The following is a 56703-nucleotide window of genomic DNA, read 5'->3' on the forward strand; positions in this document are numbered from 1 at the left end:
CTGGCCCCCGGCCCCCGGGGGGGGGGCCCCCCCCGGGGCCCCCCCCGGGGGGGGCGGGGGGGGGGGGGGGCCCCCCCCCCCCCCCCACCCCCGTTGCCGGATCGGGAGTACGTGCCACTGCGGCGGTAGCTCTGTCGGGTGGCCGACAACAGGCGCGAGGGGCTGTGGAAAACCCGTCAAATCCTGTGGATAGCGCTGGACAGCGGCCTGACCGCCTGTGGACAACGATCGACTGAACGCGAAGATGTGGTCACGATTCGTGACCATGAGCCGCACCGTACTGCCCCGCCCCACCCTGCTGCCCGGCCTCAACCGGCTCTGGCGGGACCGGCACACCCTCCAACTCGGCGTCGGCCCTGGGCCGGCCGCCCTACTGGAGTTGGCCAACCCTCGCGCCGCTCGCCTGCTCGACCTGCTCGACGGCACCCGCAGCGAACGGACCGTGCTGACCCAGGCGGCGTCCGCCCAGGTCAGCGCCGACGACGCGCGTACCCTGCTCGACACCCTGCGGGCCGCCGGCCTGTTGGTGCCCGCGCACAGCCTGCTCCCCCGCGACCTGACCGGCCCGGTCCGTGCCCGGCTCGCGGCGGAGGCCGGTGCGCTGGCCCTGGCCGCCGCCCGACTTCCCGGCACTCCCGCGCAGGTCCTGCGTAGGCGACGGGCGGCCCGCGTCCTGCTCACCGGCGCCGGAGCGCTCGGCGGGCCGCTGACGGTGGCGTTGGCCCAGTCCGGCGTGGGGCAGGTGATTCCCCAGCTCACCGGCCCGGTACGCCCCGTCGACCTGATCGGCACGGGCATCCCCGCCGCCGAACTGGGTCGGCCGCTGGCGCCGGCGGTGCGAGCTGCGGTCAACCGCGTCGCACCGGGCACCGGCACCCGCCCGAGCCGCGCCGGGCGGATCGACCTGGTGATCCAGCTCGGCACGGACCGGCCTCCGGCGCTGCTCGCCGCCGGTCTCGCCCAGCGCCGGCAGCCGCACCTGCTGGTCACACTGCGGGAGGGCGTACCGGTGATCGGGCCGTTGGTCCGCCCACCCGCCGGGCCCTGCCTGCACTGCGTCGAGCTGCACCGGGCCGACCGCGACCCGGACTGGCCCCGGCTCGCCGCGCAACTCGCCGCCGCCGACCCGGTGGCCGCCGCAACGACCGGCACGCTGCTCGTCGCCTGCGGGTACGCCCTGGCCGAGGCGCTGACGCAGCTGGACGGCGGCCAGCCGGAGACGCTGGGCAGTGCCATGGAGATCACCGGTGCCGGCCGCTTCCGTCGACGAGGTTGGCCGCCACACCCGGCGTGTGAGTGCTCGCGAGGCCGAGTGTCCGCACCAGCCCGGCCGCAGAGCAGCAACGGGGCCCTCCGGTCGGTAACAATGACCGTGTGACCGACATCCCGCGCCGCGCCGTGTCCCGCACCGCCAAGCTCGCCGCCCTGCCGCTCGGCTTCGCCGGCCGGACCGTTCTCGGGATGGGAAAGCGCGTCACCGGGCTGGCCTCTGACGTGATCTCCGCGGAGATTCAGCAGCGCACCGCCGAGCAGCTGTTCAGCGTGTTGGGCCAGCTCAAGGGCGGGGCGATGAAGTTCGGCCAGGCGCTGTCGGTCTTCGAGGCGGCACTGCCGGAGGAGATCGCCGCCCCCTACCGGCAGGCGCTGACGAAACTGCAGGAGGCGGCGCCACCGCTGCCGGCCGCCAGCGTGCACAAGGTGCTGGCCGAGCAGCTCGGCCCCGACTGGCGGGACCTGTTCGTCGAGTTCAACGACGTCCCGGCCGCCGCCGCCAGCATCGGCCAGGTGCACCGGGCGCGCTGGCGCGAGCCGGGCTTCGACGCGTCGGGCGCACCGCACAGCCGGGACGTGGCGGTCAAGATCCAGTATCCGGGGGCCGGCGACGCCCTGCTCGCCGACCTCAAGCAGCTGTCCCGCCTGGGCGGGATGTTCCGGGCCATCCAGCCCGGCCTGGACGTCAAGCCACTCCTGGCCGAGTTGCGCGAACGGATCACCGAGGAGTTGGACTACGAGTTGGAGGCCGAGTCGCAGCGCACCTTCGCCGCCGCGTACGCCGACGACCCGGAGATCTTCATCCCGGAAGTGGTCAACGCCTCGCCCCGGGTGCTGGTCACCGAATGGGTGACGGGCACTCCGCTGGCCGACATCATCCGCGAGGGTACCGAGGAGGAGCGGGACGAAGCGGGTCGGTTGATGGCCACCCTGCACCTCTCCGCGCCGCAGCGGGCTGGGCTGCTGCACGCCGATCCGCACCCGGGAAACTTCCGGATGCTGCCCGACGGTCGGCTCGGGGTGATCGACTTCGGTGCGGTGGCCCGGATGCCGGAGGGCACCCCGGAGCCGATCGGTCGTATCGCCGCGACGGCCCTGCGCGGCGACGCCGACGAGGTCGTGGCGGGGCTGCGGTCGGAGGGGTTCATCGGCTCGGCCGAGGAGATCGACGCCGAGGGGGTGCTCGACTTCATCCGACCCATGTTGGAGCCCATCGCGGCGGACGGCTTCCGGTTCACCCGGGCCTGGCTACGGGCCGAGGCGGGACGACTGGCCAGCCCTCGCTCCCCCACGTACCAGCTGAGCAAGCGGCTCAACCTGCCCCCCTCGTACCTGCTGATCCACCGGGTGACGCTCGGGTCGATCGGGGTGCTCTGCCAGTTGGAGGCGAAAGCCCCCTACCGGAGCATCCTGGAGCGCTGGCTGCCCGGCTTCGCCCCGGTCGCCTGACCACGTCGAGACCCGGGCGCCTGACCACATGGGGAAGGGCGGGTGCCGGTCGGCACCCGCCCTTCTGCGTGGGGTGGTACTAGAGAACGCCCAGGTCGCGAGCCGCCTGGTTGCGGCTGGTCATGGCGACGGTACGGGCGGATCGGGCTGCCTCAGTGCTCGTGGTGGTACGACCGGCCTGAGGCCGGCGCATTCGAGCCCGGGTCAACGCTTCGTGGAGTAGTTGCATCTCGAAGGCTCCACTCGGAACGTTCAACATCGTTTTCTCACTCACTGCCGGTGTGCCACCGGCGTAGTTGGAACGGGTCGGGAACATGTCAGGCTGCCAGCCGGACCGCGCCACGCACCTCGGACAGCCCACTGGCCGCCAGGCGCGCCTCGGCCTCGACCCGAAGCTCGGCGTCACGGGCGACGTCCTCCTTACGCGGACGGCCACGGGGCCGCTTACGCGGGACAACCGCGCCACGCTCGAAGATCTCGCCGCCCCAGACGCCCCACGGCTCCGCTCGCTCAACGGCTCCGGCCAGGCACTCGACACGCAGCGGGCAGTCCCCGCAGAGTGACTTGGCCAGCTCGAGCTCGGTGGGCGAGTCGGAGAACCACAGGTCGGGGTCGAACTTCCGGCAGGGCAGGTTCGCCTCCATCTCGACGCTCATGTCGAGTGGGGCCAACGCCAGACTCATCTCCCGGTCACCTCTCTCTCACTTCGATCTCGTGGATCGCATTCCGACGTACTTACGGCGGGCAAAAAACTGAGGCCGCGGATCCCGGTAAGCGGGTTCCGCGGCCTCGAGGTGAGCCGGAGTCTGATGGTCAGACCGGTTTACCTCGAGGTGGAACGCCGCGGACATCCATGCGCTTCTTGGCGACCTGGATGCCATTGCCCGTGAAGCCACTGGTCCCCTCGACTCCAGCGGGCGCGACGGTCAGGATCAGCTCGGCCTGAACCTGGTGCACCTGTGGAACCGACGGTCGTGCAGCCGCAAGGGCCACCCGGACAGCCGACAGCGGAGCGCAGACAGACGGCATCGCCGCCAGACGCTCATAGGTGAAGATCTTCACGGTGCCACCTCCCTCACGTTCCTCGAATCGACTGGACCGACCTCGTGAGCAGCCGGAATGGCGCCGCTCGCGTGGTGTGTTCTGAGGCTATTCCTCGCGCCGGGGCGAGGGCAAACGAATTTACGACGAGATTTCGAAAGTTTTCTCCGGGCAGACATCGTCCACCCCGGCACCGGCCACGAGGGCCAGCACCGACTCCCCGTAGAGGCCGAGCTTGCGAGGGCCGATACCGGCGATGGCGATCAACTCCTCCGACCGGCCCGGTCGTCGCTCGGCCAACGCGATCAGCGTCGCGTCGGTGAAGACCACGTAGGCCGGGACCTTCTGCGCGCCGGCCACCCGCTGCCGCCACTCACGCAGCCGTTCGTGCAGCTCATCGTCTATGTCGGACGGGCAGGTGGGGCAGCGGCCGAGCTTGCGGTCCGGGCCGGCGAGCAGGGTGGCGCCGCAGATCCGGCAGGAGACGATCTGGGTTCGCCGTCGCTCGGGACGGCGGGCCGGACCGGCGCCGCCGGTCGCCCGTTCGGTGCCGCCGGAGCGGTCCAGTTGGGGCAGGAACCGCGACGGGCGCCGGGCCCGTCCGCCCGGCGAGCGTGCGGCGGCGTACGACAGCCAGAGCCACTCCCGGGCGCGGGTGATCCCGACGTAGAGCAGCCGGCGCTCCTCCTCGACCTGCTCGACGGTCTTGGCGTACGTGGTGGGCAGGGTGCCCTCGGCGAGGCCGACCAGGAAGACGGCGTCCCACTCCAACCCCTTGGCCGAGTGCAGGGACGCCAGCGTCACGCCGTCCACCGTCGGCACGTGCTGCTGGGCGGCCCGGCGCGCCAACTCCTCGGTGAAGTCGGTGAGGGTGACCGGGCGCTCCACCGAGGCGGCCTCGCCGATCGGCACGACCTCGGGGGTGGCCGCGTACTCCTCAGCGAGCTGGACCAGCGCGGACAGCGCCTCCCATCGCTCGCGGGCCGCGCCGCCGGCCGGGGGCGCGTCCGGGGCCCAGCCGACGGCGGTGAGCGCCTCGACGACGGCGGCCGGCAGCGGTGTCTCGCCCGGGATCGAGCGGGTGGCGGCACGCAGCGCGACCATCGCCTGGCGCACCTCGGTCCGTTCGAAGAACCGCTCTGCGCCCTGCACGACGTACGGCACCGCGGCCTCGGTGAGCGCCTTCTCGTACGCCTCAGACTGCGCGTTGACGCGGAACAGCACGGCGATCTCCTTCGCCGGCGTGCCCGCGTCGATCAGTGACCGGCAGCGCGCGGCCACCGCGTTCGCCTCGGCCGGCTCGTCGGTGAAGATCCGCAGGTCCGGCTCGGGGCCGGGTGGGCGTTGCCCGCTCAGCTCCAGCCGCAGGCGCGCCTCGGTGCCCCGGGCCTGAGAGATCACCGCGTTGGCCAGCCCGACCACCTGCGGGGTGGAGCGGTAGTCGCGGACCAGCCGCACCACTGTGGCATTGCGGTGCCGGCGGGGAAAGTCGACCAGGTACGCCGAGGTCGCCCCGGTGAACGAGTAGATCGTCTGGCTGGCGTCGCCGACCACGGTCAGGTCGTTGCGGCCGGCCAGCCAGGCGTCCAGCAACCGCTGCTGGAGTGGGTTGACGTCCTGGTACTCGTCGACCACGAAGTGCCGGTACTGGCTGCGGATCTGCTCGCCGACGTCCGGGTGTTCCTCGATGCCCCACACCGCGGCCCGCAGCATGTCCTCGAAGTCGATCACGCCGTTCGACCGTTTGAGCTGCTCGTACGCGGTGAACACGTCGGCGACCTTCGTCGGCTCGTGCGGTGTGTCGCGCAGTGCCCGGGCCGCGGCCACCACGTAGTCCGTCGGCTCGACCAGCGACGACTTCGCCCACTCGATCTCGCCGGCCAGGTCGCGGGCGGCTGCCCGGTCGGTACGCAGGCCGACCCGGGCGGCGGCGAGGGTGACCAGTCGTACCTTGCTGTCCAGCAGTTCGGGCATGGCGCGGCCGGCCAGCAGCCGGGGCGCGAAGTACCGCACCTGGCGCAGCGCGGCGGCGTGGAAGGTCCGCGCCTGGACACCTTGCGCCCCGAGCAGGGTGAGACGGTGTCGCATCTCGGCGGCGGCGCGGGCGGTGAAGGTGACCGCGAGCACGTGCCGGGGGGAGATCTCCCCGGAGAGCGCCCGGTGGGCGATTCGGGAGGTGATCGCCCGGGTCTTGCCGGTGCCGGCGCCGGCCAGGATGCAGACCGGGCCGGCAGGTGCGGTCACGGCGGAGCGTTGCTCCGGGTCCAGCCCGGCGAGCACCTGTTCCGACCCTGAGTGAACCACCACAACCAGGAATCATCTCAGCTCCTCCCAGCGTTGCAGCGAACAGCCTCGGCTTGATCCGCAAGCCGCGGCCGGAGGAGTTGGAGGATCCGAGGATGCTGACGATGTATTCCACCCCCTGGTGCGGCTACTGCCACCGGCTGAAGTCGCAGCTCGACCGGGAGGGCATCGGGTACGAGGTGGTCGACATCGAGCAGGACCCGAAGGCCGCGGAGTTCGTGATGGGCGTCAACGGCGGCAATCAGACGGTGCCGACGCTGCGCTTCGCCGACGGAAGTGCCCTGACGAATCCCTCGATCACCCAGGTGAAGCAGCACCTGGAGACGCTCAACGCCTGATCTTCCGGTTCGTTCGCGACGAGCGGCCGCCCCACCCGGGGCGGTCGCTCGTCGTGTTCGGGAACGGGTGGCCACGGTCGGTGGGTGCCGAAAGCCCCTGTCGGTCGGCGTCCTCGGTCGGTCGGCGAGGTGTCGGGAGCGTCGGGCGGGTGGCGTCCTCGGCCGGTCGGCGAGGTGCCGGGAGCGTCGGGCGGGTGGGCGGCGTCGGCGGGCGGGCCCCGGCCGGCGCGCTCAGGTGCCGGCCCCGCCACAGGTAGCTGCCGGCGGCCAGGGTGGCCACCCCGACCAGCGCGAACATCAGCCGGTAGTCCAGGAACCCGACCAGCAGGGCACCCGCCCCGACAGAGACCGCCTGCGGCCCGCTGACCACCGCCTGGGTGGCCGCGGCGACCCGGCCGACCAGCGAAGGCGGCGTGCGGCGCTGAATCAGGGTGTGCAGACCCACCATCGTCAGCGGGAGCGAGACCCCGGCCAGCAGCACCGCCGCGAACCCGAGCCGCAGATCGGGGAACGCGAGCGCGAGCGCGGCCGGAGAGAAGAAGGCAACCCCGGCGGCCAGGGTGCCGACCTCTCCGAGCCGACGGACCAGCGTCGGTGAGCAGAGTCCACCGAGCAACCCACCGACGCCCTGCACGGTGACCAGCACCCCCACGAACGCGGCATCCCGGTTCAGCCCCTGGTCGACGTAGGCGAAGATGAGCGACTCGCTGAAGCCCATCACCAGTGACCCGAGCCCGTAGCCGAGCAGGGCCCGCCGCAGGGCCGGCTCGCCGGCCAGGTGCCGCAGACCGGCGCCCAGTTCGGCCGGCCACCGCAGCCGTACGGCCGGTGGCAGCTGTTGCGGGGTGGGCAGCGCGGTAACCACCGCCGCCGCGGTCAGAAATCCGACCATGCCGATTCCGGCCAGCGCCCACCCGCCGAGCGCCGCGTAGAGCGCCGCGCCCACCAGCGGGCCGACCAGTCGGATCCCCTGGCGTACGGTCTGCAGCACGCCGTTCGCGTCGGCCAGCAGTTCGACAGGCACCATCTCGCGGATGAGCCCGCTGAGCGCCGCGCCGAGCGTGATGGACGAGAGTCCGTACAGGGCGGCCACCAGATAGACGACCCAGACGTCGCCCGCGTCGCGGACGGTGAACAAAGGTGCGAGCAGAGCTGCGGTCAGCACGTTCGCGGCCACGAAGAACGGTCGGCGCGGGTAGCGGTCGACGACCCAGCCGACCAGCGGTGCCAGCGTCATCGGCGCGATGACCGCGAAGATCGTGGCACCGGCCAACCCGTTCGAGCCAGTCAGATCCTTGACCCAGATGGCGAGTGCGAGCAGCAGGATCGACTCGGCGGTCATGCTGGCCAGCAGGCCGCCGAAGAGCAGGCGGAAGTCGGGTCGGCGCAGGATCGTGCGCATGGGTCCCTCCGGCGGGATGGCTGCCCAGGTGGGCGAGGTCGACGGGCCGCGACCGCGGGTCCGTCCTCATCCGGCATTCCCGTGGTGCGATTTTCGCAAGACACGCCCTCGCCGGAACCTCCGACACCGGTCGCGCCGTCCATACTGACCGTGGGGGGCGAATTTCATACAGTTACCGTCGCGTCTGCGGCGGTCGACGGGAAAGAGGACACTGTGCCTCCTGCCGCACCCAGCCCGATCCTGCGTCGTCGCCGGTTGGGCATCGAGCTGCGTCGCCTACGTGAGGCCGCGGGCCTCACCGGCGATCAGGTCATCGAGCGTATCGGTTGGGCCTCCGCGTCCAAACTGTCCCGCTTGGAGAACGGCCGCAGCCGACCGGACCCGCAGGACGTCGGCGACCTGCTCGACCTCTACGGCACCGACCAGGCGCTGCACGACGAGCTGCTGGGCATCACCAACGAGGCCGGCGACATGCGCGGCTGGTTGAAGAACTTCCCGGTGATGACGCAGCAACAGCGCGGCTGGGCCGAGTTGGAGGCGGGCTGCGCGGAGATCTCCGAGTACAACCCGGTGCTGGTGCCGGGCCTGTTGCAGACCCCCGGGTACGCCCAGCTCCGGATCGTGTCTGCCCGGCAGGTCAACGCGGGCGCGGGCGAGCCGGAGCCCGGCGACGAGCCGGATACCGAGGTGCAGGCGCGGCTGGCCCGTCAGTCGCTGCTGACCCGCGAGCCGCACGCTCCCCGCTACACCGCCGTGTTGGAGGAGGCGGCTCTCGGCCGCCGGGCCGGGCCACCGGAGGTGCTGCACGAACAGCTGCTCCAGCTCTGCGAGTTGGCGCTGCTGCCCAACGTGGCCCTGCACGTGCTGCCCCGGGACACCCAGATCGGCAATTGGTACCTTCCGCCGACCGCCTTCTCGGTCTATCGGTTCGCCGATCCCCTCGATCCGGAGACATTGGCCATCGAAGGTGGCTTCACCGACGTCATGTCGACCGAGTCAATCACGCTAAATCGCTATAAAGTGGTGTTCGAGTGGCTATGCACGGCGGCACTTGACGCCTCGGACACCCTCTCCTGGCTGATCGAGGCGACGGGACGGCTGACCGAGGCGACGCCCCCATCCACAGTGGCGTTCGGGCCGGCAACGGCGCCGACCCAACGCCGCCGGGAATCGGGGCGACTGACGGACCGGTGATCCACGGGGGACCCTCCGTCGGGACGTGCGGCACCACTCGTCCCATTGGATCGCTGCACATCAGGAGCAGAACCATGAACGAAGTCCGCAACACGCCGTCCGTCTCCGCCCACTCGTTGGCGGACGCCCCGTGGCGTACCAGCACACGCAGCCAGACCTCCAACTGCGTGGAGGTCGCCCCGCTGACCACCGGACCGTCGGCGGTCGCCCTGCGCGACAGCAAGGACCGGGGCGGCCCGGTGCTGCTGTTCAACCGCACGGGATGGCTCGGTTTCATCACCGGGGCGAAGAAGGGCCAGTTCGATCTGAACTGATTCGGTGACCGGTACGGGGGCCGTCGGCGCACTGCCGGCGGCCCCGTCGCGTCGTACCCGCCGGCTCGGTCGCTCGGCGACCCTGCGGCTCGGTCGCTCGGCGACCCTGCGGCTCGGTCGCTCGGCGACCCCGACTCGGTCCCATTGCGACCCGGCGACCCCGCTGAGCAGCCATCCGCCGATCGGACGAGGCTCGAAACCGATAGGCGCGTTTCAGTTGCTGGGATGAACACGGGGCGTAACATGACCCTCGAGCACGTGGAACTTCCACACTGGTTCATCCGTCGCGGTTCATCCGGAGACCCTCATGCGGTTCCTGATCGTTCGCACCGACATCCGCGCCGTCGCTGACGGGGACATCGCCGCCGCCTGGGCGGACGGCCACAGACTTCGCGACGAGACGACCACGCCCGAGCCGCGCCGGCAGATCGTGCACGCCGAGGACCGGGACGCCGCGCTGCTGCTGGCCCGCGCCCTGGCCACCGTCGGCGCGGTCCGCGCCGGCAAGCAGCGGGTGAAGGTCCTCCCGCTGATCGAGTCACGGCCTGCCTTCCGACACAGACCGGGCCACACCGGCACCTGATTACACAGGTCGTCCGTCGTGGTCGGACCGGCTCCCCCGCCGCGTTACTCGCACCCGCCGACCACGACGGCCCGTGTTCCCGGCCCGTGACCGCCGCGGCAACGGCGGCCACGGGCCGGGACCGTGCTCAGCGGTCGGCGTCCACCCAGCCGTCCAGCCAGCGGTGAATGAGGAACAGCGCGATCGACGACGGAGGCGGCAGAATCAGCCGGGCACCGTCGCCCACGTCCACCGTCTGCCCGGCCAACGCCGCCCCGATCTCCCGACGGGAGAACCACCGGGCGTACGCGATCTCGGACGGGTCGACCCGCACCGGCTCGGCCGGGTTCGCGGTGGCCAGGAAGCCCAGCATCAGCGAGCCGGGGAACGGCCAGGCCTGACTGCCCACGTACCCGATGCGCTCGACCCCGATGCCCACCTCCTCGCGGACCTCGCGCAGCACGGCCGCCTCCGCCGACTCCCCCGGCTCCACGTAGCCGGCCAGGCAGGAGTAGCGGCGACCACCCGGGGTGCCCTGCCAGCCGGCGTTGTTGCCGAGTAGGCAGCGACCGTCCGGGCCGTCCACACCATCGTGCACGAGGACGATCATCGCCGGGTCGGTACGCGGCCAGATCCGCCCACCATTGCGGTCCACCCGCGACCAACCCGCCTCGTCCATTGCGGTCGGCGCGCCGGTGCTCGTCGAATAACCGTGTCGGGTGTGCCAGTTGACCAGCGCCAACGCGGTGGTGAAGATGCCGGCCTCCCGGTCGGCGAGCAGGTGACCCACCTCCCGGAGGTGGACCGCCCGGGTCCCCGGGATCGCCGGCAGAGGCGCGTCGACCGCGAAGACCGGCACCCCGTCCGGCTCGACACCCAGGAACATCGCCATCGACTCTGACCCGGCGGGTACCTCAGCCGCCCCGAACAGCACCAACGTCGGAGGCGACGTCTCGGTGCGGGCCAGCGTCCGACCCTCGTCGGTCGAGTCGAGCAGCAGCACCCGGGCGCGCAACCACGCCTCGGTCAACCACTGCGAGTCACCCCGCCGGTGCGCGGCCCGATCCAGCGTGGACCGCGCCAACGGCGGCGCCGCCTCCCCGCTCACGCCGGCGCCCCGCTTCGCTGCACGCCGCCGTGAGACGGCCCGCTGCTGAACCCCATGGCTCGCTCACTCCGCTCGCTCACGCCTCTTGCTCGGTCTGAACCGCGGTCAGCGCGGCCAGCCCCGGGGTGACCCGCTCCGCGTCGCCGAGCACCACGATCGCCGCCCGAGCCGGGGCCAGGTAGCGGGCCGCCGCCTGCGCGACGTCGTCGATGCTCGCCTTCGCCAACCTCCCCGCGTACTCGGCGAGGAAGTCCAGGCGCAGACCGTTGCCGGCGTACGCGCTGGTCAACGCCGCCAACCCGGCCTGGGTGGACATGCCGAGCTGGAGGGTGCCCAGGGCGTACTGCCGGGCCTGTTCCAACTCCTCGGGCTTCGGTGGGAGCGACGCCAACCGACCCAGCTCGTACGTCGTCTCCAGCAGCGCCGGGCCGGTGACCTCGGTGGCCACGTCGGCGGCGGCGACCAGCACCGACCCCGCGACGGAGTGCTCGATCACCGAATGCGGGCCGTAGGTGTAGCCCTTGTCCTCACGGATGTTCTCCACCCACCGGGAGGAGAAGTAGCCGCCGAAGATCAGGTTGGCCAGTTGCAGCGGGGCGTGGTCCGGGTCGGTGCGCGACACCGCCGGCAGCGCGATCCGCAGCGAGGACTGCACCGAGCCCGGCCGGTCGACCAGCAGCAGGGGCCCCGGCTCCAGCGGCGGGGTCGCCGGCAGTTCGGCCACACGCCCGGCACCCGACCAGCCGCCGAGCGCCCGCTCGGCCGCGTCCAGTGCCTTCTCCGGCTGCACGTCACCGACCAGCACCAACTGCGCACCGGTCGGGTGGACCCGCTCCGCGTGCAGGGTGCGCAGCGCCGCCGGTCGGACGGCACGGATCTGACCGGGCTCCGGCGTCTGCGTCGCGTACGGGTGCCGGCCGTAGATCCGCTTGAGCAGCGCCTCCCGGGCCAGGTGCGAAGGCTGGCTCTGCGCCACCTGGATCCGGTCGACCAGCCGGTCCCGTTCGGTGGCCACCTCGTCACTGGGGTAGCTGGCGCCGGTGAGCACCTCGGCGAGCAACTCCAGCATCCGGTCCAGACCGGTGACCAGGCCGGCGCCGGAGAGCATCAGCCGGTCCGGGTCGACGCCCGCGGAGAGCCCGCCGCCCACCTTCTGCAACTCGGCGGCGATCTGCACGCTGGTCATCGACTCGGTGCCGGAGAGCATGGTCTGCGAGAGCATCGCGCCGCGGGCCAGGTGGACCCGGCCGAACGGCACCCAGAGCCGCAGTTCGACAAGGGGTACGGCGGGCCGGCGTACGGCGATCACGGTGAGCCCGTTGCGCAGTGTGCGCTCGGCCTGCTTGGGCACCTTGAGCTTGCGGGTCGGCCCGAGCGGCGGCAGCGTACGCGGGCCGGCAGGAGAAGTAGCGGTACTCACTGTGTCACCTTCGTTCGCGACTGTGGGGCTCGCAGAACCGGCTCACTCCTCGCGCTCACCGGGCCACAATTCGTTCGCGACTGCGGGGCTCGCAAAACCGGCTCACTCCTCGCGCTCACCGGGCCACAATTCGTTCGCGACTGCGGGGCTCGCAGAACCGGCTCACTCCTCGCGCTCACCGGGCGCCTCCGGCGATGACCTCGATGGCGGCCCGACGCTCCGGGCGCAGGGTGGCCGCGGCGGCCCGGACCTGCTCCTCGGTGACCTCGCCGACCAGCCGGGGCAGTTCGTTGAGCAGACCTGGTTCGCCGCGTTGCTGCTCCAGCACTGCCATCCGCAGCGCCCGACCGAGCACCGCGTCGGTGTCGCGCAGCAGATGGGTCGCCATCCGGGCCTGGGTGCGGGCCAGCTCACCGTCGGTCAGCCCGTCGGTGGCCAGCCGGTCCAGTTCCTCGTCGATGGTGCGCAGCACCTTGTCCACATCGCCACCGGGCGGCAGGTGCGCCTGCAACAGCAGCGCGGTGGGGTCGCGGACGTCGAACGGGTCGCCCATGAAACCGAGGTATCCGCCGAGGCTGGTCACCGTGCGGTCCCGCTGCACCAGCCGTTCGACCAGCCGCGACGCGTCGCCGTCGGTGAGGACCTCGGCCAGCACCACGTACGGCAGATAGCCGGCGAAGTCGGTGACCGGGTCGGGCACGCGCCAGGCGCCGGCCACCGCCGGCAGCGGCGCCAGGGCATCGGTGTACGAGGTGCGCCGCTCGGCGCTCAGGTCGGGCTCGGTGAAGTCGGGCCGTTGCGGTGCCGGCCGGGCCGGCACGTCACCGAAGTGCCGGGTGACCAGCTCGGTCGCCTCGGCCACGTCGATGTCGCCGCTGACGGCCAGCACGGCGTTGCCGCTGGCGTAGTAGCGGCGGAAGAAGTCCGCGGCGTCGGCGACGGTCGCGGACTCCAGGTCGTCGAAGGAGCCGTAGCCGTCGTGGGCGTTCGGGAAGGTGTCGAACATGACCGGCGGCAGGGTGAGCCAGGGGAAGCCACCGTACGGCCGGTTGAGGACGTTGACCCGGATCTCCTCCTTGACCACGTCGACCTGGTTGCGCAGGTTCTCCTCGGTCAGCCGGGGGCCCCGCATCCGGTCCGCCTCCAGGAACAGCGCGCGCTCCAGCGCGTTGCTCGGCAGCGTCTCGAAGTAGTCGGTGTAGTCCAGGTGGGTGGAGCCGTTGAAGGTGCCTCCCGCGCCCTGCACGTGCCGGAAGTGGGCCAGCTTCTCCAGGTTCTCCGAGCCCTGGAACATCAGGTGCTCGAAGAGGTGGGCGAAGCCGGTACGCCCCTCCGGCTCCGAGCGGATGCCGACGTCGTAGACCACCGCCACCCCGATCACCGGGGCACTGCGATCGGGGGTGAGCACCACCCGCAGGCCGTTGTCGAGGGTGAACCGCTCGACCGGATACTTCGTCGCTGGAATTCTGGATCTCCGCGCCGCCACGGAGTCGACCCTAGCGCGTCGACACCTCCGCCACCCGCGACCTTCCCGGAGCCGCCGCGACCGGGGCCGCCACCAGGGGCAGCACCTCGACGCCGACCCGCTCGGCCTCCTCACGGTGCGGCCAGCCGGAGAGGATGAACTCGTCCACGCCGAGCGCGGCGTACTCGTCGATGCGGGCCGCGACCTCGGCGTAGCTTCCGACCAGCGCGGTGCCGGCGCCCTCGCGGACCAGGCCGACGCCGGCCCAGAGGTTCGGTGCGACGGTGAGCCCGTCGGTGCGGCCGGCGTTCAGCGCGGCCATCCGGGTCTGACCCACCGAGTCCATCCGGCGGAACCGGGCCTGGGCGGCGGCGATCCGCTCCGGGCTCATCCCGGCCAGCAGTCGGTCCGCCTCGGCCCACGCCTCCGCGCTGGTTGGCCGGGCGATGACGTGCAGCCGGAGGCCCGTGCGCAGGGTGCGGCCCTGCTCGGCGGCGAGCGCCCGGACCCGGGTGACCCGGGCCGCGATCGACGTCGGTGGTTCACCCCACATCAGGTACACGTCGGCCTGTCGGGCGGCCACCGTCTCGGCAGCCGGGGACGCGCCGCCGAAGTAGACCGGCGGCGGTGTGGCGAGTGGGGTGGCGAGGCCGCCGCCGTCGACCCGGTAGTGCTTTCCGGCGTAGTCGAACGGCCCGCCGGCCCAGGCGCGGCGAAGCACCTCGACGAACTCGCCGGTGCGCGCGTAGCGGTCGTCGTGCCCGAGGAAGTCGCCGTACGCCCGCTGCTCGGCCGGGTCGCCCCCGGTCACGATGTTGAGCGACAGCCGGCCACCCGAGACGGCCTGGAACGCCTCGGCCTGCTGGGCGATCAGGGTGGGCAGCGCGAAACCGGCCCGGACCGCGACCAGCATGCCGAGCCGATCGGTGTGCTGGGCGACCGCCGCGCAGACGATCCACGGGTCGGGGCAGCCGGCGCCCACCGGGGTGAGAACGGCGGTGAACCCGTGCGTCTCGGCGGCCCGGCCGACCTCGGCCAGGTAGGCCACCGTCGCGGCCCGGCCGTGCCTCGCGGCGCCCGCGGTGACGGTGGCGGCACCGACCTGGTCGCCGTCGCCGGAGGTGGGCAGGAACCAGTGGAAGGTCATCGTGAAGTCGCCTCTCTGCCGGTGACCGAATGCCGATTACCCTAGCAAGCTGGTAGGAAATACCGACATAACTGAGACGCGCCATCCCGCCATGTGGATGGGCCTTGACGCTGACGGCAGTTTGGCCGGCCGGAGCCACTCCGGAAGAAGGTAGCTGCGGACTGTGGCGCCAACCATGCCGCCGGTGGTTCCACCGGCGGCATGGCACATTACGCGGTGATCGTGATCAGGGTCAGAGGCCGAATACCTCCCAATTCCCCTTGGACTCTGCCCGCGCCCGTAGCAGGCCCTTCACGGAGCCGCTCCAGTCCACCTCCGCCGAGACATATTTGTTGTTGGCCTGCGAACTCAGGACATAGTGCCAGCCGTTGCCGATGTTTTCCTTCGACAGCCTCTCCCACGGCCCCACGGCGCTCGCCCGAGCGCGGAGCACACCGTTGTAGGTAGGGTGGCTGAGTTCCACCGAAACGTAGAGCCCGGTGTGGTTGGACTGAATGGTGAAGTAGTTCGTGTGCTTGCAGAGTGTGAACTTCTCCCACGGCCCCGCCTTGTCTGCTCGGGCGCGGAGGAAGCCATACATGTTGCCGCTCGCCGAGTACTCTGCGCTGACGAGCTTGCCGTTTGCCAGCGACGCGAACGTGAACTGATTGTTGCACTCCGCGGCTTGAGCCGGTGCGGCGGTTACCAGGACACCCGTCGTAATCGTTGTGAGCGCGACCGCAAACAGCGCCAGCCGGCGCCGAAGTTTTTGCGGAACCATTCTGCACCTCCCCGTTTCGACACATACTGCTTCCAGTTGCGAGTCAGCATCGACGTGATCAGGATCAAGCGACTCAAGTGCTGAACATATTCATGAGCTTTCCCCCGAACCAGAGATGTCGAGAAAACTTGAGCATTCCTTGCGGCTACCCTCCGAACGAGTTCCGTCTATTCAGGTGAAAAGACTCGTCGATCGGAGCGGGCACCTTCCTCCGTTGGGGCATCCACCCAGGTCGCGAGGCTGAGGCCGCGCGAGGCGGTCGGCTGCCCAAATCCTGGACAGGGGTTGACGAGAGTCCAGCCGTAGGCAACTCTTCCTACCAACTAAGTAGGAATACTGCGGATTGGATGAACGATGAGACGGCTCCCCCTGCGCCGGTTGGTCACCCTGGCCACCCTCGCCGTGGTCGGCGCGGCGACCCTGGGCAGCACCGCCGCGTGCGGCGACGACAGTGAGGGCGCGGGCGGCAGCTCCGGCCCGGTGACGCTGCGACTCGGCTACTTCCCCAACATCACCCACGCGCCGGCGGTCGTCGGCGTGGAGAAGGGCATCTTCGCGGAGAAGCTCGGCGCCGACGTCAAGCTGGACCCGAAGACCTTCAACGCCGGCCCGGCCGCTATCGAGGCGGTCTTCTCCGGCGCGCTGGACGCCACCTACATCGGTCCGAACCCGACGGTGAACGCCTTCTCCAAGTCCAAGGGTGAGGCCGTCCGGGTCGTCTCCGGCGCGGCCTCCGGTGGCGTGGCGCTGGTGGTCAAGGCCGGCATTACGGATGCGCAAGGCCTGAAGGGCAAGAAGATCGCCACCCCGCAGCTGGGCAACACCCAGGACGTGGCGATCCGCTACTGGCTCAAGCAGCAGGGTCTGAAGACCACCAAGGAGGGTGGCGGCGACGTCAAGATCGTGCCGCAGGAGAACGCCCAGACTGTCGAAACGTTCAGCAGCGGCGCGATCGACGGGGCCTGGGTGCCCGAGCCGTTCGTCTCCCGCCTGGTCAACGCCGGCGGAAAGGTGCTGGTCGACGAGCGCGACCTGTGGCCGGACAAGAAGTTCGTCATCACCAACCTGCTGGTCAGCACCAAGTTCCTCAAGGCGCACCCGGACGTGGTGCAGAAGCTCGTCGACGGCCAGGTGGCGGCGAACGAGTTCGTCAACACCAAGCCGGAGGAGGCGCAGCAGGCCATCTCCGACGCGATCGGCAAGATCACCGGAAAGCCGCTGGACCTGAAGCTGATCAAGCAGGCGTGGCCGACGTTGGAGTTCACCAACGACCCGATCTCGTCCTCCCTCAAGGCCGGGCTCGACCACGCCGTCGACGTGGAACTGACCGAGCCGGTGGACCTCAAGGGCCTGTACGACCTGAAGTACCTCAACAACGCGCTCAAGGCGCAGGGCAAGCCCGAGGTCGTTCAGCCATGACGTCGACCACGACGACGCCGGGGAGCGCGACCACCGCGGTCGCGCTCTCCGGCGTGACCAAGGTGTACGGGCGCGGGTCGAACGCCGTCCTGGCCCTGGACGGTGTGTCGCTGGACGTCGCGCCCGGCGAGTTCGTCTGCCTGGTCGGTGCGTCCGGCTGCGGCAAGAGCACGCTGCTCAACCTGGTCGCTGGGCTGGACCAGCCCAGCGGCGGGCAAATAGCCCTGGCTGGCGACGCCAACCCGGGCCTGATGTTCCAGGAGCCGGCGCTGTTTCCGTGGCTGACCGTCGACGGCAACGTTGAGGTGCCCCTGAAGCTGCGCCGGCTGCCGCGGGCCGAGCGGCGCCAGCGGGTGGCCGAACTGCTCCGGACGGTGCACCTGGCCGACTTCGGCCGCAAGCGCCCGCACGAGCTCTCCGGGGGAATGCGGCAGCGGGTCGCGCTGGCCCGCACGCTGGCCCTGGACACCCCGGTGCTGCTTATGGACGAACCATTCGGCGCGCTGGACGCGATGACCCGGGACATCCTGCACGACGAGTTGGAACGCATCTGGTCCGAGCGCAAGCTCTCGGTGCTCTTCGTGACGCACAACGTCCGCGAGGCCGCCCGGCTGGCCGACCGGATCATCCTGCTCTCCAGCCGGCCGGGTCGGATCATCTACTCCACCGAGGTGAACATCCCGCGCCCTCGTCGGATCGACTCCCCCGAGGTCGCCGCCATCGCCGCCGACGTCACCGAGCGGCTCCGGACGGAGGTAGGCCGCCATGGCCAATGACACCCTCAGCGGCACGGCGCGTACCGACGCTGAAATCACCGGCCTCGACGCGTTGGAGATCGCCGGCCGGGACAAGGAGATCTCCCGGGGCGCCCGGATCTGGGCCGCCACCTGGCCCAAGGTGGCGGCGCTGGCCATCGCCATCGGGATCTGGCAGGTCGTCTTCTGGACCGGTTGGAAGGAGCCGTGGGCCCTGCCCGCCCCGGGCCCGGTCTTCAGCGACCTCGCTGACTACGCCCTGAGTTCGGCGCTCTGGGACGGGCTGGCCACCACCGCTCGTCGCGCGGTGGTCGGCTTCGCCGCCGCGGTGACAGTCGGGTTGCTGCTCGGCCTCGGCGTCTCCCGGTCGAAGATTCTCCGGGCCGCCATCGGCTCGATGATCACGGCGTTGCAGACGATGCCGTCGATTGCCTGGTTCCCCCTGGCCATCCTGCTGTTCCAGCTCAGCGAACAGGCGATCTTCTTCGTGGTGGTGCTCGGTGCGGCACCGTCCATCGCCAATGGGGTGATCCACGGCGTGGACTATGTTCCACCGTTACTGAAGCGAGCCGGTCGCAACCTGGGTGCCCAGGGGCTCAATCTCTACCGGTACGTGATCGCACCGGCCGCGCTGCCGGCGATCGTCGCCGGGCTCAAGCAGGGCTGGGCCTTCGCCTGGCGAAGCCTGATGGCCGGTGAACTGCTGGTGGTCATCGCATCTCGGACCTCGATCGGCGCCCAGCTCACCTACGCCCGTGACTTCTCGGACGCGGAGCGGCTGATGGCCATCATGATCGTCATCCTGGTTGTCGGTCTGGTCGTGGACGCCGCTTTCGGTGCCGCGGACAAGGCGATCCGGCGCCGCTGGGGCGTACTGGACCAGGCTGGTCAGTGACGTGTTCGTCTCCGCGCGCAGCGACTACGCGCTCCGGGCGATGCTCGCCGTCGCCGCCGCCGCCAGTGGTGGTGGCGACGGCGACAGGGGCGGCGAGTTGGTGAAGGCGGCCAGCTTGGCGGAGGTGCAGGACATCCCGCTCAGCTTCCTGCAGAGCATCCTGCTCGACCTGCGCCGGGCCGGTCTGCTGCACAGCCATCGCGGCGCCGACGGCGGGTACGCGCTGACCCGCCCACCCGACGAGATCACCGTCGGAGACGTGCTGCGCGCGGTCGGCGGCTCGCTCACCACCGTGCGTGGCCTGCCGGCCGAGCGGGCCGGATATCACGGGGTGGCCGCCGGGCTCACCGACGTCTGGCTGGCGGTGCACGGTGCGATCGCCACTGTGGTCGACAGCACCACCCTGGCCAACCTGCTCGCCCACGCCCCCACGACGAGATGAGCCCCGGCAACACGCCCCCGCTCCGCGATCTTGCACTTACTGTCCCGACATAATTGACTTTCCGATCCATATGCACCGCTGAAAGTGCAAGATCGACGCTGGGCGGGGGAGGGTGCCAAGGCGATGTGGTCGGGCCGGTGCCCCGCCGGCCCGACCACACCTCGTACCGATCCTGACCGGGCCTGCCCCTCCGCCGGCACCGGTAGGCCGGTCGCTGCTCAGCCCACGTGTGCGGTCGCCGTGCCGAGGCCCGGGTCGCCAGGACTGTGCAGCTCCACCAGACCGGCGGGAGCGTTACCCGCCGGGGTGGCATGCCAGGGAGCGAAGGCCGCAACCATGGCGAGCAACAACCCGGCGAGCGCGACCGCGACCACCAGGATCAGTTCACGCAGTGCGCCCGAGCCGGCTTCGCCCGCCATGGTCACCCCTCCCGTGCCGGGCCCCCCGCCCGACTTCCCCCGTCGGTCAGCCTCGACCACGAACGGCCGTGGCGCAGTCGGCCAGCCGACCCAGCAGAGGCTGATTACCGACTCAGCAGAGTGAGCCACCTGGCGAGGCCGGCTGACCGGTCGGGCCGCACGGACAGCCGACCGGCCCGGAACACCTCGCAGACAAAACCGACCCGCCCCGCCGAAGCGGGACGGGTCGGTCGACGCGCAGAAGATCAGACGGTACGCGGGCGACGCGGGCGACGGGACCGGCCCGACGCGCGGTGCGCCGGCCGGGCGCCACCATCGGTGGACGCGCCACCGGAGGTACGGGACCGAGAGGCCGGCGCCGGCGGAGCGACGATCGTCACCGGCACACCGGACGGCTCGCGGGCACCGGTCACCCGGGCCAGCGCTCCGTCACCCAGGCGCACCTGGACCGACTCGGGCCGGATACCGGCGGTGGCCATCAGCCGGGACACGTCACGGCGCTGCTCCGGCAGGACCAGGGTGACCACGGAACCGGACTCGCCGGCCCGGGCGGTACGGCCGCCCCGGTGCAGGTAGTCCTTCGCCTCGGTCGGCGGGTCCACGTTGACCACCATGTCCAGGCCGTCCACGTGGATGCCACGGGCCGCCACGTCGGTGGCGACCAGTGCGGTCACCTGACCGTTGCGGAACTGCTCCAGGATCCGGGTGCGCTGCGGCTGGGACTTGCCACCGTGCAGCGCGGCTGCGCGTACGCCCTTGGAGAGCAGCTGGCGGGCCAGCCGGTCGGCGCGGTGCTTGGTGCCCATGAACAGGATGGTGCGACCCTCACGGGCGGCGATCCGGGTCAGCGCATCGGGCTTGTCCAGCGCGTCGACGTGCAGCACGTGGTGGGTCATCGCGGTGACCGTCGCGGTGCCCGGGTCGACCGAGTGGGTGACCGGGTTGCTCAGGAAGCGGCGGACCAGCCGGTCCACGCCACCGTCCAGGGTGGCGGAGAAGAGCATCCGCTGCCCCTGCGGCGCGACCTGCTCCAGCAGCTTGGTGACCTGCGGCAGGAAGCCCATGTCGGCCATCTGGTCGGCCTCGTCCAGGACGGTGATCTCGACCTGGTCGAGCCGGGCATCGCCACGGTTGATCAGGTCGTGCAGCCGGCCGGGGGTGGCGACAACCACCTCGGCGCCGGCGCGCAGAGCGTCCGCCTGCCGCTGCAACGACAGACCGCCGACGACTGTGGCGCAGCGCAGCCCGACGGCACGGGCGTACGGGGAGAGTGCGGTGGTGACCTGCTGGGCCAGTTCGCGGGTCGGCACCAACACCAGGGCGAGCGGGCGACCCGGCCGGGCCTTACGGCCGGCGGTGCGGGACAGCAGCGGAAGCCCGAAAGCGAGGGTCTTGCCGGAGCCGGTACGACCCCGGCCCAGCACGTCCCGGCCGGCGAGCGAGTCGGGCAGCGTCGCCGTCTGGATCGGGAACGGCTCGGTGATGCCCTGCGCGGTCAGCGCGGTGAGCAGCGCCGGTGCCAGACCGGTATGAGCGAACGACGGAATAACTGTGGTCATGCGGAAGCCTTCCTCGACGCGGAACGTGTCGAGGGAGGGCGCCGAAGTCGGCGCTGTCAACCGGCGGCGCAAGGCAGCCAGGACTCACAAGCACGAACCGATTGGAGTACGGGCCGGCCCGCCGCCGGGCCGCCGCCTGCATGCGCAGGCGACAGCGGGGCGGGCCGGTCCCGTCACCGTCACACCCGGAGGGCGCAACAGGTAATGCTGGCCGATCCGAAGATCAGAGCGGGCGGATGTTCTCCGCCTGCGGGCCCTTCTGGCCCTGGGTCACCTCGAACTCGACCCGCTGGTTCTCGTCCAGGCTCCGGTAGCCGGAGGACTGGATCGCCGAGAAGTGGGCGAAGACGTCAGCGCCGCCGCCGTCCGGGGTGATGAAGCCGAAGCCCTTGTCAGCGTTGAACCACTTCACGGTGCCAATAGCCATGTGTTTCGTCTCCTTGACGGAACGTCGGACACGCACTTGTTGCGTGCCCGAAGAGGAGCGCTCCGCGCGGGGATGCGCGAATCGCCTGTCGCTTCTGGTCGCCCCGCCCGGAGAACTCCGGACACAACAAAGAGCGCCTGGGGCCACAATCCCGCCAGGCGCACACAGAGTCTCTGGTAACCAAAACTGCAACCCGGATAAGCTACCACAGCTCCCCCCGTCATGGTCAAGCTCGGGCGGAATCTTCGGGCAACTGGGCGATCATGGCCGTGAGGCCGGTCACATCCAGCAGATCGGCGGGCCGAACGGTCACTCCGTGGCGGACGTAGTGGAACGCCGCACCCACCCGTTCGACCGGCACGCCGGCCAACTCCGCCCAGGCCAGCCGGTACACGGCCAGCTGCACGGCGGCCACGTCGGCCGCCGGCCCGGTGGGCTGCGCGCCGGTCTTCCAGTCGACCACGTCGAACCGACCACCCGGCCGGGCGAAGACCGCGTCCATGCGGCCCCGCACCACCACGCCGGCGATCACCGTGGCGAACGGCACCTCCACCTCCACCGGTGACCGGTCGGCCCACTCGCTCGCCAGGAACCGCTCCTGAAGCTCGACGAGAGCCTCGTCGGGTGCGGCATCGGCGTCGGCCGCGCCGGGCAGCTCGTCCAGGTCCAACAGGCGGTCGGCGCCGAAGCGCTGCTCCAACCAGGCGTGGAAGGCGGTGCCTCGACGGGCGTACGGGTTGGGTTCGGCCGGCACCGGACGACGCAGCGTACGGGCCAGCGCCGCCGGATCGCGCCGCAGCGCGACCAGCTGGGTGACGCTCAGCGCACCGGGCAGCGCCACCTCGACCGCACCGGAGAGCCGGGTCAGCTCGGCGCGCTCCGCCAACAGCAGGTCCGCCTCGCGCTGCCAGCGCGCCACCTCCGGATCAACCTCCGGCTCGACCGGCTCGACCGGCTCGGCCGTCGAGCCGATCGGCGTGACCGGCCCGGCGAGCACCGGCCCGACCGGCCCGGGGAGCGCCGCCGCCGAACCGTCGGCCATCAGGCGACGCACCAGCCCGGCCGCCTCGGCCAACGCCGGCCGGCGACCGCCCAGCGGGTCGGCCGGCCACTCCGCACGGAGCACCACCTCGGCCGTGGGGTTCGTCGCGTCGGGAGTCGGCTCCGGCGCCCACGCGTCGATCAGGTGCCCCGGCCCGCCGTCGAGGCAGGCGTCGTACACCTCACGCAGGAAGACCGACGGACCTCGCGGCCGCTTCGTGCCCTCTCCCCACCAGTAACCGGAGCAGAGCAACAGCCGGCGCGGCCGGGTGACCGCCACATACGTCAGCCGGCGTTCCTCCCGCTCGTCGTGGGCCCGCCACGCGTCGGTGAAGTCGGTCACCGCCCGCGCCACGGCCCGCTGGTCCCCCGCCTCGTCGAGCGCCAACTCGGGCAGCCCGTCGGCGTCGCCGCGCAGCGGGAACGGCAGCACGCCCAGCCCACCCAGCCAGTGGTCGGAGTTGCGAACCGGCCCCGGCCACAGCCCACGACTGAGCCCGGCCACCGCCACGACGTCCCACTCCAGGCCCTTGGCGGCGTGCGCGGTGACCACCTGCACCGCGCCCTCCACCACCTCGACCTCGCCCGGCGCCAGACCGCGCTCCTCGTCCTCGGCGGCGGCCAGGTAGGACAGGAACCCGGACAGGGTCGCCCCGGGCGTCTCCCCGCTGAACCGGGCCGCCACGTCGCCGAGCGCGTCCAGATGACCCCGGGCCAGGCCCGCGTCGCCGGCGCCGTCCCGGCCGGCCCGCACCGCGACCTCCACGTCCAGGCCGATGGTCCGCTCGATGTCCGCAATCAGGTCCGGCAGCGCCTGATCCAGCCGGTAGCGCAGCAACGCCAGTTCCCGGCCGTACGCGCGCAGCCGCGCGAACCCCTCCGCCGAGTACGCCTGCGCCGGCCCGAGGTCGGCCAACGCCTCCACCAGGGTCGCCTCGTCCAACAGGTCTGGGCTGATCTCCGGGGCCTCGTCGGCGGCCACCTGTCGCCGGGCGTTCGCGATGGCCCGGGCCCGCCGGTGCAACGCCACCAGGTCACGTGGCCCGATCCGCCAACGGGCGCCGGTGAGCAACCGCAGCAGCGCGGCGCCATCGGTCGGGTCGGCGAGGACCCGCAGCGTGCAGACCACGTCGCGTACCTCGGGGGTGTCCAGCAGGCCGCCCAGCCCGACCACCTCGACCGGTAGGCCCCGCTCACGCAGCGCCGACTCGATCGCCGGGATCTGGCTGCGCACCCGGACCAGCACGGCGGTCGTCGGACGGCGGTCCACCGGGATGTGTTCCGGGGCCGCGCCCGGCATTCCGGCCGCCCCCCGCCAGGCGGCGAGCACGCTGTCGGCGATCCAGTCGGCCTCGTCGGCGTACGTGGGCAGCATCGCGCAGTGCACCGTGCCGCCGGCCGCGCCGCCCGGGCTGCGGTGCGGGATCGGGTCCCGGACGGTCAGCGCGGAGCGCAGCTCCGGCACCCGGGCACCCGCCGCCCGCAGCGGCGTGGAGAGCGCGTTCGCCACCCGGAGGATCTCCGGGCGGTTGCGCCAACTCGTGGTGAGCCCCAGCGCCGGCGCCGGCTCACCGTTGGCGCGGGCGAACTCGGTGGGGAACCGGTCCAGGGTGCCCGCGCTGGCCCCCCGCCAGCCGTAGATCGACTGGCACGGGTCGCCCACCGCGGTCACCGGGTGCCCGCCACCGAACAGCGCGTTGAGCAACACCACCTGGGCGTGGCTGGTGTCCTGGTACTCGTCGAGCAGCACCACCCGGAAGCGGTCCCGCTCGATCACGCCGACCCCCGGGTGGTCCCGGGCCACCCGGGCCGCCCGAGCGAGCTGGTCGGCGAAGTCCATCGCCTCGAAGTCCTCCTTGCGCCGGGCGTACGCCCGCACCAGCGGCAAGAGGCGCAACCGAGTCTGCTGGAGGGTGAGCGCCTTGCGCACGTCGGCGTACACCCGGCCCGGCCGGGACTGCACCTCGGCGAAGAACCGACCGGTCCAGGCGGCCAGGTCGTCCGGCGCGACCAGATGCTCGTCCAGCTCCCCGGCCAGCGCCAGCACCGCGTCGGTGATGGTGCTCGGCATCCGGTCCACCTCGGACATGTCGCCGTCGTAGTTGCGCACCAGCAGGTCGACCAACTGCCAGCGGGACGCCTCGGTGAGCAGCCGGGTGGACGGCTCGTAGCCGGCCCGCAGCCCGTGCTCGGTGACGATCCGCCCCGCGTACGAGTGGTAGGTGGAGACGGTGGGCTCACCCGCGAGCGGATCGCCCAGCGGGTCCCGTCCCTGCCGGCCGAGTCGGCGGATCAGCTGGTCGAGCCGGGTCCGTACCCGATGGGCCAGCTCGCCGGCCGCCTTGCGGGTGAAGGTCAGCCCGAGGATCTGCTCCGGCCGCACGTACGAGTTGGCCACCAGCCAGACCACCCGGGCGGCCATCGTCTCGGTCTTGCCCGACCCGGCACCCGCGACCACCAGCAGCGGCTCCACCGGGGCGGCGATGATCGCGGCCTGCTCCCGGGTGGGCGCCGGCAACCGCAGCAGCTTGGCCAGCTCCACAGGTGTGTACCGGGGGCCGGAGTCCGCGAGTCGGGGCGTCGGCGCGGGGCCCGCGCCGAACAGGGTGGGCTGACTCACCGTGCCGTCTCGGTTCCCAACATCGGCGCACTCCTCGCCCTCACGGGTGCCGTCCCAGGTCGCGACTGGGCTCGCAAGCTCACTCCTCGCCCTCACCCTTGCGTCGGACGGTGGGCGGCTCGACGACCTGGCGACCCTGCCCGGAGACCGGGCAGCTGGTGCGCACCGGGCAGACCCGGCACTTCGAGTTGGCCACCGCGGCGAACGTGGCGGCTGCCATCGTATCGGCGGTCCGCCGGACCAGCGCGGTCGCCCAACCGGCCGCCGGCCCCTCGCTCGCAGCGGGCTGATTCTGCTCCCTGGCGTCCTTGGCGGAGGTCCCGAGCTGCACCAGCGCGGCGCCCCCGGACTCGTCACCGAACTCGGCGAACGCCCCCGCCTCCACCGCCGCCTGGTAGGCGCCGAGCTGCGGGTGCTCCGCCAGGTCGGTGCCGGTGACAGCTGTGGACTTGCCGGTCTTCAGGTCGATCACCACGAGCCGCCCTGCCTCGTCGACCTCCAGCCGGTCTACCCGGCCGGTCAGGTCGATGGGCCGGTTCGGGTCGTCCAGGCGGACGGCGAACTCGTGCTCGATGGCGAGCAACCGGCGCGGATTGGTGGCGAGCCAGCGCAGCAGCTTGTCGACCATCGCCTCGGCGCGTTCCCGCTCCGGCCCGGCCATCCACCGGGCCGCCAGCTCGATCGCGTCGAACCGCGCGGCCACGTAGTCGAGCAGCGCGCCCCGGTCGGCGCTGGCGTCCTCGGCGAGCATCGCGGCGGCGTGCACCAGGTTGCCCACCCCCTGCGCGGTGCTGGTCGGGCCGCTGCCGCCGTGCCGTTCCAGCAGCCAGCGCAGGCTGCAGCGCAGCGCGCTCTCCATTGCCGACGGGGTGACCCGCACCGGGTCGCCGTCGTCGACCAGCGGCCGGTCGTCGGAGAGCACCCGCAACCCCCACCAGTCGTCGGGGTGCGCGCCGGGCACCCCGGCGGCGGCGAGCCGGGCCAGCTCGGCCGCCGCGGCGCGTCGCCGGGCCGCCGGAGCGGCCGGGTCGGTGATGGCGGTACGCAGTTCCGCGACCAACGCCGGCAGGGTGAGCGCCCGGGGTGGACGGGTCACCGGCAGTGCCCCGGGGCGGTCCGGCTCCTCGTCGCCGGTCTCGCCCACCGCAGCACCCCCGGAGCCGCGGGTGCCGCCGGAGCCCCCGGTGCCGCCGGAGGACGGCTCGGTACGGGGACCGGGCCGCGGGCCGGGCGCTGCCGGCAGGGCTGGCGGCGTGCTCGGCGGAGTCGGCGGCGGGCCGGGCGCCGTCGGTGGGGTCGGCGGTGTGCTCGGCGGGGTCGGTGGCGGTGTGCTCGGGCCCAGCTCGTGCAGGAACCGGCTGGGTTGCTCCTCGTGGTCGTCCCCGCCGACGGCGGCCGACGCCACGGCGCTGACCAGCAGCCGGTGCCGGGCCCGACTGATGGCGACGTGGAAGAGTCGACGCTCCTCGTCCAGCAACGCCGAGGTCTGACCCACCACGTTTGCCGCGGTCGCCCCGTCGACCGACCGGCCGGCCAGCACGTCGACCAGTCGCTCGGAGCCGAGCAGGCTGCCGCGCAGCCGCAGGTCCGGCCAGATGCCCTCCTGCACGCCGGCCACCGCGACCAGGTCCCATTCCAGGCCCTTCGCGGCGTGCGCGGTGAGCAGGCGTACCGCCGCACCCCGGTCGGCGGTCGGGGCGATGGTGTCGGCCGGCAGGTCCTGGGCGAGCACGTGGTCGAGGAAGACCTCGGTACGCGCGCCGGGCAGCCGGTCGGTGAACCGGGCCGCCGCGTCGAAGAGGACCAGCACAGCGTCCAGGTCGCGGTCGGCAGCCTCGGCCCGCCGACGCCGGGCCAGGTCGCCCTCGCCAGCCTCCGGGCGCCCCTGGTTGATCGCGCCGGCCCACCGCTCGGCGAGACCACTGGCGTGCCAGACGGCCCAGAGCACGTCCTCGGCGGTCGCACCCGGCCGGGCGGCGGCTTCCCGTGCGATGGCCAGCAGCCCGGCCACCGCCTGCGCCGGCTCCGCCCAGCGCCGTTCGATGCCGGCCAACTCCTCCGGATCCTGCAACGCCTCGACGATCAGATCCCCGGAGGGGCGCCGGTCTCCGCCGGCCAACGCGAGCGCGCGCAGGCCCTGCCGCAGCCGCCGCTCGGCCAGCGGGTCGGCCCCGCCGAGCGGCGAGTGCAGCAGCGCGACGGCCGCCTCCTCGTCGAGTCGTTCCGGCTCCAGCGCGCAGCGCAGCAGGAGCAGCAGCGGCGCGACCGCCGGTTGCAGGTGCAGGGGCAGATCCTCACCGTGCACCACTGTGGGTACGCCGGCGGCGTGCAGCGCCCGTCGCAGGGTGGGCAGCTGCAACGCGGTGGACCGCACCAGCACCGCCATCCGTGACCACGGCACGCCGTCGAGCAGGTGGGCCGAGCGCAGCGCGTGGGCCAGCCAGGCGGCCTCGCTGGTCGCCGAACGGAAGGTGTGCACCTCGACCACGCCGGGCGGCGCGTCCGGCAGGGGGTGCAGCCGGCGGTGCGCGGCCGGACCCCGCAGCCGGCGACCCAGCCGGGCGATCGCCGCGAGCAGACCCGGCCCGGCCCGGTACGACGTGGTCAGCAGCACCTGCGCGGCCGGCGCACCGGATGCCGTCCGGAACCGGTGCGGGAACGTCGCCACCCCGGCCGGGTCGGCACCCCGGAAGGCGTACGTGGAGGAATCCGGGTCGGCGAACGCGACGAGCGACTTGCCACCACCGGCGATGACCGAGAGCAGCTCCAGTTGGGCGGGGTCGGTGTCGGCCAGCTCGTCGAGATAGACGTACGCGAGCCGACGACGCTCGGCGGCCAGCAACTCCTCGTCGTCGCGCAGCAGCCCGGTGGCCGCCCGGACCAGCTCCGCCGGGTCGTACGCGATGGAACCCCGGTTGCTGACGTCGCGCAGCGCGAGCACGGCGACGTACTCCCGCAGGAAGCGGGCGGCGGCCGGCCAGTCGGCGCGGCCGAGCTTCTCACCCAGCCGGGCCAGGTCGATCGGGCCCACGCCGCGCTCCGCGGCGCGCATGAGCAGGTCGCGCAGTTGACCGGCGAACGCCCGGGTGCGCAGGGCAGGGCGCAGGTCGGTGGGCCAGCCGACCGGGTCGTCCTCGGGCTCCTCGCCCACCACGTCCAGCAGCTCACGGATGATCAGATCCTGCTCGGGGCCGGTGAGCAGCCGGGGCGACGGTTCGCCCCGCTCGGCGGCGGCCCGGCGGAGCAACCCGAAGGCGTACGCCGGGAAGGTGCGCACCAGCGGCTCACGCAGCACCCGGTGGCCGTCCTGCGCGATCCGGGCCTCGATGCGCTGTCGCAGCGCGGTGGCGCCTCGACGGCCGAAGGTCAGCACCAGGATCCGTTCGGGGTCGACCCCCTCGGCCACCCGGGCGGCGACCGCTTCGACCAGCGTGCTGGTCTTGCCGGTGCCCGGACCGCCGAGCACGAGCATCGGCCCGTCGGTGTGCCCGACCACCTCGGCCTGCACCGGATCGGCCCGCCAGCCGCCGCCGACGGCCAGCTCGGGCCCGGCCACGAGATCGGGCCCACCCGACGCGCCGACACCGCCCCCGGACGTGCCGCCGTTGGCGAGCCCGGAAGCGCTGTCAGGCGTCGTCCCGTCCCCCCGCGCCGGCCCGCCGGGCCGCCGCACCAACCGGTACGCCTGCATCAGCTCATCCCATCAGACCCATACGACACCCACCCACCCAAACCCAACCCCCCAACCCCCCACCCCACCCCACCCCATCCACTCCCGTCGATCATGAGGTTGGCGGCGCGACACGCCGACGGTCGCGTCGCCAACTCCATGATCACCGCGGCCTGGCCGGGGTGGGGGTGGGGGTGGGGGTGGGGGTGGTCAGGTTAGGTGGGATTCCAGGATGTTGAGGGCCTCGGTGACGGTGGTGGTGACCGTCAGGAGGTCGCGGCCGGCGGGCTTGAGGAAGGTCTGGTCGGCCAGCGCGTCGAGCCAGTCCAGCAGAGGGCGGTAGAACCCGTCGGTGTCGATCAGCACCATGGGTTTGCTGTGCAGGGCGAGGGTGGCGGTGGTCCAGACCTCGAACAACTCGTCCAGGGTGCCCAGGCCGCCGGGCAGGGTGAGGAAGGCATCCGACTTGTCGATCATCACGGTCTTGCGGCTGGCCATCGAGTCGGTGACCAGCAGCTCGTCCGAGGCCAGGTCGGCGACCTCCAGATCGACCAGTGACTGCGGGATCACGCCGACGGTGCGTCCACCGGCGGATCGGGCGCCGTCCGCCAGCGCGCCCATCATGCCGACGCAGCCACCGCCGCTGACCAGCGTGTGGCCGCGCCGAGCCAGCTCCGCGCCGGTCTCGGCGGCCAGGTCCAACCAGCGCTGATCGAGGGTACGAGAGGAGGCACAGAAGACGCAGATTGCCGCCATCAGTCGTGGTTCCGAGCCTGTTCGGCTGCGGCCTGCTGGTCTGCGCCGGTGCGCGCGACAGCCTCCTCGCGGACCGCCTCCTGCTCGGCGGAGAGCGCGGCCTCCGACTCGACGATGTACCGGATCGCCTCGTTGACGTCGTCGGTGAGGCAGATCAGGTCCAGGTCGACCGGCCCGATCTTGCCGGTGGCGGCCATCGTGTCGCGCAGCCAGTCCAGCAGGCCCTGCCAGTAGGCGACGCCCATGAGCACCACCGGGAACCGGGTGACCTTGCCGGTCTGCACCAGGGTGAGCGCCTCGAACAACTCGTCCATGGTGCCGAACCCGCCGGGCAGCACGACGAACGCCTGGGCGTACTTGACGAACATCGTCTTGCGGGCGAAGAAGTAGCGGAAGTCGATGGCCAGGTCGACCCAGTCGTTGATGCCCTGCTCGAACGGAAGCTCGATGCCGAGCCCCACGGAGAGCCCACCGGCCTCGCTGGCGCCCCGGTTGGCGGCCTCCATCACGCCGGGCCCACCTCCGGTGATCACCGCGTAGCCGGCTCGGGCCAGCGCACCGCCCAACTGCTCGGCCAACTGGCACTCGACGCTGTCCGGCGCGCTGCGCGCGGAGCCGAAGACGCTGACCGCGGACGGCACGTCGGCGAGGGTGTCGAAACCCTCGACGAACTCGGCGAGGATGCGCAGCGCGCGCCAGGCGTCCTTGGTCTTCCAGTCGCTCCGCCCCCGTGAATCCAGCAGTCGCTGGTCGGCGGTGCTGCTCGGGATCGCCCCTCTACGCAGGGTGACCGCACCGCGATGCCGCTCCTGTCCCGGACCGCGACCGGCCTCCCGCCCGTTGCTCTGACTCATGGGGCAACCGTAGTGGAGCAGCACCGCTCGGGTGCGCGGGGCGGGGACGCCGAGAAATTGTTCGGGATCATGGGCAACTATTCGGCGCTCCCGTACGTCTTACTATTCACATACCGGGTATGCCCCGGCGCGCGCCTTCGGGGGAGGAGACAGCGTGATCAGTAACAGCGAGATGATCCGGATCCGTCGCCAGATGCAGCGACGGATCCGAGACGTGGTGGCCGAACGCCGCCGCACCCGCCAGCAGAACCCAACCCCTACCTCCCCCACCCCATCCGGATCCGATCAAGAGGTTTGCGTCGCCGACAACGGGCCAGGCTGACGCAAACCTCTTGATCACCAGGGTCCCCGACGCGGGGCAGGTCAGGCCGGGGCCAGCCAGCGGTGCAGGGTTGCCGCGCCGTCGCGGATCTTGCTGATCTCGACGTGCTCGTCGGGGTGGTGAGCGAGGTTCGGGTCGCCCGGGCCGAAGTTCAGCGCGGGAATGCCCATCGCCGCGAACCGGGCCACGTCCGTCCAGCCCAGCTTGCCGATCGGCGCGGCGCCGACCGCCGCCAGGAACTCCTTCGCGGGGGCCGCGTCGAGCCCGGGCGCGGCACCGGCAGCCGTGTCGGTGACTGTCACCTCGAAGCCGGCGAACACCTCACGCAGGTGCGCCTCCGCCTCGGCCGGGGTGCGGTCCGGGGCGAACCGGTAGTTGACCTCGACCTCACAGAGGTCGGGAACCACGTTGCCGGCAACTCCACCGTTGATCCGCACCGCGTTCATGCCCTCGCGGTAGTCGCAGCCGTCGATGGTGACCCGGCGCGCCTCGTACGTCTGGAGCCTCCGCAGCACCTCACCGGCGGCGTGGATGGCGTTCACCCCGTGCCAGGAGCGCGCCGAGTGGGCGCGTACGCCGGTCGTGGTGACCACCGAGCGCATGGTGCCCTGGCAGCCCGCCTCGACGATGCCGTACGTCGGCTCCAGCAGCACCGCGAAGTCCGCCTGCAACCACTCCGGGAATGCCTGGGCGACGAGGTTGAGCCCGTTGTACCGGGACTCGATCTCCTCGGCCTCGTAGAAGAAGTACGTCACGTCGTAGCGCGGCTCGGGCAGCGTCACTGCCAGGTGCAGCGCGTACGCGGTGCCGGACTTCATGTCGGAGGTGCCGCAGCCGTACATCAGGTCGCCGCGCATGGTCGACGGAAAGTTGTTGTTCAACGGCACCGTGTCGAGGTGCCCGGCCAGCACGACACGCTGCGACCGACCGAGGTCGGTGCGCGCCATCACCGTGTTGCCGTGCCGGTGGGTGGTCAGGTGCGGTACGCCCCGCAGCACCTCTTCGACACAGTCGGCGATCGCCTTCTCGTTGAGGGAGACGGACTCTATGTCGACCAGAGCGCGGGTCAGCTGCACCGGATCGGCGAGGACCTCGGGGGTCAGCGGGTTCTCCATGGTTCGCACGGTACCTTCAGGTCTGTCAGCGCGAGGAGCGAGCCGAGGTCAGCCCGGCCGTGACCGAGAGGTGTAACAGTGACGTCCGCAGATTCCGCCTGGGGCATCGGCCTGGCTACGGTCACCGCAGACGAGCAGGTGCTCGATACCTGGTACCCGACCGGCAAGCTGGGCCTGGGCGAGCTGCCGCTGGTCGCCGGCGAGGACAAGGCGGACGTGCTCGACCTGCCGCCGGCCGCGCTCGGTGACCGGCCCCTGCCTGGTCTGCGTACCGTGCAGGTGGTGACCGTGATCGGCTCGTTGGACGACCCGATCAAGGACGCGTCCGACGCGTACCTCCGGTTGCACCTGCTCTCGCACCGCCTGGTGCGACCCAACCAGATCAACCTGGACGGCATCTTCGGCAAGCTGGCCAACGTGGCCTGGACGTCCGCCGGGCCGTGCCCGCCGGAGCGGGTGGACGAGCTGCGCGTGATCGAGCGGGCCGCCGGTCGGCACCTGGCGGTGTACGGGGTCGACAAGTTCCCCCGGATGACCGACTACGTGGTGCCCTCCGGTGTGCGGATCGCCGACGCCGACCGGGTCCGCCTCGGCGCGCACCTGGCCGCCGGCACCACAGTGATGCACGAGGGCTTCGTGAACTTCAACGCCGGCACCGTCGGCACCTCGATGGTCGAGGGGCGGATCGTGCAGGGCGTGCTGGTCGGCGACGGCTCCGACATCGGCGGCGGGGCCTCCATCATGGGCACCCTCTCCGGCGGCGGCACCGACAAGATCAGCATCGGTGAGCGGAGCCTGGTCGGCGCGAACGCCGGCGTCGGGATCTCCCTCGGCGACGACTGCGTGGTCGAGGCCGGCTGCTACATCACCGCCGCGTCGAAGATCACGCTTCCCGACGGCCGGGTGGTCAAGGCCCGGGAGCTGTCCGGCGTCGACGGCCTGCTGTTCTGGCGCAACTCGGTCACCGGCGGGCTGGAGGCCCGGCCGCGCACAGGGCGGGGCATCGAGCTGAACGCCGCCCTGCACGCCAACGACTGACGGCCCCGCCGGGTCCGCGGCGCTCGGCCGCGGACCCGGACGGGGTACGCCTCAGCGCAACCGGTACGCCTGGATGATCCGTTGGGTCACCGTGTTGCCGGCGGTGTCCCGGGCGGTGGCCCGCAGCGACACGTGGCCGGCACCGGCCGGATGCCGCAACAGGGCCGACCAGCCGTCGGCCGAGGTGCGGACCAGCTTCGCCTTGCCCCAGGTCTTCCCGCCGTCGTACGAGACGTCGACGGCGAGCTTCTTTACCCGGGTGGCCGGTGCGCCGGGCTGCCGCTGCACCCGTACCGGTACGACGAAGCCCTGACCGGCCGGAGCGCTGTTGTCGACCCGCAGCGGCGGCGCGAAGCGCACCGTCGACAGCGGGAGTCGGGCCGGCGTCTCACCGGCGACGTGCCTCGACCGGAAGGTCCAGGTGGATTCCACCTCGGTGCTCAGGTCGGTGAAGCTCCGCTTCGCCGACGTGACGAGCCGGTAGTCCGCCGCGCCCGGTGGCACTGCGAACTCTCCGGAGCCGGCGTACTCACTCTCACCGACCAGCTTGCCGTTGCGCCACAGCGTGGTGTGCTCGCTGTCGGTCAGCGAGGCGCCCGGGTGCCCGGCAGCGTCGCTGTGCATCGGCACGCCGACCAGGATGGTGTCGCCGACCCGGCTGACGCTCTGTTCCGGCCAGCGCGGTTTCGGGAAGGACGGTCCGTACGGGGCCTGGTTCCAGATCTCCTGGACTGTCCGCCCGGCACGGTACGCGGTGGGGACGGAGAAGAGCGCTGCCTTCGGGTTCAACCAGCTGTCCTCGTCCAGCGTCCCGAAGTAGACCTCGGATTCCCACTTCACATTCCTGGTGTTGTAGTACTCGACTCGCTGGCCGGGCACGACGGTGGGCAGGACCAGTGCGGAGCCGCCGACGTTGTACTCCAGCTCGGGGAGCACGATCCGCTCGGCCGCCAGGCCCGGGTCTCCACCACGGAACTGGTGCACGACCGTGGCCAGGTCCCGTCGGGCGTAGTCGCGGACGAACCCCGTTGGCATCCGGCCGGGAATCGCTTCGGCCAGCGCGTACAGGTACGGGCTGTTGGCCGTGTCAGGCGTGGTCCACTGGCTGCTGACGGTGGCGACGAACTTGTCGGCGGGGACCGGCTTGCCGAGCGCACCGCTGGTCAGACCGGTGAACGTTTCCGCCCAGAGCCCGACGCCGTACGCACTGCCGTCGTCGGCGGTGAAGTTACCGCTGAGGTCGATCAGTTGCGGGACGGCGGTCCGGTCCGGGATGGTCATCCGGACCGGCTTGGCCCGGCGGGCGTCCACGACGATCCGGGTGTCCCGCTCGACGGTCACCTCGGGCTGCATCAACATGGACAATCCGGGCTGCTCATCCTCCGGACCGGGCTCGAAGACGAGGCCGCTCAGGCCGTAGTGCCCCCTGGGCACCCGCACGGTGGCCACCCCGTCCGAACTGACGAGGTCCCAGCTGCCAAAGGTCTCCATCCCCACCAGCGCGGTCCAGTGGTCCGCGGTGCGCGCGCCAGCGCGGTTCAGGTGCTCCACGGTGAGCGTGTAGCTCTCCACCTCCCGGTGCACGGCCAGCGGAGTGACAGCAACCGCCGCCCCGGATCGGGCCACGATCCGTCCGGTCCAGTAACCGTCGGCGTCGCCGAGCCGGGTGTCCGTGGTGACGGTCGTGGCGGCCGTGCCGCCCGCCGGCACCGTGAGTTGGTTGGCGCCCAGCTGGAACAGGCCGGCCGGTAGCGCCCGACCGCCGGGGCCGGCGCCCTCGATGCCGAGGTCCACGGTGACCGGCGCCGGACCGTCGTTGCGCCAGGTCACCGTGCGGGTGATCGGGGCGTCGTCGCCGTGCGGCCAGAGCGTACGTCCGAACGAGACGCTCACCGGGTCGGTGGTGAGCTGTTGGGTGATCGCGTGTGCGACGTCGACCCGCCCGGCTCCCTGCTGGTAGGCGGTCTGGTCCGGGTGTGGCTTGGCGGCTGCCATCAGGGTGGCCTTGAGCCGGTCGGCCCGCCATCCCGGGTGCTGCTGGGCCAGCAGCGCGGCCGACCCGGCGACGTGCGGGGTGGCCATCGAGGTGCCCGAGAGGGTGACATAGCGGTCCCCCACCGGATCGCCGATGAAGCCGTTGGCGGACCGTGCTGCGACGATGTCGACGCCGGGCGCGGTGATGTCCGGCTTCAGCGCATCGTCGCCGACTCGCGGGCCTCGGCTGGAAAAGTCGGCCAGTTCGTCGTCGCGGTCCACCGCGCCAACTGCGAGCCCGGCGTCGGCGCTGGCCGGTGAGCCGACCGAGCCGTCCGAGCCGTCGTTGCCGGCGGCGAGGACGAACAGCGTGCCGGTCTGCGCGGTCAGGGTCTGCACCGCCTCCTCCAGCGGATCGACCTCCGGGGTGTCCCAGCCGCCGAGGCTCATGTTGATCACTGCGGCCTTCTTCTCCACAGCGGCCCACTGCATGCCGGCGAGGATCGCCGAGTCGGGGCAGCCCGTGTCCTCACAGACCTTGCCGTCCAGCAGCGTCGCGTCCGGCGCCACACCCCGGTACTTGCCGCCGGAGGCCGCGCCGGTGCCCGCGATGGTCGAGGCCACGTGGGTGCCGTGGCCGACCGTGTCCCGAGCGTCGGCGACCTCGGTGAAGTTGCGCGCCTCGGCCACCTTGCCGGCCAGGTCCGGGTGGGTGGCGTCGACGCCGGTGTCCAGCACCGCGACGGACACGCCCGTACCGGTGAACCCGGCCGCCCAGGCGGTGGGCGCGCCGATCTGCGGCACGCTGTGGTCGAGGGTCACCCGTCGACGGCCGTCCAGCCAGATCCGCTCGACGCCCCCCGCCGCGTCGAGCCGGGCCCCAGCGGGACCGGTGGCGACCTTCTCCCAGACCGCGCCCAGGGAGGACTTGTCGCTGTTCAGGGCGGCACCGCGAATCACCGGCAGGTCGCGGGTCAGCCGCGTGCCGGGCAGAGCGGCCGAGGCGCGCCGCGCGGTACCCGTCGAGCCGTACGACACCAGCAGCGGCAGGGTGTTGCGGTGGGCGTCGTCGTAACCCGCCTCGACCAGCCCAGTGACGTCGAAGAGTCGCCGGTCCACCCGGCCGGAGCGCAGCAACGGCACCGCGTCCGTCGGCGTCACGGTGAGGCGTCCGCGCTCGCGCTGGACCAGGAACGGCACGTCCTCGCGGCCGGCGCCGGGCCGGACCGAGGCGCCGGACGCGGTGACGGTGACCCGGTCACCGGTGATCAGCGTGACCGTGGTCGAGCGGTTGACGGTGGGTCCACCCGGAGCGGACTGTTGGCCGGTGCCGCCCGGCGGGGCGGGCACGGCGGCCGTGGCTGAGGCGGGAGCCGGCGCGGAAAGCGCCAGCGCTAACACGAGGCCGAGAGCGGCCAACTTTCTTCCCTGGTGCAACGGATCCTCCTGGTCAAGCGTCTTGATGGATCGAGTCACATTGACAACCCAGAATTGCATACCGAGTATGCACAATGAAGGCCGAAAAATGACGGACCGGCCACGAGGCGACGAACCGGGCCGGCATGATCGGGCGGTGACCTCCATGAAGGACAAGATGCTCGCCGGCGAGCCATACATCGCCGACGATCCCGAGATCGTCGCCGATCTGGACCGGGCCGCCCGGCTGATGGAGCGCTTCAACACCAGTCCCGCGGCCGATCCGCAGGCCCGGATCGCGGCACTGCGTGAGCTCATCGGCGAGCTGGGCGAGGACACCTGGATCCGACCACCGTTCTACTGCGACTACGGCTGGCAGATCCGGATCGGCCCGCGCAGCTTCGTCAACTACAACGCGGTCTTCCTCGACGTCGCCCGGATCACCCTCGGCGCGGACGTCCAGGTCGGCCCGAACGTGCAGCTACTCACCCCGACGCATCCGGTCGAGCCCGGCCCACGGCGGGACAAGTGGGAGGCGGCCAAGCCGATCACCATTGGCGACAACGTGTGGCTCGGCGGTGGCGCGATCGTGCTGGCCGGCGTGACGATCGGCGCGGACACCGTCGTCGGCGCGGGTGCGGTGGTCACCCGGGACCTGCCCGCCAACGTGGTGGCCGTCGGCAATCCGGCCCGGCCGGTCCGCGAACTCGGCTAGACCGTCGGCGGATCCGACAGGCGGACGACCAGGTCGGCCCGGTCGGCGGTGGGGGTGATCAGGGCGGCGTTCGACTCGTCGCTGCCCAGCGCCCACGCCCGCGCCTGCTCCGGCGACCGACCGAACGCCTCGTGCCGGGCGGTCAGCCGGCGGTGCCGCACCTCGGCGTCCAGGTCGAGAAACCACGCCTCGTGCAACAGCGATCGGATCTCCTGCCAGGGGAAATCCGACGACAGCAGGTAGTTGCCCTCGGTCACCACCAACCGGACCGACGGCGGCACCTCGATCGCGCCGGCCACCGGCTCCTCCAGCTCCCGGCGGAACTCCGGCGCGTAGACCGACGTCGGCTCCAACCGGTGCAGCCGGCGCAGCAGCGAGACATACCCGTTGGCGTCGAAGGTGTCCACGGCGCCCTTGCGGTCGGCGCGGCCCAGGCGAACCAGTTGCGACTGCGCCAGGTGAAAGCCGTCCATCGGCACCAGGCAGGCGGCCGACCCGACCCCGGCGACGATCCGCTCCGCCAGGGTGGACTTCCCGGCGCCCGGTGCGCCGGCGATGCCGAGCAGTTGTCGCGGGCCGGCCTCGGCGAGCACCAACGCCCGCGCCACCAACTCGTCGACGGACAGCACCCGGGCCGGCGGCATCAGCCCAGGACCGGGTCGCTGATGGTGAACCGCGCCTGCACCGCCGCCTGCACGGTCTGCGGCTGCGGGTCCAGCTCAAGCTCCGGCGGTCCGCCGCCCGCGCCACCGCCCCCGCCGAAGGCCGCACGGGCGAACATCGGCCGGTCGGCAGGGCCCGCATCGGCCAGCTCGATCAACGAGGTGACCCGGGCGCCCAGCGCCTCCGCGTACTCCCGGGCTCGCAGCAGCGCGTCGTTGATCGCAGCGTGGCGGGCCGCACGATGTGCGGGGCTGTCCGGACGAAGCTCCCACCACGGGCCGGCCACCTCGACCTGGTCCTGGTCGGCGAGCCGGAGCATCAGCTCACCCAGCGCGGTGAAGTCGGTGACCGTGACGGTGGTGGTGACACTGCCGTGCCAGGCGACCACCCGCTCACCCGAGCGTCGGGTCTCCGGCCGCACCCGCAGGTCGCCGGTCTCCCGCCGCGCCACCGCCGGCCCGGAGCCGTCCAGCAGCACGCGGACCGCCGCGGCCCGCTCGGCCAACCGGGTCAGCGTCGCCTCCCGGTCCCGGTCACGGGCCGTCGCGGTGACCGCGAACCGGGCCAGCTCGGGAGGCACCTCCCGGTACGCCTCGCCGCGCACCTGCACCACCGGACCGTCCACCGCCATGCCCCTCAGCCTAGTCAGCGACGGGGCGCCGCGCCGCGTAGGAGACAGTGTCCGCGTCGACGTGCAGGCCGGTCAGGTAGCCGCCGGCCACCCCCAGCTCGCACAACCAGGACACCTCTGCGGCGTGGTCACCAGCGGCCGGGAACTGCCGGTCGTACGCGTCGAACCGCCGGTCGCGCAGCGCCACGCGAGAAGCCCGCGCCTCGTCGTAGCGTGCGGTGAGCGCCGGCGCGTCCTCGGCGCGCAGCGCGGCGGTCAGGTCGTCCAGGAACGCGGTGACCTCGGCCAGCTCACGCAGCACCCGGTCCCGGTTGCCGAGCAGCATGTTGGCGGTCCGATCGGCCGGGGTTCCGGCGACCCGGGTGCCGTCGGAGAAGCTGCCGGCGGCGAGCGCGAGGATCGCGTCGCGCAGCGGTGCGCGTTGCACGGCGCCGGCCAGCGCGCCGGCGAGCAGGTGCGGCACGTGTGAGGCGAGCGCGGCAGCCGAGTCGTGCTCCGTGGCCGACATCGGCACCACCCGGGCCTCGAAGACCTCCACAAGCAGCTCGGCCAGCCAACGGAACGCGGGGGTGGCCGGCCCGGGGGCCGGACAGAGCACCCAGGCCGCGCCGGTGAGCAGGTCCGGTTGCGCGGCCGTCAGGCCCGCCCGGTCGGTGCCCGCCATCGGGTGGCCGGGCACGAACCGGTGCGTCAGCCCCTGCGCGGCGGCGAACGCCCCCACCTGCTCCTTGGTGCTACCGACGTCGGTCAGCACGCAACGCTCACCGGTCATCGCCGCCACCTCGACCAGCGTCGCCGGCAGGGTGGGCAACGGCCCGCACAGGAAGACCACGTCCCGGTCGGTCACCGCCTCGACCAGGCGGTCCGGCGCGGGTACGCCCACCCGGCGGGTCTCCCGCCGGGTGGCCTCGTCCGGGTCCCACCCGACCACGTCGATGCCGGCGGCGACCATCCGGAGCAGCACCGAGCCACCGATCAGGCCGGTGCCGACAACCGCCGCCCGCACCCGCGCACCTGGCCTGCCCACCATGCTCGACCGCCCGGAGCCGCGATCAGGCGAGACGTGCCGCGACGCCGGCGATGTGCTCGTCGGACTCGGTCAGGGCGACCCGGACATGCTGCCCGGCCGTTGGGCCGTAGAAGGCGCCGGCGGCGACCAGGATGCCGCGGCGGGCCAGCCAGTCGACCGTCTGCCAGCAGTCCTCACCCCTGGTCAGCCAGAGGTACAGGCCCGCCTCGGAGTGCTCGACGGTGAACCCGGCACCGGTGAACGCCGCAGCGAGCACCTCCCGCCGGGCGCGGTAACGCTCCCGCTGCTCCTCGGCGTGTCGCTCGTCCTCCAGCGCGGCCACCATGGCCGCCTGCACCGGCGCGGGCACGATCATGCCGGCGTGCTTGCGGACCTTGAGCAACTCGGCGACGAGCGCCGGGTCGCCGGCCACGAAGCCGGCCCGGTAGCCGGCGAGGTTGGACCGCTTGGAGAGCGAGTGCACGGCCAGCACCCCGGCGTAGCTACCCCCACTGACCTGCGGAGACAGCACCGAAATCGGCTCGGCCGACCAGCCCAGGGGCAGGTAACACTCGTCGCTCGCGACCACCGCGCCACGTTCCCGGGCCCAGTCGACCACCTTGCGCAGGTGCGCGGCGGGCAACACCCGGCCGGTCGGGTTGCCGGGCGAGTTGACCCAGACCAACCGGACCCGCGGGGTCGGCCCGAGCGAGGTGAGCGAGTCGGTGCGGACGACGGTGGCGCCGGCCAGCCGAGCGCCATCCTCGTAGGTGGGGTACGCGATCGACGGCACCACCACCACGTCACCCGGGCCGATGCCGAGCAGCGTGGGCAGCCAGGCCACCAGCTCCTTCGAGCCGATGGTCGGCAGCACACCGAGACCGTCGACGCCGGCGCCACAGGCTCGGGACACCCACGCCGCGATCGCGGCCCGCAGCGCCGGCGTGCCGGCGGTCAGCGGGTAACCGGGAGCATCGGACGCGTCAGCCAGCGCCCGCCGGATCACCTCGGGCACCGGGTCGACCGGCGTGCCCATGGAGAGGTTGATCAGGCCCTCCGGATGCGCCGCGGCCAGCGTGGCCGCGGCGTCCAGGGTGTCCCAGGTGAACTCGGGCAGCCGCGACGAGACCGGCGCGGGCCGGTTCAGTGGCCCTCGCCGCGCGGCGGCTGCGCGGCGACGAAGGTGGCGTCCTTCTCCACCTTGCCGACCTTCGAGGCACCACCGGGCGAGCCCAGGTCCTCGAAGAACTCGTAGTTCGCGCCGGTGTAGTCCTTCCACTGCTCCGGGACGTCATCCTCGTAGAAGATCGCCTCCACGGGGCAGACGGGCTCACAGGCACCACAGTCGACGCACTCGTCGGGGTGGATGTAGAGCATCCGGTTGCCCTCGTAAATGCAGTCGACCGGGCATTCCTCGATGCATGCCTTGTCGAGCACATCTACGCACGGCTCGGCGATGATGTAGGTCACCGGTCTTCTCCTCCGCAAGACTCGCCGCGATCTCCCGCGACGGTAAGAGCCTAGTATCTCGCCGGGGAGGGGGTCGATCGTGCTCCGACAGCAGGATGTGGGACACCGGATCGTGGTCCGCCGGATTGTGGGGATTCGCGAGGGCCGCCCGCAATTTTCCGATGCCCTCGGCGAGCTGGTCGAGCTGAGCGAGACTCATCTCACGCTGGCCACCGCCCAGGGGCCGCTTCGGGTCCCGGTGGCGCAGGTCCACCGCGCCAAGCGCGTTCCGCCGACCCGTCGGCCGACCGCCTCGGCGGTCGTGGCGCTGGAGCGGGCCGCCGACGAAGCCTGGCCGGCACCGACCAGAGGCCGACTCGGCGACTGGCTGCTCCGGTCGGCCGAGGGCTGGACCGGGCGCGCCAACTCGGCGCTGCCGATCGGCGACCCGGACCGACCACTGGCCGCGGCGGTCGACGCGGTGGAGCGCTGGTACGCCGAGCGGGGGCAACCCGCGTTGATCAACACGCCGCTGCCCCTCGCCGCACCGGTCGGCGCCGAACTGGACACCCGCGGCTGGGGCACCCGCCCGCCGACGCTGGTGCAGACCGCGCCGCTGCCCCTGCCTGCGTCAACGCCCGCCGGCGGCCAGGCCGACGGGTGGAGCAGTGCCGTCGTCGAGCTGGCCCGCGCGCCCAGCGACGAGTGGCTGGCCATCGCCGCCGGCCGCAAGGGCGGCCTGCCGGACGCCGCCCGGCACGTCCTCACCGCCGTGGACCAGGTCCGCTTCGCCCACGTGTACGCCGAGGGCACCCTGGTGGCCGTCGGCCGCGGCACGGTGACCGGCCAGGGGCGCTGGTTGGGCCTCAGCCTGATCGAGGTCCTACCAGCGGCCCGCCGCCAAGGGTTGGCCCGCCGCGTGATCCACGAACTGGCCGGCTGGGGAGTGTCGGGCGGTGCGACGCACGCGTTCCTCCAGGTCGAGCAGCGCAACACGGCGGCGGTCGCGCTCTACCAGCGGCTCGGCCTCGTCACCCACCACACGTACCTGACCCGGGTCGCCCCGAACTGACCTCGACCGCCGCCGGGCGCGGCGGCGGCCCGGCGCGGCGGCGGCCCGGCACGGCGGCAGCCCAGCACGGCGGCAGCCCAGCACGGCGGCAGCCCAGCACGGCGGCAGCCCAGCACGGCGGCAGCCCAGCACGGCGGCAGCCCGGCGCTTGATCCACTCGGCTTTCAGGAAGTCGCGGCATCCGGACGCCCGGGACCCCCCGACTTCAAGGAAACCGAGTCGATCAAGCTGCGTTCGGGCGGCCGCACAACGGCCCGGGACGGCGGGCCCGGACGGCGGCCCCGGACGGCGGCCCCGGACGGGCGGCCCCGGACGGGCGGCCCCGGACGGGCGGCCCCGGACGGGCGGCCGCAACGTCGGGACGGCCGAGCGGGGCGGTGATCAGCGGCGGACGACTCGGCGGGGCTTCGCGGCCTTGACCTCGGTGTACCGCTTGAGCTGCTGAGAGCGGTAGTCACGGCCGAGCGCGGTGAGCACCAGGTAGCCGATCAGCAACCCGGCGCCGGTGGCGAGCAGGTAGAGCCAGATCTGGGCGAAGAACGTCGCCGCGCCGCCGGCGAACGGGTTGTGACCGACCAACAGTGGCCCGACCAGCACTGTCAGCAGCATCGCCACCGGCACCACGAGAGCCATGTCGGCCGCCCAGCCGGCCAGCGGCCGGCGTCGGCCCCAGCGGAAGGCGACCACGGCGAGGATCAGGCCGATCACCGTGAACATCGCCAGCGACACCCGGTCGGCGGCGGTGTCGTCACCGTCGAAGCCGAACCGGGTGATCAGTCGGGCGACCACGTTGACCGCGAACAGTGCTGCTACGAGCACCCCGAGGTCACGCCACCGCTTGTCCATCGCCGGACCCTCCTGCCGTACGCCCCTTCGCGGGGTTCGCATCCATGGCAGGAATATTTACCACCCTTACCTGGGAGACGTCATCAGTCGGCAGCACCCCGAAAGCAGCCGAGCGTCAGCCACCGAGCAGGGGCGGCTGCGGGGCGAGGATCTGCCGGAAGCCCATCACCGCGAAGGTCATCGCGCCGGCCACGATCATGGCCAGCCCGACCCAGTTGTCTCCGGCCAGCAACAGGTCGCCCTCGTTGGTCCGGATGGCGGCGACCGCCATCAGCGCGAACCACGGCACCGCCGGCAGCGCCACGGCCCAGCGCCGGCCGACCGCCTCGTACGCGAACCAGCTCAGCACGATGTTGGCGCCGATGGCGAGGAGCACCGACACGCCGACCAGTTGCCCGCCGACGCGGAGCGTGGCGAGCAGCAGCTCCAGTACGCCGGTCAGCACACCGGCGAGGACCACGACGATCCCACCGACCAGCCGGACGCCCAGGTCCAGCAGTCGCGGCGGTGGCCCCGCCGGGGGCGGGGCTTCCTGGTTCTCCACTACCGTCATCGGTGCGGCCGGCAGGCTCACCGGAGACCCGCCGCCGCGACCGGTGACCGGTCCGGGGCGGTCTCCGCGGGCAGGCCGGCGAAGAGGTCGTCCTCCCAGCCGTACGGCCCGGCGCCCGGGCCCTTCTCACCGACCGCGAGGGTGAAGAACTCCACGCCCATGAACTCGCCACCGAAGTTGCCGGCGATCGAGTAGAGCCACGAGTTGGCCGGGATCTGGGTGGCGTGCGCCCGCATCGCGGCCTCCTTGGCCGTGTGCTGGTCGGTGCCGTCGATCCGGGCGGCGATCTGGGCGTCCGGGGTGCCGAAGGGCAGGTCGGCGATGTTCTCGATGCCGCCGAACGGGTTGTCGGACGACTCGGCGAAATGCGTCATGCCAGCCTCCAGGACGCTGAGCGGCATGGCCGTCCAGTAGACCTTGAGCGGGGCGCAGCCCTCGGCGCTGGCCAGCTCGACGGCGCGCATGGCCACCCGGTGCGCCTGGATGTGGTCGGGGTGCCCGTAGAAGCCGTTCGGGTCGTACGTGACGAGCACCTGCGGGCGTACCTCTCGCATGATCTCCACGAGGTGCCCGGCGGCCTCGTCGAGGTCGGCCTGCCAGAAGGCCCGGGGGTGCTCGTTGGTCGCGAGCCCCATCATTCCGGAGTCGCGGTAGCGGCCGGCGCCGCCGAGGAAACGGTGGTCGCTGACGCCGAGCGCGGCGCACGCGGCGGCCAGCTCGGCAACGCGGTACCCGCCGAGCTGGTCGGCCTCGGCGGCGGCGAGCTGCGCCAGCGCGGGCACGTGGATCTCGCCCTCTTCGCCGAGCGTGCAGGTCACCAGCGTGACGTGCGCGCCGTCTGCGGCGTAGTGGGCCATCGTCGAGCCGGTGCCGATCGACTCGTCGTCGGGGTGCGCGTGGACCAGCAGCAGGCGGCGGTCGGGCAGCATCGTCACGACGGTCACTCTAACTGGCGGTTCTCCCCCGGCCGACGCTGACGCGTCCGCCCAGGTCGGCCACATCACCCCCGCTCCCGCTCTACGATTTGGCGTGTGGACTTTCCGGAGCTGGCCGCCCGCACCCGCCGGTTCAGCCACGGCGCGCCACGCGCTGTCTCGGTGGCTGAGGACGGCTCCCGGGTGATCTTCCTGCGCTCCGCCGGCCCGGAGGATCCGGCGGACGCGCTCTGGTTGCTGGACGTGGGCACCGGCGAGGAGCGGCTGGTCGCCGATCCGGCGACCCTGCTGGGCGAGAGCGGGGACGTCCGCTCCCTCTCCCCCGGCGAACGTGCGCTACGCGAGCGGCTGCGGCTCAGCGCCGCCGGCATCGGCTCGTACGCGTTGGACGCGGCCGGCCGGGTTGCGGTGTTCGCGCTGGCCGGGCGGTTGTTCCGGGCCGATCTGGTGCACGGCGACGTGGTGGAGGTGGCGGCCGTCGGCCCGGTGCTCGACCCACGTCCGGACCCGACCGGGCAGCGGCTGTCGTACGTGACGGACGCGGCCGAGGGTGTGCGCCGGGGTGAGCTGCGGGTGATCGACCCCGACGGCACCGACACCCTGCTGGCGGGCGAGGACGCCGGGGTGAGCTGGGGGTTGGCCGAGCACATCGCAGCGGAGGAGTTCGGCCGGTTCCGGGGGTACTGGTGGGCGCCCGACGGCCGCTCGGTGCTCGCCGCCCGGGTCGACGAGTCCCGCCTGGAGCGGTGGCACCTGCACGACCCGGCCGAGCCGGCGAGCCCCCCGACCGCCGTCGCGTACCCCCGGGCCGGTGGCCCGAACGCGGAGGTCAGCCTGCACCTGCTGGACCTGGACGACGGCTGGGTCGACGTGCACTGGGATCGGGAGACCTACCCGTACCTGACCGGGGTCAGCTGGGGTGAGGGCAGTCCGTTGATCACCGTGCTGCGCCGCTCGCAGCAGCACGGGCTGGTGCTGGCGGTGGACCCGCGCACGGGCGAGACGCAGGTGCACGCCGAGCTGGCCGATCCGCGCTGGGTAGAGCCGATCGCCGGCACCCCCGCGCACCTGCCGGACGGCCGGGTGCTGGTCGGTGGGGAGCTGGCCCACGACGGGTACGACGCCCGGTGCCTGTTCGCGGACGGCACCCTGCTCACCCCACCGTCGCTGTACGTACGACGGGTGGTGGGTCGGCTGCCGGCCGCCGCCGGCCCGGCCGACCTGCTGGTGGAGGCGAGCGACGGCGAACCGAGCGAGCGGCACCTGTTCCGGGTCCGCACCACCATCGGCGGTGGGGTGGACGCGCGTCGGCTCACCACCGACTCCGGCTGGTACACCGCCGCTGTGGGCGGGGACGTGCTGGCCGTCGGCGTCGCGTCGCTGGATCACGCCGGGGTGCGCTGGACGGTGCGCCGCGGCGATCAGGAGATCGCCGAGTTGCGCTCGTTCGCCGCCGCCCCGCCGTACTCTCCGTTGCCGATGCTGGAACGGGTGACTGACCGGCGGCTGCCGGCGGCGGTGCTCTACCCGGACAACCACGTGACGGGCCGGCGGCTGCCGGTGCTGCTGGACATCTACGGCGGCCCGGGGCATCAGGAGGTCGTGGCGGCGCGGGCCGCGTGGTTGGAACGGCAGTGGTGGGCAGACGCCGGGTTCGCGGTGGTCACCATCGACAACCGGGGTACGCCGGGCGTGGCGCCGTCGTTCGAGAAGGCGATCCACCGGCGGGTCGCCGACGTGATCCTGACCGACCAGATCGACGCGCTGACCGCGCTCGCCGGCAAGCACCCGGACCTGGACCTGGGGCGGGTGGGGGTGCGCGGCTGGTCGTTCGGCGGGTGGCTGGCCGGCTTGGCGGTGCTGCGCCACCCGGAGCTGTTCCGGTGCGGCATCGCGGGTGCCCCGGTGACCGACTGGGCGCTGTACGACACCGCGTACACCGAGCGTTATCTGGGGTTGCCGGAAGACGGCCAGGACATCTACGCGCACCATTCGCTCGTCGAGTTGGCCGCCGAGCCGGTCACGAGCCCGGACCAGGCCCGCCCGTTGCTGCTGGTGCACGGCATGGCCGACGACAACGTGGTGGCCGCGCACACACTCCGGCTCTCGGCCGCCCTGCTGAGCACCGGCCGACCGCACGCCGTGCTGCCGCTGACCGGGGCTACGCACATGGCCGCGAACGGCACCGCCGAGCGGCTGCTCCCCCTGGAACTGGAGTTCCTCCGCACCCACCTGCTGTAAGCAGCGTTAGGAGTCAGTTCGGCACGCCGAGCCCTTTACCGAAAGGGCTCCAGGATTGGATGCACGCTCCCAAGATCGTGCTCGATCCAGGATCAAGTGGCATCCCCAGCGTCACATAGCCACTCGATCCTGGATCGAGCGTGAGCTTGGGCGAGGCGAGTGGCAAGCACTCAAAGAGTCGATCGGGCGTGCAGAACAGGGCGGCGCCCGGGACGGCTTGACGCTCAGCGATGGTCCCCTGTCAACGATGGTCTTCCATGGCATCGCCGCTCAAGCGTTGGTGCTGCCGCGCCCCGTCATGCCGTAGCACCTGGCCCGCGCCGGCAAGCTGACGATCACCAACGCTCCACGAGGTGTTCCCGGCCCTGTGGCGGATCGTACGGTTCCGGCCAGTAGTCGATGATCTTGCTGATCAGCCCATGCTCGGACATCTCAAGCCAGACGCACGCGTCCTGCTGCTCCACGCCGACGCGAACGTCGAGCACCAGCGCAGCGAGACGGCCATCGGCGATCACCCGTCGCGGCCGAAGGTGCCAGTCTCCGGGATACTCGGTGTTGAACCGCAGGAACGCGTCCTTGCCGCGAATGCGCTCCCGAGTCTGCGGCATCTCGTAGACCACATCATCGGTGAGCAGAGCGGCCAACCCAGACCAGTCGCGGCGCTCCAGAAGATCAACGTAGGCGTGGGCGGTCTGCCGGGCCATCAAGGTGTCGTCCACGGCGCGGACCCTAGCCCCCGCCAGCGACAATCTGGCAAGCCGGCGGTGTATCAACGGCCCTGCCCGGCCGATCTCCGGCGACGCCACCGCCGTGGCCGTGGCCGTGGCCGTGGCCGTGGCCGTGGCCGTGGCCGTGGCCGTGGCCGTGGCCGTGAATCTTGGCCGTGGCCGTGAATCTTGGACAGTTTCCGTCATCGTGAAACGGAAACTGTCCAAGATCTCTTGTTCGCACGGCGGCAAGCCGCGGTGATCTTCGCAGCCCACACCAGCAACTCCGGGCGGACACGTTGCGGCGAACTCTTACGTAATCGATGTCGCTGGTTTCAGGGGCGTGCGTCGTATCGTCCCCGGGCTTCGAAGACGCGGTCCATGTGCGACTCGGCCCAGTCCTTGATCGCGATCATGACCGGGAACAGTTCATGGCCGAGCGGGGTGAGCTCGTAGTCGACACGGACCGGCACCGAGGCAGTGACGGTGCGGGTGACCAGGCCGTCGCGCTCCAGGGTGCGCAGGGTCTGGGTGAGCATCTTCTGGCTGACGCCGGCGATGCGCTGGGCGAGCTCGCCGTGCCGCTGCGGGCCGTTGACGAGCGCGGGGATCACCAGGGCGACCCACTTGTCGGTGAGTCTGCTCAGCAGCTCGCGGGTCGGGCACTGTTCAAGGAACGCGTCGTAGTCACGTTTTGCCTGTTCGCGGCGTTGCGCTGCGGTCGACGTCGCCATCTTTCCTCCCTTGGTGCCCTAGGCACTTTAAGGTACCTACTTTCTCACAGTGCTGACGATTCGTACGGTCGTGGTGAGAACGAAATCCCACGAAGGAGACGGCGATGCGCGCAGTTAGCTATGCAGAGTTCGGAGGGCCGGAGGTCCTGCACGTGGCCGAGGTGCCGGTGCCCGAGCCGGGGCCGGGGCAGGTGCGGGCGCGGGTCGCCGCGTCGGTCGTCCATCCGGTCGATCTGATGGTCCGCTCCGGTCGGTTCCCGGCCCCGTTGCCGACCGGTCTGCCGTACACCCCCGGCTGGGACGTTGCCGGCAGTGTCGACGCGGTCGGCCCGTCGGTCGACGAGTTCACGATCGGCGACGAGGTCATCGGCTTCTCACCCTGGCTGCAAACCACTGTCGGCGCCCACGCCGAGTACGTGGTTCTCGACGCCGCCTGGCTGACCTCCGCGCCCGCCGGCGTCCCCGCCACCGAGGCGGCGACCCTGCCGACCAATGGCCTCGCCGCAGCCCAGGCACTCGACCTGCTCGCGCTCCCCGCGGGCTCGACAGTGCTCGTCACCGGCGCCGCCGGGCAGGTCGGTGGGTTCGTTCTGGCGCTGGCCCGGGCGGCCGGTCTGCACGCCACCGGACTCGCCGGAGCCGACGACCGCGAGTTCGTCGAGTCGCTGGGCGCGGCGTTCCTGTCGCGCACCGACGATCCGACGGGGACGTTCGACGGGGTCATCGACCTGGCGGTGATCGGCTCCTCGCTGCTGGACCTCGTTCGGGACGGCGGCGGCTACGTGGCCGCGTCACCCCCGCTTCGCCCGGAGCCGGTGCGCGGAATCCGGACCTCCGCGCTGGAGGTGCTACCGGACGGAACCCGGCTGAGCGAGCTGGTCAAGCTCGTCACCAGCGGCGACATCCCGCTCCGGGTCGCTGACGTGTACCCCTTCGCCGACGCGGCGACCGCCCACGAGCGGCTGGCCCAGGGCGGCGTGCGCGGCGGCGTGGTGATCGTCCCCTGATCGCGGCGGAAGCTCGGCTTCGCCCTCAGGAGGCCATTGCGCCACCTTTACGCGAGGAACCGGGTGGTGGCTTCGATGAGCAGGCTGCGGGTGCCAGGTTCGGAGCCGCTGTGGCCCGCGTCCTCCACGATGTGGAACTTCGCCTCAGGCCAGACCCGATGCAGGTCCCAGGCTTGGTTCGGCGGCGTCTTGATGTCGTAGCGGCCGTTCACGATGACCGTCGGGATGTGTCGAATGCGATCGACGCCCGCCAGGAGACCTTCCGGAGGGAGGAAGCCGCCGTTGCTGATGTAGTGGTGTGTGATGCGGGCGAACGCCAGCAGGCTGGTGTCGTCGATGTCGGGCGGTGTCATCGGCAGCAGGGTGTTGGCCGAGAGCTCCCAGCTCATCCAGGCGCGGGCCGCCGGGCCGTGGACCGCGGGGTCGGGGTCGGAAATGCGGCGGCCATAGGCGCCGACAAGGTCGTCCTGTTCCGTCACGGGGATGGCAGCACAAAATGCCTCCCACTCGGCGGGGAACAGATGCGCTGCGCCCGCCGGAGTGAACGCCCATGCCTCGTCCGACCTGCGAACCAGCCACACGCCACGAAGCACGAGTTCGGTGACCCGCTCGGGATGGGCCTGCGCGTAGGCCAGGCCGAGCGTGCTGCCCCAACTGCCGCCGAAGACGAGCCAACGCTCGATCCCCAGGTGCTCGCGGAGCCGCTCGATGTCCGCCACCAGGTGCGGGGTGGTGTTGTGTTCCAGTGACGTCTTCGGGTCGCCGGCGAAGGGCTGGCTACGACCGCAGTTTCGCTGGTCGAACAGCACGACGCGGTAGCCGGACGGGTCGAAGTACCGCCGATTGTCCGGGAGCAGACCACCGCCGGGGCCGCCGTGCAGGAACACTGCGGGTTTGCCGCCGGGGTTTCCACACAGTTCCCAGTAGAGCTCATTACCGTGGCCGACGCTGAGCATCCCGGAGTCGTACGGCTCGATGGGCGGATACCAGTCCATCATTCAACCTCGTGGAATTTCATTGTGGATACGTCCTCCCGATACCGCGCGGTCTCGTCATCCACGTTGCCAACGCCTTCGTCGGGTCGTATCGGTAGTGGTGCTCGGCCCGCTCCGGCACCAGCAAGTTGGTCGCGTCCGCACAACAGATGCCCGAACGAGCTGAGTCAGTCGCCGACTCTCGGGGCCCCCCACGTGGACAGGCAGAACGGATGCCCGGCCGGGTCGGCGTAGACGAAGCAGTGGTCCGCGTTGGGCTGATGCTCGAAGCGGGTAGCGCCGGCCGCCAGCACACGCGCTCCGGCCGCCTCCAGGTCGTCGACGAAGAACTCGAGGTGCATCTGCATCCCCACCTCGCCATCCGGCCAGGTGGGTGGCCGGTAGTCGTCGATCTGCTGGAACCCGATGTCACCGTTCGGCCCTTCCACGAGCGCCCAGCACTCGTCACCCTTCGCGACCCCGCCGGTGATCTCGGCGTAGAACCGCGCGAGCGCGATCGCGTCGGGCGCATTGACCGTCGTCAGGCTGAGTTTGATCAGGTCCGACATTAGCTGATCTCAATCTGCTGGTATGTCGGCGTGAGCTCTTCCCAGCGTTCCTTCCATCCGGGCGCTCCGGCATCGGAGCTCCAGCCCTCCGGATGGACCGGGCCGTCGACCTCCAGCGACCGACCGAGATCCTCGAGGTGGGCCCGCCACCCAGAGGCGTGAGACGGGAGAGTCAATATCGGCAGACCGCGCTCCTCGACCACCAGCCGGGTCTTGGAGCCCTCCTCGGTCAGCCACGCCTCCATCTGCCCCTCGTCGTCCGAACCCGGCTTCGTTGTCAACAGCAGGTGGTGCGGGGCGTCGCACACCTCGATGCGCGCCGGACCGGTCCAGCTGCTCGTGAAGACGGCCTGGATCGTGCCGCCGACTCGCATGTCGCCGTCGACCCGGGCGATCCAGCGGGCCAGCCGCTCGGGCGTCGTACACGCCTGCCAGAGGTCGCCGATGTCCGTGTCGTAGAGGCTCTCGACCCGGACTGCTCCGCGGGTCTCGTCGAGCGCTCGCATCGTCGCGATCGTGGTCATCGTCGCGCCTTCTTTCCTCGTGCGATCTCGGTATGAAGAGCGTCGAGCCGGTTCTCCCAGAGCCGGCGGTACTCGCCCAGCCACTCGTCGACCTCGACGAGCGCCTCCGGGCGGAGTGTGTAGATCCGGCGCTGCGCGTCCTGGCGTACGTCGACCAGCCCGGCTTCCCGCAGCACGCGGAGATGCCGGGACACGCCCGGGCGAGCGATCGGGAGAGCCTCGGCCAGCTCTCCTGCACTCGCCGGGTGGTCACGGAGAATATCGAGAACCGTGCGCCGGCTCTCGTCTGCCAGCGCGTGCAACACGGCATCCATGACGCCAATGTAACTCGACGGTTACGTACCCACAAGGTTACGTTCGATCGTGAAGAAGTACCGGGTCTTTGTCAGCTAAGCCGAGCAACCGCTCTCGGGTCGAGTCACCCTCGCCATCCCCTTCTGCCGCCGTCAGTGCCCGTTCGGCCGACTACAGGATCCCCAGCGTCCGACCCAGCCGCATGTTCGCTGAGCGGTCCTGGCTGCACCGCGAGGTGCCGGTGCCAGGAGACCGGCGGCGACCAGCGGTGCTTACGCCACTCGTTGCTTGTCGCGAAGCCAGCCGGCGGGCCAACGGTTGACTCGTCTATGACATCAGCTCCAAAGGGAGCGCACAGGACTACTCACCCCGGGCTAACCCACAGGGCGCTCAGGTCAACTCGGGTTCCAGGAAAGCGGGGTGTCGGGGTGCCCAGGACACCCCGGTTTCTTGGAAACGGAGTCGATCAAGAGACGACGCAGAAGGGTCCCCTCCCGACGACGTTGTCGGTAGGGGACCCTTCTGGCCTGCGGTGTATGTACTTACGGCTTGACGTGCGCGTTCACGAACGACGGGTAGCCGAAGACGCTGGAGATGAAGATCCCGCCCGCCTTGGACCCGTGCACGTTGTAGGCCACGTCGACGTAGAACGGCACCACCGGCGCGTGCTCCTTCATGATCCGTTCATCGAGCTTGGCCCACTCCGGTCCCTGGTCGGCCGGGGGCAGGGCCTGGATGCGGTCCATCTCGGCGTTGATCGTCGGGTCGTTGAAGTAGGACTGGTTGCTGTTGCCCTCGGCCTTGATGGTGCGACCGTCGTAGAGCACCGGCAGGATCGACGCCCCGCTGGGCCAGTCCGCCGCCCAGTTACCGATGTACAGGTCCCAGGGGTTGTCCTTCTTCTTGATCTCGTCGAGCTTTGCGTCATCCGAGATGTTCCGGACGGTGATCTTGAAGCCGGCCCGCTCCAGGTTCGCCTTGAGCTGGGCACCCTGCTGCTGCTCGGTCGAGTTGTCGGCGACACCGAGAACCAGCTCCGGCGTCTTGCCGCCGAGCAGTTCCTTGACCTTGTCCACGTTGCCGTTTGCGCCCGCCGGGTACGCGTCGTACGCCTTGTAGCCGATGGTGGCCGGCGGCATCAGCGTGGTCAGCGGCGCGGCGACGGTCTGACCGCCGAGCGCCTTGATCATGCCTTCGCGATCGATGGCGTAGTTGAGCGCCTGACGCACCTTCAGGTCGGTGACCCTCTGGTTGTTGATGACGAGCTGGTTGGCGCTCGGAGTCGGCGAGAGGAGCGTCCGCGACTTGAGCGACGCATCCCCGGCGACCTTGGCGACCAGCGAGGCGGGCACGGCGTTGAAGGCGAGCGCGCTCTGGTCGGCGCCGTTGTCGGCGATCACCCGGTTGTTGGCGGCGTCCGCGGTCGGGCCGAAGCTCCAGACGAACTGATCCGGGTACTGGTGGCGGACCGGGTCGGTGTTCGGGTCCCAGTTGGGGTTGCGGTCCAGGGTGATCTGCACGCCGACCTGGTTCTTGGCGACCTTGTACGGGCCGGACGAGAACGGCTGCTTGTCCACGTTGATGCCGGTGTCCTTGTCGGCGGGCAGCGGCGCGGTGGTCGGCAGCGAGGCGGCGAACGGCAGGTCACAGCGGGGCTTGGCGAACTCGAAGCGCAGCGTCTTCGCGTCCGGCGTGCTCAGGCCGGGCGGCAGCGACGTCTTGTTCTTCTTGAAGTCCCACTTGGTGTCGAACTGCGCGGTGTCGGCCAGCCACTCCTGGATGTAGGTCGGGCCGCCGGACAGGTCCGGGTCGAAGGACCGGGCGATGCCGTACGCGATCTCCTTGGAGGTGATCGGCCGGCCGTCCTCGAACTTCACCCCGTCCTTGACCGTGAATTCCCAGACCTTGCAGTCGTTGTTGACGTTCTTGCCCGGCGTCTCGGCCAGGTCGCCCACCAGGACCAGGCCGCCCTTGCCGTCGTCCTTCCAGGTGGTCAGGTAGCGGGCGAAGAGCGGGTTGGCCATCAGACCGGCGAACGAGTACGTCCGCTGCGGGTCGAGGTGGGAGATCGGCGACTCCCGGATGATGGTGAAGGTGCCGCCCTTCACGGCGCCGCTCACCTCGGCCGCTGGCCCCTGCGAGTCCTTGGGGTCGGTCGCGATGACACCGGTCTGCTTCCGCTCGGTGTCCACAGTGGTGCCCTCGCCCGTGTTCTTCGAGCACGCACCCAATGCCACAACCAGAGCGATCGCGCCGCCTGCGGCAGCCACCACGCGTGGTCTCATGAAGTACCCCCTTCACCCATGTGCCGTGCGTTTCGTCGGGGCGAGAACCGCCGACGTCCCGAGGATCGTAAGGAAGAAAACCTACGAGTTGTGTAACAGTTGTCGATAAATTTCGCCATTGGTGGGTGTGGCGGACACCCGGCCGTCAGCGCAACCGCACCCGTGGGTCGATGGCGGCGTAGAGCAGGTCCACCAGCACGTTCGCCAGCACCACGAAGACGGCCGCGATCAGCACCGTTGCCATGATCGTGGGCAGGTCGCCCGAGCGCACCGCGTCCACCGCCGTACGCCCCAACCCCTGGATGCCGAACGTCGTCTCGGTGATCACCGTGCCGCCCAGCGCCCCGCCCACGTCCAACCCGGCGATGGTCACCACCGGGGTGATCGCCGCGCGCAGCGCGTGTCGCCCGTACACCTTGGGTTTGGCCAGGCCCTTGGCCCGCGCGGTCCGGACGAAGTCCTCGGACAACGTCTCCAGCATCTGCGCGCGGGACAGCCGGGCGTAGATCGCCGAGAAGAGGAAGGCCAGCGCCACCCAGGCGAGCACCAGCCCACTGGCCCACTTCGCCGGATTGTCGAAGAGGGACGTGTAGCTCGGCACCGGCAGCAGCCTCAGGTTGTAGACGAAGACCAGCAGCAGCACCGCGCCCACGAAGTACAGCTGCAACGACGCGCCGGTCAGCGAGAAGCCGATGGCGGCCCGGTCCAGCCAGGTGCCCCGCCGCAGCGCGGAGATCATGCCGAGACCGACGCCGAGCAGCAACCAGAGGATCGCAGCCGGGATCACGATGCTCAGCGTCACCGGCAGCACCCGGGCGATGGTGTCCGAGACGGCCTCATTGGTGACGTAAGACCAGCCCAGGCAGGGGGCGTCGCACCGGCCACCCTGGGCGCTGCCCAGGTCCCGACCGGTCACGATGCCCTTCATGTAACCGGCGTACTGGCTGATCAGCGGGTCGTTCAGGCCCAGGTCGTCGCGGACCCGCTCCAACCGCTCCGGGTTGCAGTTCTTCGAGCAGATGCTGCTGACCGGGTCACGCGGCAGGGCGAAGAACATCAGGAAGGTCAACACGCTCACCGCGAACAGGGTCAGCGTGGCGGAGAAGAGTCGCTTGAGCAGAAATCGCGCCATGATTTTGACCCCTACCGGGACGACTTCGGGTCGAGCGCGTCACGCAACGCGTCGCCGAAGAGGTTGAAGGCGAACACCAGCGCGAAGATCATGATGCCCGGGAAGAACACGTACGCCGGGTCGGTCTGGAGGAAGTCCAGACTGTCGTAGATCATCCGGCCGAAGCTCGGGGTCTCGTCGCTGAGACCGACACCGATGAACGACAGCGCGGCCTCGCTGGTGATGAACTGCGGCACCGCCAGGGAGAACGACACCAGGATCGGCGCCCAGATGTTGGGTAACAGCTGCCGGAAGAGCATGTGCCCCAGCCCGGCCCCGCTGGCCCTGGCCGCCTCCACGAACTCCCGCTCGCGCAGCGCGATCACCTGCCCGCGAACCAGCCGGGCCGTGCTGGTCCAGCCGAAGATGGCGAAGACGGCGATCAGCACGCCCACCCCGAAGGCGGACGACACCTGCCCCCGCTCACCGTAGAAGCGCAGCGTGACGGTGGGGGTGAGCGCCAGCGCGATGATCAGGAAGGGCATGGCCAGGGTCAGGTCGGTGATCCAGTTGATCACCGCGTCGAGCCAGCCGCCGAGGTAACCGGCGAGCGCGCCCAGCACGACCCCGATCGTCGCGGTGATCAGCGCCGCCGCGAACGCGATGAACAGCGACGTCCGCAACCCGTAGATCAACCGGATGAAGATGTCCCGCCCCAGGTTCGGCTCCAGGCCGAACCAGTGGTCGCCGGTGACACCGCCGGCGTAGCCCAGTGGCATGCCGAAACCGTCCAGCAGGTTCTGGAACTGCTCCCGCGGCCCGATCCCGTAGGCCATCTCGATCAGCGGGGCGGCCAATCCCAACACCATGAAGAAGACCAGGAGTACGCCGCTGACCACGGCCGTCCGGTCACGGCGCAGCCGCAGCCAGGCGAGCTGCCCGGGTGAGCGGCCGACGACGCCCTTTGCGGCGGGCGTGCCCGCGTCCGGGTCGGACTCGATCTCGGCCAGCGCCAGACCCTCCACCGGGGACAGGCTCACGACGGCACCTCCTCGAAGATCGGAGCCGCCACCTCGGGGAAGTGACACGCGGTGGCCTGCTGGCCGCCGTCGCGCGGTATCAACGCGGGCTCCTCGGTGGCGCAGATGTCCTGCGCCTTCCAGCAGCGGGTACGGAACCGGCAGCCCGACGGTGGGTCCAGCGGGGTGGGTACGTCACCGGTCAGCCGGATCCGCCCCGCCGGGCCGAGCTGGGTGACGTCCGGGATCGCCGAGAGCAGCGCCCGGGTGTACGGGTGCTGGGGCCGTTCGTAGATGTCCGCCCGGTCGCCGATCTCCACGATCCGACCCAGGTACATGACCGCGACCCGCTGGCTGAAGTGCCGGATCACGGCCAGGTCGTGCGCGATGAACACGAACGCCAGGCCCAGCTCCCGTTGCAGGTTGCGCAGCAGGTTGACCACCTGCGCCTGGATCGAGACGTCCAGCGCGGAGACCGGCTCGTCGGCGACGATCAGCTTCGGCCGCAGGGCCAACGCGCGGGCGATGCCGATGCGCTGACGTTGACCGCCGGAGAACTCGTGCGGGTACCGGTTGTAGTGCTCCGGGTTCAACCCGACCAGCTCCAGCAACTCCTGCACCCGAGCCTTGATGCCACCCGGCGGCTTGATCCCGTTGACCTGTAGCGGCATCGCCACGATCCGGCCCACCGTGTGCCGAGGGTTCAGCGAGGCGTACGGGTCCTGGAAGATGATCTGGAGTTCCTGGCGCAGCGGGCGCAACTCCCGGCGGCCGGCGTGCGTGATGTCCCGCCCGTCGAACTCGATGCTGCCGCTCGTCGGTTCCAGCAGCCGCACCAGCATCCGACCGGTGGTGGTCTTGCCGCAG

At 71.4% G+C, this 56703-nt stretch carries 50 protein-coding genes and 1 pseudogene (1 of these 51 only partly in view); 15 read left to right on the plus strand and 36 right to left on the minus strand.

The window, feature by feature from the left end; genetic code table 11:
- Positions 1 to 265: 265 nt before the first annotated feature.
- Together ACFYP0_RS22600 and ACFYP0_RS22605 are read left to right on the plus strand one after the other, a co-directional pair.
- A complete protein-coding gene (locus tag ACFYP0_RS22600) occupies positions 266 to 1378 on the plus strand; it encodes a TOMM precursor leader peptide-binding protein (protein WP_357007851.1) in 1113 nt (370 codons plus the stop codon).
- On the plus strand, positions 1375 to 2721 hold the full coding sequence (locus tag ACFYP0_RS22605; protein ID WP_355494544.1) for an ABC1 kinase family protein: 1347 nt from the start codon (positions 1375 to 1377) through the stop codon (positions 2719 to 2721). Before ACFYP0_RS22600 ends, ACFYP0_RS22605 begins: the two co-directional genes overlap by 4 nt.
- Positions 2722 to 3038: 317 nt before the next feature.
- On the opposite strand, the gene ACFYP0_RS22610 is transcribed toward ACFYP0_RS22605, so the two are convergent.
- From ACFYP0_RS22610 to ACFYP0_RS22620, 3 genes are all read right to left on the minus strand, one after another.
- Positions 3039 to 3404 carry a WhiB family transcriptional regulator gene (locus ACFYP0_RS22610; protein WP_030490434.1) on the minus strand — a complete coding sequence of 122 codons (366 nt, stop codon included), beginning with the start codon at positions 3402 to 3404 and terminating at the stop codon, positions 3039 to 3041.
- 130 nt (positions 3405 to 3534) lie between these two features.
- Complete coding sequence (locus ACFYP0_RS22615) at positions 3535 to 3750, minus strand: hypothetical protein (RefSeq protein WP_181518366.1); 216 nt, start codon at positions 3748 to 3750, stop codon at positions 3535 to 3537.
- A gap of 153 nt (positions 3751 to 3903) precedes the next feature.
- Positions 3904 to 6069, minus strand: coding sequence for an ATP-dependent DNA helicase UvrD2 (locus ACFYP0_RS22620; protein WP_124853459.1), 2166 nt, complete (start codon positions 6067 to 6069; stop codon positions 3904 to 3906).
- A gap of 92 nt (positions 6070 to 6161) precedes the next feature.
- Here ACFYP0_RS22620 and ACFYP0_RS22625 point away from each other — a divergent pair, with 92 nt between their 5' ends.
- Positions 6162 to 6404 (plus strand): mycoredoxin, encoded by a 243-nt coding sequence (locus ACFYP0_RS22625; protein WP_124853460.1) that lies wholly within the window; start codon positions 6162 to 6164, stop codon positions 6402 to 6404.
- Positions 6405 to 6588: 184 nt separating this feature from the next.
- Here ACFYP0_RS22625 and ACFYP0_RS22630 read toward each other — a convergent pair.
- A pseudogene (locus ACFYP0_RS22630) lies at positions 6589 to 7806 on the minus strand (MFS transporter); the annotation flags it as partial.
- Between the two features lie 213 nt (positions 7807 to 8019).
- Here ACFYP0_RS22630 and ACFYP0_RS22635 point away from each other — a divergent pair.
- The 3 genes from ACFYP0_RS22635 to ACFYP0_RS22645 all read left to right on the plus strand — a co-directional run bounded on the left by ACFYP0_RS22635 (position 8020) and on the right by ACFYP0_RS22645 (position 9897).
- Entirely contained in the window at positions 8020 to 9000 is a 981-nt protein-coding gene (locus tag ACFYP0_RS22635; RefSeq protein ID WP_355494545.1) for a helix-turn-helix domain-containing protein, read from the plus strand.
- 74 nt (positions 9001 to 9074) lie between these two features.
- Positions 9075 to 9314: a DUF397 domain-containing protein gene (locus ACFYP0_RS22640; protein WP_355494546.1), complete on the plus strand. Its 240-nt coding sequence runs from the start codon at positions 9075 to 9077 to the stop codon at positions 9312 to 9314.
- A 307-nt stretch (positions 9315 to 9621) separates the two neighbouring features.
- Positions 9622 to 9897: a hypothetical protein gene (locus ACFYP0_RS22645; RefSeq protein ID WP_124858125.1), complete on the plus strand. Its 276-nt coding sequence runs from the start codon at positions 9622 to 9624 to the stop codon at positions 9895 to 9897.
- Positions 9898 to 10024: 127 nt separating this feature from the next.
- Here the strand turns inward: ACFYP0_RS22645 and nudC are convergent, their stop codons facing one another.
- The 5 genes from nudC to ACFYP0_RS22670 form a co-directional block, all read right to left on the minus strand.
- Entirely contained in the window at positions 10025 to 10984 is a 960-nt protein-coding gene (gene nudC / locus ACFYP0_RS22650) for an NAD(+) diphosphatase (protein ID WP_386997487.1), read from the minus strand.
- A gap of 76 nt (positions 10985 to 11060) precedes the next feature.
- Positions 11061 to 12404, minus strand: coding sequence for a M16 family metallopeptidase (locus tag ACFYP0_RS22655; protein WP_386997489.1), 1344 nt, complete (start codon positions 12402 to 12404; stop codon positions 11061 to 11063).
- A 175-nt stretch (positions 12405 to 12579) separates the two neighbouring features.
- Entirely contained in the window at positions 12580 to 13890 is a 1311-nt protein-coding gene (locus ACFYP0_RS22660) for a M16 family metallopeptidase (RefSeq protein WP_238662768.1), read from the minus strand.
- Between the two features lie 10 nt (positions 13891 to 13900).
- Positions 13901 to 15016 (minus strand): LLM class flavin-dependent oxidoreductase, encoded by a 1116-nt coding sequence (locus tag ACFYP0_RS22665; RefSeq protein ID WP_356976783.1) that lies wholly within the window; start codon positions 15014 to 15016, stop codon positions 13901 to 13903.
- 232 nt (positions 15017 to 15248) lie between these two features.
- A complete protein-coding gene (locus ACFYP0_RS22670) occupies positions 15249 to 15776 on the minus strand; it encodes a fascin domain-containing protein (protein ID WP_355494549.1) in 528 nt (175 codons plus the stop codon).
- Between the two features lie 354 nt (positions 15777 to 16130).
- Here ACFYP0_RS22670 and ACFYP0_RS22675 point away from each other — a divergent pair, with 354 nt between their 5' ends.
- The 4 genes from ACFYP0_RS22675 to ACFYP0_RS22690 are packed head-to-tail and all read left to right on the plus strand — an operon-like array spanning position 16131 to position 19287.
- Entirely contained in the window at positions 16131 to 17195 is a 1065-nt protein-coding gene (locus ACFYP0_RS22675; protein WP_355494550.1) for an ABC transporter substrate-binding protein, read from the plus strand.
- Complete coding sequence (locus tag ACFYP0_RS22680) at positions 17192 to 17971, plus strand: ABC transporter ATP-binding protein (protein WP_355494551.1); 780 nt, start codon at positions 17192 to 17194, stop codon at positions 17969 to 17971. The genes ACFYP0_RS22675 and ACFYP0_RS22680 overlap by 4 nt, the downstream gene beginning before the upstream one ends.
- On the plus strand, positions 17961 to 18845 hold the full coding sequence (locus tag ACFYP0_RS22685; RefSeq protein ID WP_355494552.1) for an ABC transporter permease: 885 nt from the start codon (positions 17961 to 17963) through the stop codon (positions 18843 to 18845). Before ACFYP0_RS22680 ends, ACFYP0_RS22685 begins: the two co-directional genes overlap by 11 nt.
- Position 18846: 1 nt before the next feature.
- Positions 18847 to 19287, plus strand: coding sequence for an RrF2 family transcriptional regulator (locus tag ACFYP0_RS22690; protein WP_355494553.1), 441 nt, complete (start codon positions 18847 to 18849; stop codon positions 19285 to 19287).
- A gap of 218 nt (positions 19288 to 19505) precedes the next feature.
- Here the strand turns inward: ACFYP0_RS22690 and ACFYP0_RS22695 are convergent, their stop codons facing one another.
- From ACFYP0_RS22695 to dapE, 8 genes are all read right to left on the minus strand, one after another.
- Positions 19506 to 19706 carry a hypothetical protein gene (locus ACFYP0_RS22695; protein WP_124858103.1) on the minus strand — a complete coding sequence of 67 codons (201 nt, stop codon included), beginning with the start codon at positions 19704 to 19706 and terminating at the stop codon, positions 19506 to 19508.
- Positions 19707 to 19951: 245 nt separating this feature from the next.
- Positions 19952 to 21265 (minus strand): DEAD/DEAH box helicase, encoded by a 1314-nt coding sequence (locus ACFYP0_RS22700; protein ID WP_357007888.1) that lies wholly within the window; start codon positions 21263 to 21265, stop codon positions 19952 to 19954.
- Between the two features lie 223 nt (positions 21266 to 21488).
- The gene (gene cspE, locus ACFYP0_RS22705) at positions 21489 to 21692 is read right to left on the minus strand and encodes a transcription antiterminator/RNA stability regulator CspE (protein WP_007464836.1); all 204 of its coding nucleotides are present in this window, start codon (positions 21690 to 21692) and stop codon (positions 21489 to 21491) included.
- A 226-nt stretch (positions 21693 to 21918) separates the two neighbouring features.
- Positions 21919 to 25353 (minus strand): ATP-dependent helicase, encoded by a 3435-nt coding sequence (locus tag ACFYP0_RS22710; protein WP_357007891.1) that lies wholly within the window; start codon positions 25351 to 25353, stop codon positions 21919 to 21921.
- Between the two features lie 79 nt (positions 25354 to 25432).
- Positions 25433 to 29044 (minus strand): ATP-dependent helicase, encoded by a 3612-nt coding sequence (locus tag ACFYP0_RS22715; RefSeq protein ID WP_357007894.1) that lies wholly within the window; start codon positions 29042 to 29044, stop codon positions 25433 to 25435.
- A gap of 189 nt (positions 29045 to 29233) precedes the next feature.
- Entirely contained in the window at positions 29234 to 29779 is a 546-nt protein-coding gene (locus ACFYP0_RS22720; RefSeq protein ID WP_355494556.1) for an LOG family protein, read from the minus strand.
- On the minus strand, positions 29779 to 30633 hold the full coding sequence (locus ACFYP0_RS22725) for an LOG family protein (RefSeq protein ID WP_124854797.1): 855 nt from the start codon (positions 30631 to 30633) through the stop codon (positions 29779 to 29781). The genes ACFYP0_RS22720 and ACFYP0_RS22725 overlap by 1 nt, the downstream gene beginning before the upstream one ends.
- 363 nt (positions 30634 to 30996) lie before the next feature.
- A complete protein-coding gene (gene dapE, locus ACFYP0_RS22730; protein ID WP_091406181.1) occupies positions 30997 to 32070 on the minus strand; it encodes a succinyl-diaminopimelate desuccinylase in 1074 nt (357 codons plus the stop codon).
- A gap of 78 nt (positions 32071 to 32148) precedes the next feature.
- On the opposite strand from dapE, the gene dapD reads away from it, so the two are divergent.
- Positions 32149 to 33108: a 2,3,4,5-tetrahydropyridine-2,6-dicarboxylate N-succinyltransferase gene (dapD, locus tag ACFYP0_RS22735; protein WP_124854799.1), complete on the plus strand. Its 960-nt coding sequence runs from the start codon at positions 32149 to 32151 to the stop codon at positions 33106 to 33108.
- Positions 33109 to 33159: 51 nt separating this feature from the next.
- Here dapD and ACFYP0_RS22740 read toward each other — a convergent pair whose 3' ends face one another.
- Positions 33160 to 36579 carry a S8 family serine peptidase gene (locus ACFYP0_RS22740; protein WP_386997496.1) on the minus strand — a complete coding sequence of 1140 codons (3420 nt, stop codon included), beginning with the start codon at positions 36577 to 36579 and terminating at the stop codon, positions 33160 to 33162.
- 76 nt (positions 36580 to 36655) lie between these two features.
- Here ACFYP0_RS22740 and ACFYP0_RS22745 point away from each other — a divergent pair, with 76 nt between their 5' ends.
- Complete coding sequence (locus tag ACFYP0_RS22745) at positions 36656 to 37213, plus strand: sugar O-acetyltransferase (protein ID WP_355494559.1); 558 nt, start codon at positions 36656 to 36658, stop codon at positions 37211 to 37213.
- Here ACFYP0_RS22745 and ACFYP0_RS22750 read toward each other — a convergent pair.
- Genes ACFYP0_RS22750 through fdxA form a run of 5 tightly spaced genes read right to left on the minus strand, consistent with a single transcriptional unit; the run spans position 37210 to position 40986 of the window.
- Complete coding sequence (locus ACFYP0_RS22750) at positions 37210 to 37857, minus strand: nucleoside/nucleotide kinase family protein (protein ID WP_355494560.1); 648 nt, start codon at positions 37855 to 37857, stop codon at positions 37210 to 37212. The two genes, ACFYP0_RS22745 and ACFYP0_RS22750, sit on opposite strands and share 4 nt — an antisense overlap.
- Positions 37857 to 38507: an SIMPL domain-containing protein gene (locus ACFYP0_RS22755; protein ID WP_124854805.1), complete on the minus strand. Its 651-nt coding sequence runs from the start codon at positions 38505 to 38507 to the stop codon at positions 37857 to 37859. The genes ACFYP0_RS22750 and ACFYP0_RS22755 overlap by 1 nt, the downstream gene beginning before the upstream one ends.
- A 10-nt stretch (positions 38508 to 38517) precedes the next feature.
- On the minus strand, positions 38518 to 39537 hold the full coding sequence (locus ACFYP0_RS22760) for a prephenate dehydrogenase (protein WP_356976794.1): 1020 nt from the start codon (positions 39535 to 39537) through the stop codon (positions 38518 to 38520).
- A gap of 22 nt (positions 39538 to 39559) precedes the next feature.
- Positions 39560 to 40663: a succinyldiaminopimelate transaminase gene (gene dapC / locus ACFYP0_RS22765; RefSeq protein WP_167493691.1), complete on the minus strand. Its 1104-nt coding sequence runs from the start codon at positions 40661 to 40663 to the stop codon at positions 39560 to 39562.
- Positions 40660 to 40986 (minus strand): ferredoxin, encoded by a 327-nt coding sequence (gene fdxA / locus ACFYP0_RS22770; RefSeq protein ID WP_030490464.1) that lies wholly within the window; start codon positions 40984 to 40986, stop codon positions 40660 to 40662. Before fdxA ends, dapC begins: the two co-directional genes overlap by 4 nt.
- 79 nt (positions 40987 to 41065) lie before the next feature.
- Here fdxA and ACFYP0_RS22775 point away from each other — a divergent pair, with 79 nt between their 5' ends.
- Entirely contained in the window at positions 41066 to 42037 is a 972-nt protein-coding gene (locus ACFYP0_RS22775; RefSeq protein WP_356976796.1) for a GNAT family N-acetyltransferase, read from the plus strand.
- A 381-nt stretch (positions 42038 to 42418) separates the two neighbouring features.
- Here ACFYP0_RS22775 and ACFYP0_RS22780 read toward each other — a convergent pair whose 3' ends face one another.
- The 3 genes from ACFYP0_RS22780 to mshB form a co-directional block, all read right to left on the minus strand.
- On the minus strand, positions 42419 to 42883 hold the full coding sequence (locus ACFYP0_RS22780; protein WP_124861331.1) for a hypothetical protein: 465 nt from the start codon (positions 42881 to 42883) through the stop codon (positions 42419 to 42421).
- Between the two features lie 115 nt (positions 42884 to 42998).
- Positions 42999 to 43436 (minus strand): hypothetical protein, encoded by a 438-nt coding sequence (locus ACFYP0_RS22785; RefSeq protein WP_356976799.1) that lies wholly within the window; start codon positions 43434 to 43436, stop codon positions 42999 to 43001.
- Positions 43437 to 43453: 17 nt separating this feature from the next.
- Complete coding sequence (mshB, locus tag ACFYP0_RS22790) at positions 43454 to 44380, minus strand: N-acetyl-1-D-myo-inositol-2-amino-2-deoxy-alpha-D-glucopyranoside deacetylase (protein WP_357007898.1); 927 nt, start codon at positions 44378 to 44380, stop codon at positions 43454 to 43456.
- A gap of 87 nt (positions 44381 to 44467) precedes the next feature.
- Between mshB and ACFYP0_RS22795 the strand changes: the two genes are divergently transcribed.
- Positions 44468 to 46612 (plus strand): S9 family peptidase, encoded by a 2145-nt coding sequence (locus tag ACFYP0_RS22795; protein WP_124861338.1) that lies wholly within the window; start codon positions 44468 to 44470, stop codon positions 46610 to 46612.
- A 335-nt stretch (positions 46613 to 46947) separates the two neighbouring features.
- On the opposite strand, the gene ACFYP0_RS22800 is transcribed toward ACFYP0_RS22795, so the two are convergent.
- On the minus strand, positions 46948 to 47361 hold the full coding sequence (locus ACFYP0_RS22800; protein ID WP_124861366.1) for a nuclear transport factor 2 family protein: 414 nt from the start codon (positions 47359 to 47361) through the stop codon (positions 46948 to 46950).
- 293 nt (positions 47362 to 47654) lie between these two features.
- Entirely contained in the window at positions 47655 to 48053 is a 399-nt protein-coding gene (locus ACFYP0_RS22805) for a winged helix-turn-helix transcriptional regulator (RefSeq protein ID WP_356976804.1), read from the minus strand.
- A gap of 104 nt (positions 48054 to 48157) precedes the next feature.
- On the opposite strand from ACFYP0_RS22805, the gene ACFYP0_RS22810 reads away from it, so the two are divergent.
- The gene (locus ACFYP0_RS22810; protein ID WP_356976806.1) at positions 48158 to 49060 is read left to right on the plus strand and encodes an NADP-dependent oxidoreductase; all 903 of its coding nucleotides are present in this window, start codon (positions 48158 to 48160) and stop codon (positions 49058 to 49060) included.
- A 47-nt stretch (positions 49061 to 49107) separates the two neighbouring features.
- Here the strand turns inward: ACFYP0_RS22810 and pip are convergent, their stop codons facing one another.
- The 8 genes from pip to ACFYP0_RS22850 all read right to left on the minus strand — a co-directional run.
- Positions 49108 to 50055, minus strand: coding sequence for a prolyl aminopeptidase (gene pip / locus ACFYP0_RS22815; protein WP_356976808.1), 948 nt, complete (start codon positions 50053 to 50055; stop codon positions 49108 to 49110).
- A gap of 167 nt (positions 50056 to 50222) precedes the next feature.
- Complete coding sequence (locus ACFYP0_RS22820) at positions 50223 to 50603, minus strand: VOC family protein (RefSeq protein WP_124861346.1); 381 nt, start codon at positions 50601 to 50603, stop codon at positions 50223 to 50225.
- Positions 50603 to 51127, minus strand: a complete 525-nt coding sequence (locus ACFYP0_RS22825; protein WP_356976810.1) for an SRPBCC domain-containing protein — start codon at positions 51125 to 51127, stop codon at positions 50603 to 50605. The genes ACFYP0_RS22820 and ACFYP0_RS22825 overlap by 1 nt, the downstream gene beginning before the upstream one ends.
- The gene (locus tag ACFYP0_RS22830; RefSeq protein ID WP_112619359.1) at positions 51124 to 51441 is read right to left on the minus strand and encodes an ArsR/SmtB family transcription factor; all 318 of its coding nucleotides are present in this window, start codon (positions 51439 to 51441) and stop codon (positions 51124 to 51126) included. Before ACFYP0_RS22830 ends, ACFYP0_RS22825 begins: the two co-directional genes overlap by 4 nt.
- Positions 51442 to 51963: 522 nt before the next feature.
- A complete protein-coding gene (locus tag ACFYP0_RS22835; protein WP_124861353.1) occupies positions 51964 to 53706 on the minus strand; it encodes an ABC transporter substrate-binding protein in 1743 nt (580 codons plus the stop codon).
- 145 nt (positions 53707 to 53851) lie between these two features.
- Positions 53852 to 54838: an ABC transporter permease gene (locus ACFYP0_RS22840; RefSeq protein WP_356976813.1), complete on the minus strand. Its 987-nt coding sequence runs from the start codon at positions 54836 to 54838 to the stop codon at positions 53852 to 53854.
- An 11-nt stretch (positions 54839 to 54849) separates the two neighbouring features.
- Complete coding sequence (locus tag ACFYP0_RS22845; RefSeq protein WP_356976815.1) at positions 54850 to 55857, minus strand: ABC transporter permease; 1008 nt, start codon at positions 55855 to 55857, stop codon at positions 54850 to 54852.
- Positions 55854 to 56703 carry the 3' portion of an ABC transporter ATP-binding protein gene (locus tag ACFYP0_RS22850; RefSeq protein ID WP_356976817.1) on the minus strand. 152 nt of this gene lie beyond the right edge of the window, so 850 of the gene's 1002 nt are visible here — the last part of the coding sequence; its start codon lies off the right edge, out of view — the gene reads right to left on this strand; its stop codon occupies positions 55854 to 55856. The genes ACFYP0_RS22845 and ACFYP0_RS22850 overlap by 4 nt, the downstream gene beginning before the upstream one ends.

The sequence above is a fragment of the Micromonospora arida genome, from assembly GCF_042873195.1.
Lineage (GTDB): Bacteria > Actinomycetota > Actinomycetes > Mycobacteriales > Micromonosporaceae > Micromonospora > Micromonospora arida.

Excerpts from the sequence above, each read along its gene's own strand:
- ACFYP0_RS22600 (WP_357007851.1), top strand. The coding sequence starts at position 266 with ATGAGCCGCACCGTACTGCCCCGCCCCACCCTGCTGCCCGGCCTCAAC.
- ACFYP0_RS22610 (WP_030490434.1), bottom strand. The coding sequence starts at position 3,404 with ATGAGTCTGGCGTTGGCCCCACTCGACATGAGCGTCGAGATGGAGGCG.
- ACFYP0_RS22615 (WP_181518366.1), bottom strand. The coding sequence starts at position 3,750 with ATGCCGTCTGTCTGCGCTCCGCTGTCGGCTGTCCGGGTGGCCCTTGCG.
- ACFYP0_RS22625 (WP_124853460.1), top strand. The coding sequence starts at position 6,162 with ATGCTGACGATGTATTCCACCCCCTGGTGCGGCTACTGCCACCGGCTG.
- ACFYP0_RS22640 (WP_355494546.1), top strand. The coding sequence starts at position 9,075 with ATGAACGAAGTCCGCAACACGCCGTCCGTCTCCGCCCACTCGTTGGCG.
- ACFYP0_RS22645 (WP_124858125.1), top strand. The coding sequence starts at position 9,622 with ATGCGGTTCCTGATCGTTCGCACCGACATCCGCGCCGTCGCTGACGGG.
- ACFYP0_RS22665 (WP_356976783.1), bottom strand. The coding sequence starts at position 15,016 with ATGACCTTCCACTGGTTCCTGCCCACCTCCGGCGACGGCGACCAGGTC.
- ACFYP0_RS22670 (WP_355494549.1), bottom strand. The coding sequence starts at position 15,776 with ATGGTTCCGCAAAAACTTCGGCGCCGGCTGGCGCTGTTTGCGGTCGCG.
- ACFYP0_RS22675 (WP_355494550.1), top strand. The coding sequence starts at position 16,131 with ATGAGACGGCTCCCCCTGCGCCGGTTGGTCACCCTGGCCACCCTCGCC.
- ACFYP0_RS22680 (WP_355494551.1), top strand. The coding sequence starts at position 17,192 with ATGACGTCGACCACGACGACGCCGGGGAGCGCGACCACCGCGGTCGCG.
- ACFYP0_RS22685 (WP_355494552.1), top strand. The coding sequence starts at position 17,961 with ATGGCCAATGACACCCTCAGCGGCACGGCGCGTACCGACGCTGAAATC.
- ACFYP0_RS22695 (WP_124858103.1), bottom strand. The coding sequence starts at position 19,706 with ATGGCGGGCGAAGCCGGCTCGGGCGCACTGCGTGAACTGATCCTGGTG.
- ACFYP0_RS22700 (WP_357007888.1), bottom strand. The coding sequence starts at position 21,265 with ATGACCACAGTTATTCCGTCGTTCGCTCATACCGGTCTGGCACCGGCG.
- cspE (WP_007464836.1), bottom strand. The coding sequence starts at position 21,692 with ATGGCTATTGGCACCGTGAAGTGGTTCAACGCTGACAAGGGCTTCGGC.
- ACFYP0_RS22715 (WP_357007894.1), bottom strand. The coding sequence starts at position 29,044 with ATGCAGGCGTACCGGTTGGTGCGGCGGCCCGGCGGGCCGGCGCGGGGG.
- ACFYP0_RS22720 (WP_355494556.1), bottom strand. The coding sequence starts at position 29,779 with ATGGCGGCAATCTGCGTCTTCTGTGCCTCCTCTCGTACCCTCGATCAG.
- ACFYP0_RS22725 (WP_124854797.1), bottom strand. The coding sequence starts at position 30,633 with ATGAGTCAGAGCAACGGGCGGGAGGCCGGTCGCGGTCCGGGACAGGAG.
- dapE (WP_091406181.1), bottom strand. The coding sequence starts at position 32,070 with ATGGAGAACCCGCTGACCCCCGAGGTCCTCGCCGATCCGGTGCAGCTG.
- ACFYP0_RS22740 (WP_386997496.1), bottom strand. The coding sequence starts at position 36,579 with ATGCAATTCTGGGTTGTCAATGTGACTCGATCCATCAAGACGCTTGAC.
- ACFYP0_RS22750 (WP_355494560.1), bottom strand. The coding sequence starts at position 37,857 with ATGCCGCCGGCCCGGGTGCTGTCCGTCGACGAGTTGGTGGCGCGGGCG.
- ACFYP0_RS22755 (WP_124854805.1), bottom strand. The coding sequence starts at position 38,507 with ATGGCGGTGGACGGTCCGGTGGTGCAGGTGCGCGGCGAGGCGTACCGG.
- ACFYP0_RS22760 (WP_356976794.1), bottom strand. The coding sequence starts at position 39,537 with ATGGTGGGCAGGCCAGGTGCGCGGGTGCGGGCGGCGGTTGTCGGCACC.
- ACFYP0_RS22780 (WP_124861331.1), bottom strand. The coding sequence starts at position 42,883 with ATGGACAAGCGGTGGCGTGACCTCGGGGTGCTCGTAGCAGCACTGTTC.
- ACFYP0_RS22785 (WP_356976799.1), bottom strand. The coding sequence starts at position 43,436 with ATGACGGTAGTGGAGAACCAGGAAGCCCCGCCCCCGGCGGGGCCACCG.
- ACFYP0_RS22805 (WP_356976804.1), bottom strand. The coding sequence starts at position 48,053 with ATGGCGACGTCGACCGCAGCGCAACGCCGCGAACAGGCAAAACGTGAC.
- ACFYP0_RS22810 (WP_356976806.1), top strand. The coding sequence starts at position 48,158 with ATGCGCGCAGTTAGCTATGCAGAGTTCGGAGGGCCGGAGGTCCTGCAC.
- pip (WP_356976808.1), bottom strand. The coding sequence starts at position 50,055 with ATGGACTGGTATCCGCCCATCGAGCCGTACGACTCCGGGATGCTCAGC.
- ACFYP0_RS22820 (WP_124861346.1), bottom strand. The coding sequence starts at position 50,603 with ATGTCGGACCTGATCAAACTCAGCCTGACGACGGTCAATGCGCCCGAC.
- ACFYP0_RS22825 (WP_356976810.1), bottom strand. The coding sequence starts at position 51,127 with ATGACCACGATCGCGACGATGCGAGCGCTCGACGAGACCCGCGGAGCA.
- ACFYP0_RS22830 (WP_112619359.1), bottom strand. The coding sequence starts at position 51,441 with ATGGATGCCGTGTTGCACGCGCTGGCAGACGAGAGCCGGCGCACGGTT.
- ACFYP0_RS22835 (WP_124861353.1), bottom strand. The coding sequence starts at position 53,706 with ATGAGACCACGCGTGGTGGCTGCCGCAGGCGGCGCGATCGCTCTGGTT.
- ACFYP0_RS22840 (WP_356976813.1), bottom strand. The coding sequence starts at position 54,838 with ATGGCGCGATTTCTGCTCAAGCGACTCTTCTCCGCCACGCTGACCCTG.